The organism is Streptomyces sp. NPDC127068, assembly GCF_042724695.1.
Classification (GTDB): Bacteria; Actinomycetota; Actinomycetes; order Streptomycetales; family Streptomycetaceae; genus Streptomyces.
On sequence record NZ_JBHXEN010000027.1, the window covers coordinates 57672 to 104772 of the forward strand.

The window sequence follows — 47101 nt, forward strand, 5'->3', positions numbered from 1 at the left end:
GGCGTACTCCCGGGCCCGCGTGACCGCGTCGTGGACGGCCCGCCGACGGACCTCGCGGTGCAGGGGCGAGGTGGGGCGCAGGCCCCACCAGGGGCCCTCGACCCGGGTGAGGTCCTGGTCGGCGAGCCGGGTGGTGAGTTCGCCGAGCACGTCGAAGTCGCCGAGTTCCGCGGTGAGGTGGATGTGCCCCTGGTAGTGGCGCACGTGGTCGGCCCGGCCGCGCTTGGTGAGGTGCGGGGTGAGGGTGAGGGTGCCGGTCTCCAGGTGCTCCACGGCGTCCCCCTGGGCGCGGATCAGGTCGAGGGTGGCGGTGTTGCGACGGGTGAGGTTGGTCAACAGCCGGGTGCGGTCGGTGTCGCGGGCGGTGAGGGTGACGGTGATGCGGGCGGTCTCGGGGGCGGCTTCGAGGTGGGCCTCCCCGCGGACGGCGAGCCGGGGGGTGTCCGGGGTGCCGTAGGGCAGCGCGGTGGACTCGGCGGGGTGCTGAGGGGTGGTCATGGGGCCACTGTGGCACGGGGACGGGACCGACGGGCGCGGGCGTCGGAGGCGAGCGGGGTGCGACGGGGTCCGCTGGCGGTGGCCCGAGGGGGTGGGGGCGGATCAGCGGGGGCGGTCAGCGGGCTTCCTTGAGGGGGGTGAGCGTCAGTTCCCCGACGGGGCCGACGGGTGCGGGCCGGCTGAGCCCGAAGGTGGTGAAGGCGGTGCGGGCGGGCAGCGGGTAGGGGTTCTTGCCGGTCACGGAGTTGAGGATGGTGGCGCTGCGCCAGGCGGCGAGCCCCAGGTCCGGGGTGCCGACGCCGTGGGTGTGGCGTTCCGCGTTCTGGACGTAGAGGTGGCGGCCGGTGGCGCCCAGGGAGGGGGCCAGGACGAGGCGTTGGTGTCGGTCGACGCGGAGCCGTCCGGAGGCGTCGTGGCGCAGGTGGGGGGTGAGTTCGGCGAGCAGGGGGGTCAGGGGGCGTTCGCGGTAGCCGGTGGCGAGGACGACGGCGTCGGTGGTGAGGCGGCTGCGGGTGCGCTGCTGGGCGTGTTCCAGATGGAGTTCGACCCGGGTGGTGGCGACGCGTCCCGCGGTGCGGACGGTGACGCCCGGGGTGAGGACGGCGTCGGGCCAACCGCCGTGCAGGGTGCGCCGGTACAGCTCCTCGTGGATGGCGCTGATGGTCTCGGTGTCGATGCCCTTGTGGAGTTGCCACTGTCGGGGGACGAGGCCGTCCCGGACGGGTTCGGCGAGCCCGTGGAAGTAGTGGGTGTAGTCCGGGGTGAAGTGTTCGAGGCCGAGTTTGGAGTACTCCATGGGGGCGAACGCCTCGGTGCGGGCCAGCCAGTGGAGGCGTTCGCGTCCGGGGGGCCGGTGGCGCAGCAGGTCGAGGAAGATCTCCGCGCCGGACTGGCCGGAGCCGATGACGGTGACGTGGTCGGCGGCGAGGAGGCGTGCGCGGTGGGTGAGGTAGTCGGCGGAGTGGTGGACGGGGACGCCGGGGTCGGCGGCGAGGGGGCGCAGGGGGTCGGGGACGTGGGGGGCGGTGCCGATGCCGAGGGCGATGTTCTTGGCCAGGGCCCGACCGGTGGGCCCGGGCTCGCCGTCCGGTCCGGTTCGGGTGAACTCGACGTCGAAGAGGGCGCGTTCGGGGTTCCAGCGGATGGTGTCGACGTGATGGCCGAAGTGGAGGGTGGGGAGGTGGTCGCTCACCCAGCGGCAGTAGGCGTCGTACTCGGTGCGCGGGATGTGGAAGCGCTCGGAGAAGTAGAAGGGGTAGAGGCGTTCGTGGGCGCGGAGGTAGTTGAGGAAGCTCCAGGGGCTGGCGGGGTCGGCGAGGGTCACCAGGTCGGCGAGGAAGGGGACTTGGAGGGTGGCGCCGTCGATGAGGAGCCCGGGGTGCCAGCGGAAGCCGGGGTGGGGGTCGTAGAAGGCGGTGTCGAGGGTGGCGAGGGGGTGGGCGAGGGCGGCCAGTGACAGGTTGAAGGGGCCGATGCCGATGCCGATGAGGTCGCGAGGGGTCCCGGGGTCCCGGCGGGGCGCGGAACTCGCCGGGGGCACTGCGGGCACTGCGGGCGGCGGGGTGGGGGTCATCAGCGGGGGTGTCCTTCCACCAGGTCGAGGAGGGTGGTGAGGTCGTGGGGGCTGGTGTGGGGGTTGAGGAGGGTGGCCTTGAGCCAGAGGCGGCCGTCCGCGTGGGCGCGGCCGAGGACGGCGTCCCCGTCGTGGAGGAGGCGGCGGCGGAGGGCGGCGAGGTGGTGGTCGTCGGCGTCCCGGGGGCGGAAGAGCACGGTGCTGATGATGGGGGCGGCGTGGAGTTCGAGGTGGGGGCGGCGGGTGATGAGGTCGGCGAGGACGTGGGCGCGGGCGCAGACCTGGTCGACGAGGGCGCCGATGCCGTGGCGGCCGAGGGCGCGGAGGGTGACGGCGAGTTTGAGGACGTCGGGGCGGCGGGTGGTGCGCAGCGAGCGGGTGAGGAGGTCGGGGAGGCCGGCTTCGGTGTCGTCGTCGGCGTTGAGGTAGTCGGCGCGGGTGGTGAGGTGGGCGAGGTCGCGGGGGTCGCGGACGGCGAGGAGCCCGGTGGCGACGGGCTGCCAGCCGAGTTTGTGGGCGTCGAGGGTGACGGTGTGGGCGTGGTGGATGCCGGTGAGGAGGTGGCTGTGGGTGTCGCTGAAGAGGAGTCCGCCCCCGTACGCGGCGTCGAGGTGGAGGCGGGCGCCGTGCTGGGCGGCGAGCCGGGCGAGGTCGGGGAGGGGGTCGATGAGTCCGGCGTCGGTGGTTCCGGCGGTGGCGGCGACGAGGGCGGGGCCGGGGACGCGGCTGAGCGCGGTGTGCAGGTCCTCGGGGTGGAGGGTGCCGGTGGGGGTGGGGACCAGCTGGGGTTCGGGGAGGCCGAGGAGCCAGGCGGCGCGGCGCAGTGAGTGGTGGGCGTTGGCGCCGCAGACGAGGGTGGTGCGGCCGTGGAGTTCCCGGGCGAGGAGCAGGGCGAGTTGGTTGGACTCGGTGCCGCCGGTGGTGACGAGGGCCGTGGGGGGTTCGGTGGCGGGTCCGGGGGTGGGGGCGTCTCGGTAGACGAGGGCGGCGAGTTCGGTGGTGACGAGGGCTTCGAGGGCGGAGGCGGCGGGGGCCTGGTCCCAGGAGTCGAGGGAGGGGTTGAGGGCGCTGGCGGCGAGGTCGGCGGCGGTGGCGACGGCGAGCGGGGGGCAATGGAGATGGGCGGCGCACAGGGGGTCGGCGGGGTCGGCGGCGCCTTCGGCGAGCATCCGGACGAGAGTGTGCAGGGCCTCTTCGGCTCCGGTGCCCTGCTCGGGGATCGCGGGTGCGGCGGTGGCCCGGACGCGGTGGGTGACGGCGGCGGGTCCGCCGGCCGGGAGGGGGCCGCCGCGGGTGGCGGCGCCGGTGCCGAGTGCGCGGAGCACGGTGGCGACGAGGGGTCTGAGGTGGGTGGCTCCGTGGGTTCCCCCGGCGAGTGGCGGCAGCGCGCTCATGGTGGTGCCTTTCGGGTGCTGGGGCGCGAAATGCCCAGCCTGGCGGCCTGGTTGGGGCGGTCGCGTAGATCCACAAGAAGGGAACCCGAAAGAGTTACGGCGGGTGGACGGGCGGGTGGCCCGTCCACCCGCCGTGGGGTGGGGGCGGCCTCGCCGGGGCGGGGCCGCGGGGGGTGGTCAGGTGCCGCGGACGCGTAGGGCGCGGGCGAGGTCGTCGAGTTGGTCGGCGAGCCGCCGGTGGAGGGCGGGGGTGGTGGCGGGGTCGTCCAGGGCGGCCCGGCCGAGGGCGAGGGTGTCGGGGGCGACGGCGTGCGCGGGGAAGCCGTGGTGGCCGACGGCGGTGGCGATGGCGGGGCCGCGGCGGGCGGAGACCGCGATGGCGTCGCTGAAGTACCGGGGGACGTAGTCGGCGACGAGCTCGGCCTGCTCGGGCTGCCAGAATCCCTGTGCGGTGGCGGTGAAGAGGTAGTTGGAGAGGTGGTCGTCGGAGTGGAAGAGGGCGTCCCAGGCGGCGCGCTTGGCCTCCGGGTCGGGGAGCGCGGCGCGGCAGCGGGCGGCGCCCTCCTGTCCGCTGGCGCTGGGGTCGCGGGCGAGTTCGGCGTCGATGGCGGCCTGGTCGGTGGCGCCGAGGACGGCGAGGCGGCCGAGGATGCGCCAGCGCAGTTCGGGGTCGAGTTCGGGGCCGCCGGGGACGGTGCCGTCGGCGAGCCAGTCCTCGATGGTGTCGGGGTGCGCCGCCGCGGAGATGTAGTGGCGGACGGCGATCAGTCGCAGTCCGGGGTTCTCGCCGTCCTCGGTGCGGCGGATCAGCGAGCGGCAGATCCCGGTGAGGGCGGCCAGCGCTTCGGGGCGCTGGGCGGGGGTGAGGTAGCGGTCGGCGATGTGGGTGGCGGTGAAGGTGAGGACGCCCTGGACGAGGGCGAGGTCCGTCTCGGCCGGGAGGTGGGCGGCGGCGGTGGCGAGGTAGGCACCGGGTGCGAGGTCGCCGTCGCGGACCATGTCGCGCAGGGTGTTCCACAGCACGGCGCGGGCGAGCGGGTCGGGAACGCCGGAGAGGGTGCGCAGCGCGGTTTCCTCGGAGTGCGCGTCGAGGCGGACCTTGGCGTAGGTGTGGTCCTGGTCGTTGGGCAGGACCAGGGCGGGGCGCACCCCGGTGCGGGGGGCGGTGTCCCGGGTGCGGGGGACGTCGACGTCGAGGCGTTCGCGCAGGACGAGGGCGCCGGCGTCGTTGAGGTCGCGGTCGTAGACGCCGACGGTGACGCGGTGGGGGCGGGTGCCGTCGCGGTCGACGGTCAGGGCCCAGGTGCCGGGTCTGGCGGCGACGGTGGCGGTGAGGGTGTCGACTCCGGTGGTGCGCAGCCAGGCGTCGGCCCAGGCGGGGACGTCGCGTTCGGTGGCGCTGGCGATGGAGTCGATGAAGTCGGCGAGGGTGGCGTTGCCGAACTTGTGGCGGGCGAAGTGCGTGTTGATGCCGGTGAGGAAGTCCTTCTCGCCGAGCCAGGCGACGAGTTGGCGGAGCGCGGAGGCGCCCTTGGCGTAGGAGATGCCGTCGAAGTTGAGCAGGGCGGAGGCCGTGTCGTCCACGGCGTCCGGGGCGACGGGGTGGGTGGTGGGGCGCTGGTCGGCGTCGTAGCCCCACGCCTTGCGGGCGACCCCGAAGTCGACCCAGGTGCCGGTGAAGCGGGTGCACTCGGTGAGGGTCTGGTAGCCCATGTACTCGGCGAAGGACTCGTTCAGCCAGATGTCGTCCCACCACTTGAGGGTGACGAGGTCGCCGAACCACATGTGGGCCATCTCGTGGGCGATGACCATGGCCCGGGTCTGGCGTTCGGTGTCGGTGACGGCGGAGCGGTAGACGAACTCGTCGCGGAAGGTGACGAGGCCGGGGTTCTCCATGGCTCCGGCGTTGAACTCGGGGACGAACGCCTGGTCGTACGAGTCGAAGGGGTAGGGCTCCTCGAACTTCTCGTGGTAGCGGTCGAAGAGGGCCTTGGTGGTGTCGAGGATCTCGTCGGCGTCGGTGTCGAGGTAGGCGCCCAGCGAGCGGCGGCAGTGGATGCCGAAGGGGAGGCCGCGGTGTTCGGTGCGGACGCTGTGCCAGGGGCCGGCGGCGACGGCGAGGAGGTACGTGGAGATGCGGGGGGTGGTGGCGGCGGTCCAGCGGCCGTCGCCGTGGTCGGTGGTGACGGAGTTGGCGAGCACCGTCCAGTCGGCGGGGGCGGTGACGGTGAGGTCGAAGACGGCCTTGAGGTCGGGCTGGTCGAAGGCGGCGTAGACGCGTTGCACGTCGTCGAGGAAGAGCTGGCTGTAGACGTACGTCTCGCCGTCGGTGGGGTCGGTGAAGCGGTGCATGCCCTCGCCGGTGCGGCTGTAGCGCATCGTCGCGGTGAGGGTGAGTTCGTGGGCGCCCTCGGTGAGGGTGAGGGGCAGCCGGTTGTCGTCGAGGGCGGCGGGGTCGAGGGCGGTGCCGTCGAGGGTGACGGAGTGGAGCACGGCGGGCTTCAGCTCGACGAAGGTGTCCGCGTCCGCGCGGGAGACGAAGCGGATGACCGTGCGGGAGGCGAAGGTGTCGTCGCCGGTGGTGAGGTCCAGGTCGACGGTGTAGTGCTGGACGTCGAGGAGCTTGGCTCGGTTGTGCGCTTCGTCGCGCGTCAGTACGGACATGCTGCTCATGCTGCACGATGCGGGGCGCGGGGCACAGAGGCGGTGTCCGCTCCCGAGCGTTCTGGGGCACTTGTGCCTGTTGTTCTCGTGGCTCCCGGGGCGCATCGGGGGGCGCGGGGGCGCGACCTCCCGCTCCGGGGGCCGCCGGTCGGGCGGGCGGGGCGGGGTCTCGGGGCGGCCGGGGCGGGCGCGGGGTGGCCGTCCGCCGGGGGCGCCGCGTCGCGTCACGCGGGTGCGCGGTGTCGCGGAGGGTGCACGGGTGTCACGCGGGTGCGCCGGACCGTGTGCCGGGCCGTGGGTCGGGTCGGGCGGGGGTCAGCTGCCGCCGGTCACGGACCCGTCCGCGATCTGTTCGTGGTGGCGGATCACCTCCGCGATGATGAAGTTGAGGAGCTTCTCCGCGAAGGCGGGGTCGAGCTTGGCGTTCTCGGCGAGGCTGCGCAGGCGGCTGATCTGCGCGGACTCCCGTGCGGGGTCGGCCGGCGGCAGGTGGTGGACGGCCTTGAGCAGGCCCACCTGCTGGGTGCACTTGAAGCGTTCCGCGAGCATGTGGACGACGGCGGCGTCGATGTTGTCGATGCTGTCGCGGAGGCGGGCGAGTTCGGCCCGGACGGCCGGTTCGGTGACGTCGGGGCGCTCGCCGCGGTCGGTTTCGGTGTCGCTGGAGGTCATGGTGGATCACCCTACGGGGCGGGCGGGGCGGAGGGTCGGGGGGTCGTCGGGGTCGGGGACGGTGGTGGACCAGCCGCCGGGCACCGCACGGCCCTGTTGCTCCCGGAAGCGCACGGGGGCCGTGCCGACGCGGCGGGTGAAGAGCCGGGAGAAGTACGCGGGGTCGTCGTAGCCGACGCGGCGGGCGACGGCGGCGACGGGGAGTTCCGTGGCGGCGAGCAGTTCCTTGGCGCGGCCGAGCCGGATGCCGAGGAGGTAGTCCTTGGGGCTGCACCCGGCGGCGCGGCGGACGGCGGTGCGCAGTTCCGCGGGCGTCATTCCGTGGCGGGCGGCGTGCTCGGCGACGGACAGCGGCTGGCAGGCGTCCCGGGCCAGGGCCTGGAGGACGGGGTCGCCGTCGGGGGCCGCGCCGGCGCGGGCGCGGCGCAGGGCGACGAGGAGTTCGTGGACCGCGGCCCCGGTCTCCACGTCGAGGAGGGGATTGCCGCGGCGGGCCGCGCGGGCGATGCGACCGACGGCGGCGCGGGGCCCGGAGGGATCGGCGAGCGCGACGACGGGCCGTTCCGGTTCGATGTAGCCGAGTTCGGTGTAGGTGGCGGTGGCCGGGCCGGAGAAGTCGACGAAGCTCTCGTCCCAGCCGGTGCCGGGGTCGGGTCCGTAGTGGTGGGGGACGCCGGGGGTGAGCCAGAGCAGGGCGGGCGCGGTGATGGTGGTGCGGCGGCCGTCGGAGCTGCGGTACCAGCCCCGTCCTGCGGTGATGACGACGGCGACGTGGTGGTCGAGGGTGCGCGGTCCGACGGTGGGGAGGGTGCCGTGTTGCAGCCCGACGCCGAGACAGACGAGCCCGAGTCGCTGGTGCAGCGGGCTCGGCGTGAAGTACCGCATCCAGGTGTGATACATCCGTCTTCCCTCGCTCGTCGTCTCCGTCGGCGCCGGTGGACCGGATCGCGGCGGGGCACGGCCGGCCCCGCGGGGACGGTGCGGAGCCCTTGCGTCCAATCACCCTTGATCTTTGTCCATGGACCGGGCCGCCCGCCAGGGGTGATCGTGTGGGTGCCGGTGAGCGAGAGGGACGTGATGGCCGAGTTCAGGGTGGGCGAGGACGACTTCGAGATCGACGGGCGGCCGGTGCGGCTGCTGTCGGGGGCGCTGCACTACTTCCGGGTGCACGAGGAGCAGTGGGGCCACCGGTTGGCCATGCTGCGGGCGCTCGGTCTGAACTGCGTCGAGACGTACGTGCCGTGGAACCTGCACGAGCCGCGGCCGGGCGTGTTCCGGGACGTGGAGCAGGTGGGGCGGTTCCTGGACGCGGTGCGGGCGGCCGGCATGTGGGCGCTCGTGCGGCCGGGGCCGTACATCTGCGCCGAGTGGGAGAACGGCGGCTTGCCGCACTGGGTGACGGGGCCGCTGGGCCCGCGGGTGCGGACCCGGGACCCGGAGTTCCTGGGGGCCGTGGAGCGTTGGTTCGGGGCGCTGTTGCCGCAGGTCGTGGAGCGGCAGATCGACCGCGCGGGCCCGGTGCTCATGGTGCAGGTGGAGAACGAGTACGGCTCGTACGGGTCGGACGCCGCGTATCTGCGGGGGCTCGCGGACCTGCTGGTGGACCTCGGGGTGCGGGTGCCGCTGTTCACCTCGGACGGGCCCGAGGACCACATGCTGACCGGGGGGTCGGTGCCGGGCGTGCTGGCCACGGTGAACTTCGGGTCGCGGGCGCGGGAGGGCTTCGACGCGCTGCGTCGACACCGGGCGACGGGGCCGCTGATGTGCATGGAGTTCTGGTGCGGCTGGTTCGACCACTGGGGCGCGGAGCACGTGGTGCGGGACGCGCAGGACGCCGCCGGGGCGCTGCGGGAGATCCTGGAGTGCGGTGCGTCGGTCAATCTGTACATGGCGTTCGGGGGGACGAACTTCGCGGGGTGGGCGGGGGCGAACCGCGCCGGGGAGCTGCACGACGGGCGGCTGGAGCCGGACGTCACCTCGTACGACTACGACGCCCCGGTGGACGAGTTCGGCCGGGCGACGGAGAAGTTCCGGTTGATGCGGGAGGTCCTCGCCGCGTACGCGGACGGCCCCTTGCCCCCGGTTCCGCCGGCTCCCCCGGTGCTGGGCGCGCCGGTGACGGCCGGGCCGTTGGAGCGGGTGCCGTTGGCGACGGTGTTGGAGGGGCTCGGCGACCCGGAGTCGACGCACGGGGTGCCGCCGACGTTCGAGGAGCTGGGGGTGGACCGGGGGCTGGTGCGGTACGCGCTGGAGGTGCCCGGGCCCCGGCAGCCGTACGAGGTGCGGGTGCGGGGGCTGCGGGACCTCGCCCGGGTCTCCGTGGACGGGGTGTGGGCGGGGACGCTCACCGAACAGGACGCGGTGCTCCCGGTACCGGTCACGGGGCCGGCCCGGCTGGAGCTGTGGGTGGAGTCGCTGGGCCGGGTGAACTACGGGCCGCGGCTCGGGGAGGCGAAGGGGCTGACGGGCGGGGTCCTGCACGAGCGGCAGTACCTGCACGGGGTGCGGGCGCGGGCGCTGCGGCTCGACGCGTTCGACGACGCGGAGCGGGTGCGCGGGCTGGAGCCGGTGGACGGACCGGACGGCGCGGAGCCGGACGACGACGGGCGGGGGTTGTACCGGGGCGGCTTCGAGGTGCGGGGGCCGGTGGGGGACGCGGTGCTGGAGCTGCCCGGCTGGGGTCGGGGTTTCGCCTGGGTCAACGGCGTCAACGTGGGGCGCTACTGGTCGGTGGGCCCGCAGCGCGGGTGGTACGTCCCGGGGCCGTTGCTCCGCGAGGGCGTCAACGAGCTGTGGCTGTTGGAGTGCGAGGCGCCCGGCGCCGCGCCCGTCCTCACCCCGCCCTGAGCCACGGGTGCGACGGCCCCCGGTGCTCCGGCGTCCCCACGGGCACACGCGAGGGGAGGGACGGAGCACCGGGGGCCGCATGCTTCGGCCCTGCCGGTCGGACGGTTACAGGGTGCTGGCCTCGGAGGCGATCTCTGCGGCGAAGGTGGACACCTCGGTGTACACCCCGGGGTAGCCGGGCCGTGCGCAGCCCTGTCCCCAGCTCACGATGCCGACCTGGATCCAGGCCCCGGCGGCGTCCCGGCGGAACATGGGTCCGCCGGAGTCGCCCTGACAGGTGTCCACCCCGCCGTTCTGGACGTAGCCGGCGCACAGTTCCTCGTCGGGCACCAGGGAGGACCCGTACGCCTGCTGGCAGACGGCGTCGCTGACGTACGGGACGTTCGCCTTCAGCAGGTACCGCTGTTGGGCGCCGCCCTCGCGCGCGGCGCCCCATCCGGCGACGGTGAAGGTCCCGGTGTTGTAGGCGGTGGTGGTGGCGATGTTCAGCGTGGGCAGGTTGATGGGCTGGGCGAGCTTGATGAGGGCCCAGTCCTTGCCGGTGCCGTTGTAGCCGGGGGCTTGCAGCACGTAGGTGGAGCGCACCGTGATGGCGTTGGGGCTGCGGAGGTCGACCACCCCGGCGGTCGCGGTGATGGAGGTGTTCGGCCCCGAGCCGCTGACGCAGTGCGCGGCGGTGAGGACGATCTGCTGGGTGTAGAGGGTGCCGCCGCAGCCCATGGAGAGCCGGACCATGAACGGGAACTCGCCCTGGGCCGCCCGGGTGCCGCCGACGACGGGCGAGGGGGCGGCCTGTGCGGTGCTGAGGGGCTGGAGCGAGACGGCGGCGAGGAGGACCGCACCGGCGGCTATGAGCCGTCTGACGCCGGCGAACTTCTTCAGGATCTTCAAGGTGCGTCCCTTCGTGGGGGAGGGTGGCCGCCGGACGGGGGTGGTGCGGGCTCGGTGCGGTGCGCGCCGGTCGGCACGTACCACCCCGACCCTGAATATGACATGGACCCGCCAAGCGTTTCTGGATTATGGAGATCGCCCGCGGTCCGCGGCAAGGGCCCGATTCCGGACACCGGCCACACGCGGGCGGCGTGAACCCACCTACAGTGGAAATCGGTTCAGCGCCTTCAGGGGGTTCGGACGTGGCGAACGGCGGAACGGTCGAACACGGATTCCCCCACCTGGAGACGGTGCGGTCGGCGATCACCGCCCTGTACCGACGGCTGTCCCGCGACACCGTCGACGCCTTCGGCACCAGCGTCACCCCGGCCGACGTGGCCTTCGACGACCTCGACGACCTGCACCTCGGGGCGCAGCGGGTGGCCCGCGAGATGGTGCGGCACTACCGGCTGCCGCACGCCCGGATGATCGTCAGCTTCCGGGAGATGACCCATGCCGCGCACGTGGAACTGACTCCCGGGCCGGAGTACTTCGTCGAGCTGAACGACCGGTTCCGCACCCATCGGCGGGACATCGGCGCGGCCCTCGCCCACGAAGTGGCGCACGTGTACCTGCACCGGCTCGACCTGTCGTTCCCCGGCACCGGGGACAACGAGATCCTGACCGACACCACCGCCGCGTACCTGGGCGCGGGGTGGCTGCTCCTCGACGCGTACCGGGAGGACGCCGTCTCCTCGCAGAAGCTCGGGTACCTGACCCCCGAGGAGTACGGGTACGTCCTCGCCAAACGGGCGCTGCTGTTCGACGAGGACCCGTCGCCGTGGTTCACCAGCCCGCAGGCGTACGAGGCGTACGCACGGGGGCTGGCCCGGGCCCGGTCGGACGCGCGGCAACCGCCGTTGGCGGCGGCGGGCTGGGCGGGGCGCCGCCGGTACGCACGGGACCGTCGCAGCGCCCGGGACCGCGGGGCGGCGCCGGGCTCCGACGACCGGTACTGCTTCGAGGGCCGTTCACCCCTACGGGTGCGGTTCGCCTGCCCCACCTGCCACCAGCGGATCAGGGTCCCGGTGCGCGGACCGGTCCGGGTGCGTTGCGCGCTGTGCCGGACGGTGCTGGACTGCGACACCTGACCCCGGGGGCGCACGCCGGCGGAAATCGCCTTGTGCCGGGGCTGCGGTTTCGGTCAGGGTGCCGTCATGGACTCTCCCGGTGAACCGCTCCACGCCGCCGTACTGCTGAGCGCCAGGGACCCCGAGGGCGCCGCGCGGGAACTCGCAGAGCTGCTGGAGCGGGGGTTCGACCCGGACGGCCCGGACGAGGACGGACTGACACCGCTGTACGCCGCCGCCGTCCAGGGCTCCGCCGACCTCGTCCGCCTGTTGCTGGCGGCGGGGGCGGCGCCCGATCGGCCGAGCGGCACGGAGGGGCTGCCGCTGTGCGCGGCGGCGGTCTGGGGCCACCTCGGGGCGGTGCGGGAACTCTTGGCCGCGGGGGCCCGGCCGGACGCCCGGGAGGAGTTCGACCTCACTCCCCTGGCCTGGGCGGTGCGCGGCGGGCACGTCGAGGTGGTGGCCGCGTTGCTCGATGCGGGGGCCGACCCCGAGCTTCCCGGGGCCGGCGGGGAGCCCCTGCTGTGCGCGGCGGCCGATCGGGGCTCGCCTGCGATCGTGCGGGCGCTGCTCGGCCGGGGCGCCGTGGCCGGGCGGGCGGAGGCCCTGGCCCGGGCGCGGCACTGGTCCGGCCTGGACGTCGAGGTGGAGTTGGCGGCGAGGCTGCGGGCCGCGCACGTTGCGCCGGGGGCGCGCGCTTCGGTGCGGCGGGCGCTTGGTGCGTGCGGCACGGAGCGGGTTGAGGTGTGGTTGCTCGGTCCGGACGGCGCGGCTCGGTCTGGTGACTCCCGGGATGCGGGCCACGCGGAGGTCGTACGGCTCCTGGAGGCCGTCCGACCTGGTGGGCCCGCCTGAGTCCTGCCGGTGCGCTGCTCAGCGCGGGTGCGCGGTGGTTGCCCGCGCCGTTCCCCGCGCCCCCTTCGATACGTCCCGCTCGACGTGCGCCGCTCAGTGCGGGTGCGCGGTGGTTTTGCGCAGTTCCCCGCGCCCCTTCGGTGCGTTCCGCTGGAGGTGCGCCGCTCAGTGCGGGTGCGCGGTGGTTTTACGCAGTTCCCCGCGCCCCTTTGGTGCGTTCCGCTGGGGGTGCGTTGTTCGGTGGGGGTGCGTCCCGCTGTTGCGCAGTTCCCCGCGCCCCTGGATCTCGGGCGCTTCTCGATGCCGCCATCCGCAGCCACAGACGGGCCCCGATAGGGGCGCGAGGAACTGCGCAAAGCACCCAGCGCACCGCACGGAACAGCGCACCCCCAGACGAACGCACCCGATAGGGGCGCGGGGAACTGCGCGAAGCACCCAGCGCACCGCACAGGACAGCGCACCCCAAGGTGGACGCACCCGATAGGGGCGCGGGGAACTGCGCGAAGCTCCAGCGCACCGCACGGAGCTGCGCACCCCCGGGTGGACGTACCGCAGGGGACTCAGGTCTGCGCGGGGCGGCCCGGGGCCACGCACAGGGCGGCCAGCGTGACTCCGCGGACCAGGAGCCCGCCGAGCAACGCGGTCAGGAACCCGTCGACCGTGTGACCACCGATCGACTGGTCCGCAGCGTACGAGACCAGCAGCCAGATGAGGGTGTCCTGGACGAAGCCGAACGCCGCGAGGAGGAGCAGCACCCCGACGGGGGCGGTTCGTATCTCGTTCGGGTAGGCGTAGACCAGTTGGTTGACGATGACGAAGAGCGAGACCGTGACGACCAGGGCGACGCCCCCGGACTCGAAGGGGGCGACGGAGATTCCGGGGAGGACTCCGACCGCGAGGGAGACCCCGGCGAGCGTCCCGAGGACCCGCGGCAACTGCGTGTGCTTCCTGTGACCTGCCATGCAGACATCTTGACATCCCGCACGACATAAATGCCCGTGAATTCAGTTCACAGTTCTGTATCAGCGCGCGGCGGTCAACAGGTCAGTGGGAGGGGAAGCCCCGCTGCCGCGCCGTCTCGTAGAGCAGGACGGTCGCCGCCGCCGCCGCGTTGAGGGAGCTGGCGGCCCCGCCGATCGGAATGCTCACCGTCTCGTCGCACAGTTCCCGCCAGGCCCCGCTCATCCCCGAGGTCTCGTTGCCGATCACCACGAGCACCGGGCCCGTCAGATCCGTCTGCGTGAGCCCGGCGGTCCCCCGCTCGTCGGTGCCGACGATCCGCAGCGGCACCCCTCGACCCCGGAGCTCCTTCGCCCAGTCGGCGACGGACTGCGGGGACGGCACCCGGACCACCGGGACCGCGAAGAGGGAGCCGGTGCTCGCGCGCAGCGACTTGGGGTCGTAGATGTCGGCGGCGTGGCCGGAGACGACGACCCCGTGGGCGCCGAAGGCGTCGGCCGAGCGGACCAGGGTGCCGATGTTGCCCGGGGTGATGGGCCGGTCGAAGGCCACGCCCAGGAAGTCGGGGCCCGGGGACATCCGGTCGAGCCGGTCCTCCGGCATCGCCGCCACGCCCAGCAGCTCGGGGACCGTGTCCTCCTTGCCGCCGAGTTCGTGCAGGAGCTCCGAGGCCACCGCGATCCGGGTGGTCTCGGCGGGGACCCGGTCGAGGAAGTCGCGCGCCCAGCGGGAGGGGCTGCGGTCCCCGGCGTACAGTACCTCGCGCAGTGGCCAGTCGTGGTCCAGCGCGAGGGTGAGGGGCCGGACCCCCTGCACCAGGAACTCCCCCGCCCGCTGGCGCTTGGTGCGGTTGCCCAGGAGGGCCTGCCACTGCTGGAACCTGGCGTTGCGGGTGGTCACCCTGAGCGGCGGACCGCTTCGGCGCGGCGCACGGTGCTGCTGACTCATCCCTCCACTCTCCCACCCCGCGCGACCCGGGAAGAACCCGCACCGGGACGGAAGTGCTCGGCGCCCGACCCCCACGTCCGGTCGGGGACGGGGGCGGGCGCCGAGCTGTACCGTACGCCGTTGTACGGAACGACTGGTGACGGACCGTCAGTCCGTCGGGCGGTCAGGGACCGCCGCGGGTCAGACCATGATGGACCGGTCGGTGGGCCGCACCGGGAAGGGCAGCTCGCTCGCTCCGGTCAGGAAGCGGTCGACCCCCCGGGCCGCGGAGCGCCCCTCGGCGATCGCCCACACGATGAGCGACTGTCCCCGTCCGGCGTCCCCGGCGACGAACACGCCGGGCACGTTGGTCTGGTACTCGGCGTCCCGGGCGACGTTCCCGCGCGCGTCGAGTTCCAGCCCGAACTGGGCGACGAGCCCGTTCTCCTGGTCGGTCCCGGTGAAGCCCATCGCCAGGGTGACCAGCTGCGCGGGCAGGGTGCGCTCGGTGCCGGGCCGCTGCACCAGCTTGCCGTCCACGAACTCGACCTCGACCAGGTGCAGTGCCTGGACGTTGCCGTCCTCGTCGCCCTCGAAGTGGGTGGTGGACACGGAGTAGACCCGCTCGCCGCCCTCCTCGTGCGCGGAGGTCACCTTGTACAGCATGGGGAAGGTCGGCCACGGCTGGTTGGCGTTCCGCTCCTCGCCGGGGCGCGGCATGATCTCCAGCTGGGTCACGGACAGCGCGCCCTGGCGGTGGGCCGTGCCCACGCAGTCGGCGCCCGTGTCGCCGCCGCCGATGACGACGACGTGCTTGCCCTCGGCGGTGATCGGCGGGGTGACGTAGTCGCCCTCCTGCACCTTGTTGGCGAGCGGCAGGTACTCCATCGCGAAGTGGACGCCGCCCAGCTCGCGGCCGGGCACGGGCAGGTCCCGGGAGACGGTGGCGCCGGCGGCGATGACGACGGCGTCGTACCGCTTGCGCAGCTTCACCGCGTCGATGTCCCGGCCGATCTCCACGCCGGTGCGGAACTTGGTGCCCTCGGCGCGCATCTGCTCGATGCGGCGGTTGATGTGCCGCTTCTCCATCTTGAACTCGGGGATGCCGTACCGCAGCAGCCCGCCGACGCGGTCGGCCCGCTCGTAGACGGCGACGGTGTGCCCGGCCCGGGTGAGCTGCTGGGCGGCGGCGAGGCCGGCGGGACCGGAGCCGATGACGGCGACGGTCTTGCCCGACAGCCGGTCGGGGGCCTGCGGGGCGACGTCCCCGTTGTCCCACGCCTGGTCGATGATGGAGACCTCGACGTTCTTGATGGTCACCGCGGGCTGGTTGATGCCGAGGACGCAGGCCGACTCGCACGGGGCGGGGCAGAGCCGCCCGGTGAACTCGGGGAAGTTGTTGGTGGCGTGCAGGCGCTCGGAGGCGGCCTGCCAGTCCTTGCGGTAGGCGAAGTCGTTCCACTCGGGGATGAGGTTCCCGAGCGGGCACCCGTTGTGGCAGAACGGGATGCCGCAGTCCATGCAGCGGCTCGCCTGGTCGCTGATGATCGGCAGCAGGGAGCCGGGGACGTAGACCTCGTTCCAGTCGCGCACCCGCTCCGGCACCGGGCGGGAACAGGCGCCCTGGCGGCCGTGGTTCAGGAAGCCCTTCGGGTCAGCCATTGATCGCCGCCTCCATCATCTTCTCGGTGATCTCGGACTCGGAGAGCCCGTCTCGCTCGGCGGCGTCCTTGGCGGCGAGCACTGCCTTGTACGTACTGGGGATGATCTTGCTGAAGCGGTCGGCGGCGGTGTCCCACTCGGCGAGCAGCTTCCCGGCGACCGTGGAAGCGGTCTCCTCGTGGTGGCGGCGCACCACGTCGTGCAGCCACTGCTTGTCGTCGGCGTCGAGGGGTTCCACGGCGCCGAGGTTGCCGGCGTTGACGTGGGCCGGGTCGAGGTCGATGACGTACGCGGTACCGCCGGACATGCCGGCGGCGAAGTTCCGCCCGGTCTCGCCGAGCACGACGGCCTGGCCGCCGGTCATGTACTCGCAGCCGTGGTCACCGACGCCCTCGGAGACGACCAGCGCCCCGGAGTTGCGGACGCAGAACCGTTCGCCGGTGCGGCCCCGCAGGAACATCTCGCCGCCGGTGGCGCCGTAGCCGATGGTGTTGCCGGCGATGGTGGAGAACTCGGCGAGGTGGTCGGCCGAGCGGTCGGGCCGGACGACGATCCGTCCGCCGGACAGGCCCTTGCCGACGTAGTCGTTGGCGTCGCCCTCCAGCCGCAGGGTGACCCCGCGCGGCACGAACGCGCCGAACGACTGGCCCGCGGACCCGGTGAAGGTGATGTCGATGGTGTCGTCGGGCAGGCCCGCGCCACCGAACTTCCGGGTCACCTCGTGACCGAGCATGGTGCCGACGGTGCGGTTGATGTTGCGGATCGCGACCCGGGCGCGCACCGGGGCCGCCGCTTCCTGCGAGGTGGCGGCGAGCGCGTCGGCGGCGATCCGGATCAGCTCGTTGTCGAGTGCCTTCTCCAGCCCGTGGTCCTGCGCGACGAGCTGGTGGCGGACGGCGCCCTCGGCCAGTTCCGGGACGTGGAACAGCGGCGCGAGGTCGAGGCCCTGGGCCTTCCAGTGGTGGACGGCCCGGCTGACGTCGAGCGCCTCCGCGTGGCCGACGGCCTCCTCGATGGAGCGGAAGCCCAGCTCGGCGAGGATCTCGCGGACCTCCTCGGCGACGAACTCGAAGAAGTTGACGACGAACTCGGCCTTGCCGGAGAACCGGTCGCGCAGCACCGGGTTCTGGGTGGCGATGCCGACCGGGCAGGTGTCCAGGTGGCAGACGCGCATCATCACGCAGCCGGAGACGACGAGCGGCGCGGTCGCGAAACCGAACTCCTCGGCGCCGAGCAGCGCGGCGATCACCACGTCGCGGCCGGTCTTGAGCTGACCGTCGGTCTGGACGACGATCCGGTCCCGCAACCCGTTGAGCAGCAGGGTCTGCTGGGTCTCGGCGAGGCCGAGTTCCCAGGGACCGCCGGCGTGCTTGAGCGAGGTGAGCGGGGAGGCGCCGGTGCCGCCGTCGTGGCCGGAGATGAGGACGACGTCCGCGTGGGCCTTGGAGACGCCCGCGGCGACCGTGCCGACGCCGACCTCGGAGACCAGCTTCACGTGGATGCGGGCCTTCGGGTTGGCGTTCTTCAGGTCGTGGATGAGCTGGGCGAGGTCCTCGATGGAGTAGATGTCGTGGTGCGGCGGCGGGGAGATCAGCCCGACGCCCGGGGTGGAGTGCCGGGTCTTGGCGACCCACGGGTACACCTTGTGGCCGGGCAGCTGGCCGCCCTCGCCGGGCTTGGCGCCCTGGGCCATCTTGATCTGGATGTCGTCGGCGTTCACCAGGTACTCGGAGGTGACGCCGAAGCGGCCGGAGGCGACCTGCTTGATGGAGGAACGGCGCGCCGGGTCGTACAGCCGCTCCGGGTCCTCGCCGCCCTCACCGGTGTTGGACTTGCCGCCGAGCTGGTTCATGGCGATGGCCAGCGTCTCGTGGGCCTCGCGGGAGATGGACCCGTACGACATGGCACCGGTCGAGAACCGCTTGACGATGTCGGCGACGGACTCGACCTCGTCCAGCGGGACGGGGGTGCGTCCGCTGTCGAAGTGGAACAGGCCGCGCAGCGTCATCAGCCGCTCGGACTGCTCGTTCACCCGGTCCGTGTACTGCTTGAAGACGTCGTAGCGGCGGTTGCGGGTGGCGTGCTGGAGCCGGAAGACGGTCTCCGGGTCGAACAGGTGCGGCTCGCCCTCGCGGCGCCACTGGTACTCGCCGCCGATCTCCAGCGCGCGGTGCGCCGGCGCGATCCCGGACACCGGGTACGCCTTGGCGTGCCGGGCGGCGACCTCCTCGGCGATGACGTCGATGCCGACGCCGCCGATCTTGGTGGCGGTGCCGTTGAAGTAGCGGTCGACGAACGCGTCGGCCAGGCCGACGGCCTCGAAGACCTGGGCGCCCCGGTAGGAGGCGACGGTCGAGATGCCCATCTTGGACATGACCTTGAGGACGCCCTTGCCCAGCGCGTAGATCAGGTTCCGGATCGCGTCCTCGGGCTCGCCCCCGGGCAGGAACGTCCCGGCGCGGACCAGGTCCTCGACGGACTCCATGGCGAGGTACGGGTTGACCGCGGCGGCGCCGAAGCCGATGAGCAGGGCCACGTGGTGGACCTCGCGCACGTCGCCCGCCTCGACCAGCAGGCCCACGTGGGTGCGCTGCTTGGTGCGGATGAGGTGGTGGTGGACCGCGGCGGTGAGCAGCAGCGACGGGATCGGCGCGTGCTCGGCGTCGGAGTGCCGGTCGGACAGCACGACCAGTCGGGCGCCGGCGTCGATCGCGTCGTCGGCCTCGGCGCAGATGGCGTCCAGCCGGGCGGCGAGCGCGTCACCGCCGCCGGAGACCCGGTACAGACCGGACAGCGTCACGGCCTTCATCCCGGGCATGTCGCCGTCGGCGTTGATGTGGATGAGCTTGGCCAGCTCGTCGTTGTCGATGACGGGGAACGGCAGGGTGACGCTGCGACAGGACGCGGCGGTCGGGTCGAGGAGGTTGCCCTGCGGGCCCAGCGAGGAGCGCAGCGAGGTCACCAGCTCCTCGCGGATGGCGTCCAGCGGCGGGTTGGTGACCTGCGCGAAGAGCTGGGTGAAGTAGTCGAAGAGCAGGCGGGGCCGCGCGGAGAGGGCCGCGATGGGGGTGTCGGTGCCCATGGAGCCGATGGGTTCCGTGCCGGACTTCGCCATCGGGGCGACCAGGATGCGCAGTTCCTCCTCGGTGTAGCCGAAGGTCTGCTGGCGGCGGGTGACCGAGGCGTGGGTGTGCACGATGTGCTCGCGCTCGGGGAGGTCCTCCAGCTCGATCTCGCCGACCTCCAGCCACTCCCGGTAGGGCAGCTCGGCGGCGAGGCCGGCCTTGATCTCGTCGTCCTCGATGATGCGGTGCTCGGCGGTGTCCACCAGGAACATCCGGCCGGGCTGGAGGCGGCCCTTGCGGACGACGCGCGCGGGGTCGATGTCGAGGACGCCCACCTCGGAGCCGAGGACGACGAGCCCGTCATCGGTTACCCAGTAGCGGCCCGGACGCAGTCCGTTGCGGTCGAGGACGGCGCCGACCTGGACGCCGTCGGTGAAGGTGACGCAGGCGGGGCCGTCCCAGGGCTCCATCATCGTGGCGTGGAACTGGTAGAAGGCGCGGCGCTCCGCGTCCATGGAGGTGTGGTTCTCCCACGCCTCCGGGATCATCATCAGCACGCTGTGCGGCAGTGAGCGCCCGCCGAGGTGGAGGAGTTCCAGGACCTCGTCGAAGGACGCCGAGTCGGAGGCGTCCGGGGTGCAGATCGGGAAGATCCGGTCGAGGGCGGCCTGGTCGCCGAAGAGGTCGGAGGCGAGCTGCGACTCACGGGCGCGCATCCAGTTGCGGTTGCCCTTGACGGTGTTGATCTCACCGTTGTGGGCGACGAACCGGTACGGGTGGGCGAGCGGCCAGCTCGGGAACGTGTTGGTGGAGAACCGGGAGTGCACCAGCGCGACGGCGCTGGCGAAGCGGCGGTCGGACAGGTCGGGGAAGAACGGTTCGAGCTGTCCGGTGGTGAGCATGCCCTTGTAGACGATCGTCCGCGCGGACAGCGAGGGGAAGTACACCCCGGCCTCGCGCTCGGCGCGCTTGCGCAGCACGAACGCCTTGCGGTCGAGGGCGATCCCGGTGTTCGTGCCGTCCGTGACGAACAGCTGTCGGAAGACCGGCATCGTGGAGCGGGCGGTGGCGCCGAGGAGCTGGGGCGCCACGGGCACCTCGCGCCAGCCGAGGACGGTCAGGCCCTCTTCGGCGGCGATGACGTCGAGGCGCGCAGTGTGCTCGTCGGTGCCGTGCTGCGGCAGGAAGGCGATGCCGACGGCGTAGGCGCCGGCATCGGGCAGCGGGAAGTCGGTGATCTCGCGGAGGAACGCGTCGGGCACCTGGGTGAGGATTCCGGCGCCGTCCCCGGAGTCGGGCTCGGAGCCGGTGGCGCCGCGGTGCTCAAGGTTGCGGAGAACCGTGAGTGCCTGGTCGACCAGCGTGTGGCTCGCCTCGCCGGTGAGGGTGGCCACGAAACCGACGCCACAGGCGTCGTGCTCGTTGCGCGGGTCGTACATCCCCTGTGCGGCAGGGCGAGCGTCCATGTGCGCCCAGGGGGCGCTCACGGGGAGCTGGGACGGCTGGCGCGGCGTACGCATCGGCACTCCCGTCGTCGTCGTGGCATGTTTCCAGTGCCGAGGGACGACGTTGGCCCTCTGCGAAAATTTCGTGCAGGTTACATGATGGAATGCTTCTCGAAAAGCGGATTACGCATTTCACCATCCGGACACCGGACGGTACCGGAGGTCAAGCGGTCAGCTCCTGCGAGGGGCGGCTCAGCGGGGTGGTGCGGGGGACGGGGACCGTCGGCCGGCCCCGGTGCTGTCCGGGGCCCAGGACGTCGGCGGCCTTGGTGCGGGGACCCCTCTGGTCGGGTCGGGTCGGCGACCAGGGGTCCTCGGGGAGCGGGAGGGCTTCGTTGCCCACAGCGCTTACGGCTCATGCCCAGCCGTCAAAGATTCGAAACCGCGCGGTAACAGTTGTCTCCGCGACTTCTCGCGTACCTCACCGGTGCCGGGCGCCCGACGTCATCCTACGGCCGTCCCGATGAGCGTGCCCAGGAGATAGGTCAGGGCGGCGGCGGCACCGCCCAGGACCAGCTGGCGCAGTCCGCTGTACCACCAGGACCGTGCGGTCACCTTCGCCACGACCGCCCCGCACAGGAACAGTCCGACGAGCGCCACCAGGACCGCGGGCCACAGGGCGCCGGCGCCCAGCAGGTACGGCAGCACGGGCAGCAGCGCGCCCAGGGCGAAGGCCCCGAACGACGAGACGGCGGCGACCGTCGGGGACGGCAGGTCCGTCGGATCGACCCCCAGCTCCTCGCGGGCGTGGATCTCCAGTGCCTGTTCGGGGTCCTTCGACAGTTGTCGCGCGACCTCGCGGGCCAGCTCCGGTTCCACGCCCCGGGCCTCGTACAGCTGCGCCAGTTCGCGTTCCTCGTCCTGCGGGTGCTTGCGCAGCTCCCGGCGCTCCACCGCCAGCTCGGCCTGCACCAGCTCCCGCTGCGAGGCCACCGAGGTGTACTCCCCCGCCGCCATCGAGAACGCACCCGCCGCGAGTCCCGCGAGACCGGTGATCACGATCGTCCGCTGGGAGACGTCACCGCCGGCGACACCGGTCATCAGGGCCAGGTTGGAGACCAGGCCGTCCATCGCTCCGAACACCGCGGGCCGCAGCCACCCACCGTTGACGTCCCGGTGCGTGTGGTTGTCCCGGTGCGCCTCATGAAGGGGCGCCTGAGTGTCGATGATGGCCATGGCCCCGCCGACTCCCTTCCTCGATTTTCGTACGAACACTCCCGAACTTACGCACGAAAAACGTCTCTCACCAGCAAGGAAGGCCATACTTACCCGCCGCGGGCCGGGGTGCTGCCGGGTGCGGGCACGCCGAGAGGGGACGGACACCTGGTCCGTCCCCTCTTCGGTTCTGCGGTTCTGCGGTTCTGCGTTCGGTTCCGTCGCGCGGGACCGGTTCAGCCCTTGTCGGCCCCGGACCCCGCCGCCTTCGTCGTCGGCCCCCGCGGCTTGCGGGGCTCCTTGCCCGCCCCGTCGCCGGTCTCCTCGGCCGCGCCAGCGGCGTCGGCGACGTCAGCACCGTCGGCCGGGCCCTCGGTGGAGTCGGTGGTTCCCGTGCCCTCGGCCGGCTCGACGATCTCCTCGCGGCCGGGGCGCTTCTTCAGCGACAGCACGAAGTAGACGACGGCGAGCACGAAGACCAGGAGCGCCGTCCAGTTGTTGAGGCGCAGCCCGAAGATGTGGTGGGCCTCGTCGACCCGCAGGTACTCGATCCAGAAGCGGCCGGCGCAGTAGGAGGCGACGTACAGGGCGAAGGCCCGTCCGTGTCCCAGCCGGAAGCGGCGGTCCGCCCAGATGACCAGGACCGCGACGCCCACGCACCACAGCGACTCGTACAGGAACGTCGGGTGGTACGTGCCGGGGACCCGACCGTCGGTGGAAGCGGTGATCTCCACGGCCCACGGCAGGTCGGTGGGCCGACCGTACAGCTCCTGGTTGAACCAGTTGCCCCAGCGGCCGATGGCCTGGGCGAGGGCGATGCCCGGGGCGACGGCGTCCGCGTAGGCGGGCAGCGGGATGCCGCGCTGGCGGCAGCCGATCCAGGCGCCGACCGCACCGAAGGCGATGGCGCCCCAGATGCCGAGGCCGCCCTCCCAGATCTTGAAGGCGTCGACCCAGTCCCGGCCCGCACCGAAGTACAGCTCGTAATCGGTGATCACGTGGTAGATGCGACCGCCGACCAGACCGAAGGGCACGGCCCAGACGGCGATGTCGGCGACCGTTCCGGCCCGTCCGCCCCGGGCGATCCAGCGGCGGTTGCCGAGCCAGACCGCCAGGAAGACACCGATGATGATGCAGAACGCGTAGCCGCGGAGCGGGATGGGCCCGAGATGCACCACACCGCGTGACGGGCTGGGGATGAAGGCAAGTTCCATGGCAGATCCGACGCTACCCTGCCCGGCGCCGCATCCGACAACCGACCCCGGACACGTCTGGGTAACGGGCCCGGCCCTGGTGCGGGGCACGGGGCCCTTGTCCGATCTTGTCTCGATGTCGGCGCCCCGCCGCCCCCGCCGCCCCTGCCGGACCGCTCCGGTCGGTCCCGGGTCAGCCCTGGTCGGCGTCCTCGACCAGCTGCTTGAGCTTCGCCGGGGTCAACGGGTTCGCCTGGTCGCTGTAGACGTCCTTGCCGTTCAGCAGGACGGTCGGGGTGCCCCGCAGGTCGCCGTCCTGGAACGCCTTGTTGGACTTGGCGACCCAACTGTTGTGCGTACCGTCGTTGACGCAGTTGCGGAAGGGGTCCGTGGCGAGCCCGTCGACCTCGCCGGCGAGGTCGATCAGCTTGGAGTTGCTGGCGAAGGCGTCATCGGTCTCGGCGGGCTGGTTCTCGAAGAGGACGTCGTGGTAGGCGGGGAACTTCCCGGCCTCCTGGGCGCAGGCCGCCGCATTGGCCGCGTGCAGCGAACCGCTGCCGCCCATGTTGCCGTCGATCAGGGTCGCGAAGCGGTAGTCGACCTTGAGCTTGCCGCTGTCGGTCAGCTCGTGGATGGTCGACCGGTAGGTGTCCTCGAAGATCTTGCAGACGGGACAGCGGAAGTCCTCCCAGATCGTGAGGGTCGACTTGGCGTTGCTCTTGCCCACCGGGATGACCAACCCGTCCTGGCCGGTGGCGCCCTTCGGCACGACCACGGGGCCCGAGGTGTCGCCCTTGCTGCCGCCGGAATTCGCGGCGATCACGCCGATCACGCTGGCCAACCCCAGCACGCCGACGACGGCGCTGCTGACGATCAGGGTCCGGCGGCGCTTCTCGCGCCCCTTCTCACGCTCGCGTTCGACCGCCAGCCGCTCGCGGGCTGTGCGCTTTCCCTCACGGTTCTTGTCACTCACACCCGGCAAACGACACAGTGCCGCCGCCGTCCCCACCCGGCGGGAGGACCATCCCTTCGGGTGAAGCGGCCCCGAGCAGGCCCCGGGAACCGCCCCCTCGCTCCGGGGCGCGCGCACGATGGCCGCGCGCCCCGGAGCGGGACCGGCTCAGCGGTGGCTGCGCACGCCCTCGGCGAGCTCGGCGGCCAGCTGTCGCACCGCGGCCAGCCCCTCGGCGGGACCGTCCGCGTCCAGCATCCGCTTGACGAAGGCCGAGCCGACGATCACCCCGTCGGCGAAGCCGGCGACCTCGGCGGCCTGCCGGGCGTTGGACACTCCGAGCCCGACGCACACCGGCAGCTCGGTGCTGACGCGGGTGCGCCGCACCAGGTCCTGCGCCTGCTCCCCCACCGACTCCCGGGTGCCGGTGACGCCCATCAGCGAGGCGGCGTAGACGAATCCGGAGCCGGCGGCCGTGATCTCGGCCAACCGGGCGTCCCGGCTGCTGGGCGCCACGACGAACACGGTGACGAGTCCGTGCTTGTCGGCGTTCTCCCGCCACTGCGCCGACTCCTGGACCGGCAGGTCGGGCAGGATGCAGCCGGCGCCGCCGGCCTCGGCCAGCTCCGCGGTGAACCGCTCGACGCCGTACCGGTCGATCGGGTTCCAGTACGTCATCACCAGGACCGGCTTGCCGGTGGCGAGGAACGCCTCGCGGACCGTGCGCATCACGTCCGCGATCCGCACGCCGCCGCGCAGCGCGATGTCGTCGGCGGTCTGGATGACCGGCCCGTCCAGGACGGGGTCGCTGTGCGGGAGCCCCACCTCCACGACGTCGGCCCCGCCCTCGAAGACCGCCTTCACGGCGTCGATGCCGCCGTCGACGGTGGGGAACCCGGCCGGGAGGTAGGCGATGAGCGCCGACCGGCCCTCGGCGCGCGCCCCGGCGAGGGTGGCGCTCAACAGTTCGCCCTGGCCCCCGAGGTGCGCTCCGGCCTCCGGAGCGCCGGTGCTGGTCGTCCCGCTCACTTCGCGTCCCCCTGGATCTCGGCGGCGCCGCCGTCGCTGTTCGCCGCCACGACGGCGTCGGTGTCGCTGTCGTACAGCCCGAAGTACCGCGCGGCGGTGTCCATGTCCTTGTCGCCGCGGCCGGAGAGGTTCACCAGGACCAGTCCGTCCGGACCGAGTTCCCGGCCCACCTCCAGGGCGCCGGCCAGCGCGTGCGCGCTCTCGATGGCCGGGATGATGCCCTCGGTGCGGGACAGCAGGCGCAGCGCCTGCATCGCGGCGTCGTCCGTGACGGCGCGGTACTCGCCGCGCCCGCTGTCCTTGAGGTAGGCGTGCTCGGGGCCGATGCCGGGGTAGTCGAGACCCGCGGAGATGGAGTACGGCTCGGTGATCTGGCCCTCGTCGTCCTGGAGGACGTACGAGCGGGAGCCGTGCAGGATGCCCGGCTCGCCGGCGGTCAGGGTCGCCGCGTGCTCCCCGGTCTCGATGCCGTGCCCGGCCGGTTCGCAGCCGATGAGCCGGACCGCGGCGTCCGGGAGGAACGCGTGGAACAGACCGATGGCGTTGGAGCCGCCGCCGACGCAGGCCACGGCCGCGTCGGGCAGCCGGCCGGCCCGCTCCAGGATCTGGCGGCGGGCCTCGACGCCGATGACCCGGTGGAAGTCGCGCACCATGGCCGGGAAGGGGTGGGGGCCGGCGACGGTGCCGAACAGGTAGTGGGTGCGGTCCACGTTGGCGACCCAGTCGCGGAACGCCTCGTTGATGGCGTCCTTGAGGGTGCGGGAACCGGACTTCACGGCGATGACCTCGGCGCCGAGGATGCGCATCCGGGCGACGTTCAGCGCCTGGCGCTGGGTGTCGATCTCGCCCATGTAGATGGTGCATTCGAGGCCGAACAGCGCACAGGCGGTGGCGGTGGCCACGCCGTGCTGACCGGCACCGGTCTCGGCGATGACGCGGGTCTTGCCCATGCGCTTGGTGAGCAGGGCCTGCCCGAGCACGTTGTTGATCTTGTGCGAGCCGGTGTGGTTGAGGTCCTCGCGCTTGAGGAACACCCGGGCGCCGCCGGCGTGTTCGGCGAAGCGCGGGACCTCGGTCAGGGCGCTGGGACGCCCCGTGTAGTGGACGAGGAGGTCTTCGAGTTCGGCGGCGAACACGGGGTCCGTCTTGGCCTTGTCGTACTCGACGGCGACCTCGTCGACGGCGGCCACCAGGGCCTCCGGGATGAACTTCCCGCCGAACGCGCCGAAGTACCCCTCGACGTTGGGGACCCGACCCTCGGGGTCGGGGACGAAAAAATCACTGGGCATGTGTGTTCCTCGCGGGGCGCGCGCCCCGGATGTAGTCCGACGATGGCCACGGTGCACAGGACGGCGCAGCGGCCGGGCGAGCGCGGTCCCGGGCGGGCCCGGCGCTGCTGCGCCGAACCGCCCGGACCACGTGTCGTCCCGGCGGGCGGCGGCACCGCACCGGGTCCGGACCGCGGGGCGGGCGTCAGCCCCGCGTGGACCCCGCCGTGCGGGTGGTCTGCCTTGGTCCTGTGCCGTCGGGGGCGCACCATCGCATCCCGTTGACCTGCCCCGGCTCGTCCCCGATCACGTACCGCACCCGGCGTCCCCGGACCTTGCGCGCGGGCGCGCGGCAGCCGCGCGGCTTGCAGCCGCGGGCGAGTCGGGACGCGATGGGCACCGGTCGGTCAGCTCCTGCCGTGCCGCAGGGCGGGGTGCGCGCCGGCGGCGACGAGGTCGGACACGGCGGTCTTGGGGTCCTTGCCGGTCACCAGGGACTCTCCGACGAGCACCGCGTCGGCGCCGGCGTTGGCGTACGCGATGAGGTCGTGCGGACCGCGCACGCCCGACTCGGCGATCTTGACGATCCCGTCCGGGATCTCCGGCGCGACCCGGTCGAAGGTGGCCCGGTCGACCTTGAGGGTCTTCAGGTTGCGGGCGTTCACCCCGATCACCCGGGCGCCCGCGTCGACGGCCCGTTCCACCTCGTCCTCGTCGTGGACCTCCACCAGCGGGGTCAGCCCGATGGACTCGGCCCGCTCGATGAGCGACACCAGGGCGGGCTGGTCGAGGGCGGCCACGATCAGCAGCGCGAGGTCGGCCCCGTACGCACGGGCCTCCCACAGCTGGTAGGAGGTGACGATGAAGTCCTTGCGCAGGACGGGGATGTCCACCCGGGCCCGGACGGCCTCCAGGTCGGCGAGGGAGCCGCCGAACCTGCGCTGTTCGGTGAGGACGGAGATGACGGCGGCGCCGCCCGCCTGGTAGTCCGCGGCGAGCGCCGCGGGATCGGCGATCGCGGCGAGCGCGCCCTTGGAGGGGCTCGACCGCTTCACCTCGCAGATGACCTGGACGCCCTCGCCGCGGAGTGCGGCGGCGCCGTCGCGGACCGCGGGAGCCTTCGCCGCGCGCTCCTTGAGCTCGTCGAGGCTGACCCGCGCCTGCCTTTCCGCGAGGTCGGCACGGACTCCGTCGATGATCTCGTCGAGCACACTCACGCGAGCGGCCCCCTTCCCTGACGGTTGACGTGTGAGGCGGTGATGCTGTGAAGCTGTGATCCCGTACGCCGGTGAGCGGTTCGGGTGGTCACTGTGATGGTATCCGCAGGACCGCAGCGGGTCCGCATCCGGTGTCGTACGGTCCCACTACCTGGACGTTCTTCGATGATCAAGGTCTGAGCCAGCCACCGAACGGCAGGTTCCGGACAACCGTGAAGACGGCCAGCAGCGCACCGGTGGCCCAGAGCACCGCGGTGGGCGGAACGACGCTGAAGGACCGTCCGCGCGCCCGGCGCACCGCCCATGTCGTCCACAGGACGGCGAAGGCGAGGTACGCGAGGACGGCGGGCGCATTGGCGTCCAGGGCGGCGCCCAGGTCCCCGTGGACGAAGGCGTGGGCGCTGCGCAGTCCCCCGCAGCCCGGACAGTGCAGGCCGGTGAGCCGGAACAGCGGACAGGCCGGGTAGTGGCCGGGTTCGCCCGGGTCCACTGCACCCACGTAGGCGAAGCCCGCGGCCACCGCGCCGAGGACGCCCCACGGCACCAGGAGCCGCCGCAGGGGCGAGTCGGGGCGGGGCGGGGCCGCTCCGGTGCTGGCGGGGACCGGGGCGGGGGCCGGGACGTACTCGGATTCGGCGCTCACGCGAGCATTCTGCCCCCGGTGTCCCGCCCGCGCGCGACGTGCGGGGCGGGCGGGGTCCGTCTCCCCCCAGAACGCGCGGGCTGGCCCCGGACGCACGGAAGGCGGGCCCCGGTGTGGTCACCCGGCCCGCCCGTCCCCCGGGGCCCGTCGCGCGGGTCGGCCCCGCGCGCGGCGTCCCCGCGGCCTCAGCTCTCGGCGCGGAGGATGTCCTTGGGCCGCTTCTGTCCCATGCCGGCCATGCTCATGGCGCCGCCGACGATCGGGGAGAGGGCGAGGATCGCCATGCCGGCCCAGAAGCCGACCGTGTTCGCCATGACCATGAAGGCACCCGCGACGCAGAAACCCACGAAGGCGATGATGACGCTGACCCAGGCGGCCGGGGTGTGACCGTGGCTGCTGCCCGACATGACTTGCTCCTCGTTGCTGAAAGGCGGCTGTGTGCGACCGGCTGCGCGTGGCGACCCGGACGCTCGGGGTCATTCTCCCGCACGGAGGGGTCCGGTGTGCGCGCGGGGTGGGCGGCGGCGCGCACCCGTACGGCTGAACGGGGGCCCGGGGCCCCTCCTTTCGGCCGTCCCCCTACGTGGCGGGCGAGGGACCGTCCGCCTGGGTGGGGTCCTCGCCGCGGTCGATGGCCTTCCACAGGTCCTCGGGGCGGTCGGGGTCGACGACCGGGGCGCGGCGGCGGCGCGGGGTGCCGTCGCGTTCGTAGCGGCCGGACATGGCGGGCCACAGCCGGCCGTAGCGCAGCGCCAGGAGTCCCGCGAGCAGGATGAGCAGTCCCCCGGCGGCGGCGACGTAGGGCCAGCTGCTGTGGCTGAGGGCGTCCACGGTCGCGGAGGCGTCGCCCGAGACCTCGGCGGCCCGGTCGTCCAGGGCGGCGCTGTCGCTCGCACCGAGCACGGCGGCGACGACGGTGCCCGCGCCGCACAGGGTGAGCAGCGCGGCGACGAGCACCCGGCCGGCCCGGCGGACCGCGAACACGGCCACCAGCGCGGCGAGTCCGACGACCGCGAGGGCCGCGGGAACGCCGGTCACCTCGCTGCCCTTGGCGCTCAGCGGGAAGTCGCCGCCCGGGACGGAGGCCGTGCCCTCGGTCCACCCCTGACGGCTGGCCAGCAGGGCCACGGCGGAACCGACCGCGCCGAGCAACAGGGCGACGGCCAGACTGCGGAGCCCGGCCCGGCCCCCGGCGGACGGTCGTTCGGTGCCCCCACGGGGCTGCGGTACGGCGGAAGTCACTCCCCCACTATCCCTTGCCCGACCCGCCGGGCCGACCCGGGGGTGGGGCCCGTCAGCCGCGCCCGGTGTCCCGGGCGCCGGCCAGGCGGTTCGCCGTGTGGACGGCCCGGAGCACGGCCGCCGCCTTGTTGCGGCACTCCTGGTCCTCCATCTCGGGGTCGGAGTCGGCGACGACCCCGGCCCCGGCCTGCACGTACGCCGTGCCGTCGCGCAGCAGGGCGGTGCGGATGGCGATGGCCGTGTCGGAGTCCCCGGCGAAGTCGAGGTAGCCGACGCACCCGCCGTACAGGCCGCGCCGGGAGGGCTCCAACTCGTCGATGATCTGCATGGCCCGGGGCTTGGGCGCGCCGGAGAGCGTGCCGGCGGGGAAGCAGGCGGTCAGCACGTCGTACGCGGTGCGGCCCGGGGCGACGCGGCCGGTGACGGTGGAGACGATGTGCATCACGTGCGAGTACCGCTCGATGGACATGAAGTCGACGACCTCGACGGAACCCGGCTCGCAGACCCGGCCGAGGTCGTTGCGGCCGAGGTCGACCAGCATCAGGTGTTCGGCGCGTTCCTTGGGGTCGGCGAGGAGTTCGTCGGCGAGGGCCTGGTCCTCCTGGGGCGTGGCGCCGCGCGGCCGGGTGCCGGCGATGGGGTGCAGCAGGGCGTGCCCGTCCTCGACCTTGACCAGGGCCTCCGGCGAGGAGCCGACGACGTCGAACCCGTCGAAGCGGATCAGGTACATGTACGGGGACGGGTTGGTGGCCCGCAGGACCCGGTACACGTCCAGGGCGCTCGCCTCGCACGGGGTCTCGAAGCGCTGGGAGGGCACCACCTGGAACGCCTCGCCGGCGCGGATGCGCTCCTTGATGTCCGCCACGGCCAGCTGGTAGTCGGGGCCGCCCCAGCGGGCGGTGAACTCGGGCAGCTCCGAGGGCGGCAGCGCCGCGGGGGGCTGGGCGAGCGGCCGGGAGAGGTCGGCCTCCATGGCGTCGAGCCGGGCGACGGCGTCGGCCCATGCCTCGTCCACCCCGGTGTCGAGGTCGTTGTGGTTGATGGCGTTGGCGATGAGCATCACCGTGCCGTTCCAGTGGTCGAGCACGGCGAGGTCCGAGGTGAGCAGCATCGTCAGCTCGGGCAGCTTCAGGTCGTCCTGTTCGCCGGGGCCGATCTTCTCCAGCCGGCGCACGATGTCGTACCCGAGGTAGCCGACCATGCCGCCGGTGAACGGCGGCATCCCGGCGGTGAGGTCGCGGGGGGTGTGCAGGGTCTCGACGGTGGCGCGCAGCGCGGCGAGCGGGTCGCCGTCGACGGGTACGCCCACCGGCGGGGTGCCCTGCCAGTGCGCCCGGCCGTCCCGGGTGGTGAGGGTGGCGGCGCTGCGGACCCCGACGAAGGAGTAGCGGGACCAGGAGCGGCCGTTCTCGGCGGACTCCAGCAGGAAGGTGCCGGGGCGTTCGGCGGCGAGCTTGCGGTACAGCCCGACCGGGGTGTCGCCGTCCGCGAGGAGGGTGCGGCTGACGGGGACGACGCGGCGGTCGGCGGCGAGCTTGCGGAAGGTCTCCAGGTCCATGGCGGGTGACCCTACTGGCCCAGCGGCAGGGTGCCGGCATCGAAGCAGGTGCGGTCGCCGGTGTGACAGGCGGCGCCGACCTGGTCGACCTTGACGAGGAGGGTGTCCGCGTCGCAGTCGAGGGCGACGGACTTGACGTGCTGGACGTGTCCGGAGGTGTCGCCCTTGACCCAGTACTCGCGGCGGCTGCGGGACCAGTAGGTGCAGCGGCCCGTGGTGAGCGTGCGGTGCAGCGCCTCGTCGTCCATCCAGCCCAGCATGAGCACCTCACCGGTGTCGTACTGCTGGGCGATGGCGGGCAGGAGGCCGTCCGGGGTGCGCTTGAGGCGGGCGGCGATCTGCGGGTCGAGGGCGCCGGGCTCACGGGGCGTGCTGGTCATGCCGTCCATTGTGCGGCACCCGGGTGATCCGGTGGGGCGGCGGTCCGCTCACTGGACGCGTTGGGGGGGCGTGCGGGGGCACCCGCCCGGGCGGGGCGGAGGGGAGCCGGCGGACGGGGGCGGGGGTCGTCGCCTGGCAGGGTCGCGGGGGTCGCCGTACCCTGGGCCGCATGTCGACCCATGCGAAACGCGAACGACTGCTCCTCGCTGACCTGTTGGAGTCGGCGGGGCCCCAGGCGCCGACGCTCTGCGAGGGCTGGCGGACGCGGGACCTGGCGGCGCACGTCGTGGTGCGCGAGCGCCGCGCGGACGCGGCGGGCGGAATCCTCTTCAAGCCCCTCGCGGACCGGCTGGAGCGGGTGCAGGCGGAGTTCGCGGCGAAGCCGTACGAGGAACTGATCCAGCTGATCCGGACGGGCCCGCCGAAGTTCTCGCCGTTCTCGTTGAAGCAGGTGGACGAGGCGTCCAACGCGGTGGAGTTCTACATCCACGCCGAGGACGTGCGCCGGGCGCAGCCCGACTGGACGCCGCGCCCCCTGGACCCGGTCTTCTCGGACTCGCTGTGGTCCCGGCTGGAGCGCACCGCGCGGCTGCTGGGGCGCAAGCTCCCGGTGGGCGTGGTGCTGCGGCGCCCGGACGGTCAGACGGTGGTCGCCCACCGCGGCGCGCCCGTGGTGACGGTCACGGGCGAGCCGGGTGAGCTGTTGATGTTCGCGTTCGGCCGCCAGGACGCCGCTTCGGTGGAGCTGGAGGGCGACAAGGAGGCCCTCGAGAAGCTCCACGGGGCGAAGCAGATCGGCATCTGACGTCCGCGGGGCCGGCGCCGGGCTCAGCGCACCGGGTGGCCGGCCTCCCGCAGGGTGTCCTTGACCTCGCCGATCCGCAGGTCGCCGAAGTGGAAGACGGAGGCGGCGAGCACCGCGTCGGCGCCCGCGGCGACGGCCGGCGGGAAGTCCGCGAGCCGTCCGGCGCCGCCGGAGGCGATGACCGGGACCGTGACGTGGCGACGCACGGCGGTGATCATCTCCAGGTCGTAGCCGTCCTTGGTGCCGTCGGCGTCCATCGAGTTGAGCAGGATCTCGCCGGCGCCGAGGTCGGCGGCGCGGTGGGCCCATTCGACGGCGTCGAGCCCGGTGCCCCGGCGCCCGCCGTGGGTGGTCACCTCGAAGCCGCCCGCGGGGGTGCGGCGGGCGTCGACGGACAGGACGAGCACCTGGCGGCCGAACCGCTCGGCGATCTCCCGGATGAGGTCGGGGCGGGCGATGGCGGCGGTGTTGACGCCGACCTTGTCCGCGCCGGCGCGCAGCAGTTTGTCGACGTCCTCGGCGGTGCGGACGCCGCCGCCGACGGTCAGCGGGATGAACACCTGCTCGGCGGTCCGGCGGACCACGTCGTAGGTGGTCTCCCGGTTGCCGGACGAGGCGGTGATGTCGAGGAAGGTCAGCTCGTCGGCGCCCTCGGCGTCGTACACCCGGGCCATCTCGACGGGGTCGCCCGCGTCCCGCAGGTTCTCGAAGTTGACGCCCTTGACGACCCGGCCGCCGTCGACGTCCAGGCAGGGGATGACACGGACCGCGAGGCTCATGCCGCACCGCCCCGGTACGCCTCGACCTCGACCTCGACCAGGAGCCGCGGGTCGACGAACCCGGACACGATGACCATGGAGGCGGCGGGGCGGACGGCGTCGAACAGCTCCTTGTGGGCGCGGCCGACCTCGTCCACGTCCCGGGCGTGGGTGAGGTACATCCGGGTCCGCACGACGTGTTCGGCGCCCAGGCCCAGCTGCGCCAGGGCGTCGAGGGCGACCCGGAAGGAGTTGACCGCCTGCTCGTGGGGGCCTCCGTCGGCGATCTCGCCGTCGACCACCGAGGTGCAGCCGGAGACCAGGACGAGGCCGTTCGGCAGTTCCACCGCACGGGAGTAGCCGAACCGCTCCTCCCAGGGAGCGCCGGTCACCACCTTGCGCACGGAGTCGGTCATGCGGAAGCCACCGCCTCCAGCGCCTCTTCGAGGGTGAACGCCTCGGCGTAGAGCGCCTTGCCGACGATGGCGCCCTCGACGCCCTGCGGGACGAGGGCGGCGATGGCGCGCAGGTCGTCCAGGGAGGAGACGCCGCCGGAGGCGACGACGGGGCGGTCGGTGGCCGCGCAGACGTTCTTCAGCAGTTCCAGGTTGGGGCCCTGGAGGGTGCCGTCCTTGGCGATGTCGGTGACGACGTAGCGGGCGCAGCCCTCGGCGTCGAGACGGGCGAGGGTCTCGTACAGGTCGCCGCCGTCGCGGGTCCAGCCCCGGCCGCGCAGGGTGGTGCCGCGCACGTCGAGGCCGACGGCGATCTTGTCGCCGTGCTCGGCGATGACCTTGGCGACCCACTCGGGGGTCTCCAGGGCGGCGGTGCCGAGGTTGACCCGGGTGCAGCCGGTGGCGAGGGCGGCGGCGAGCGAGGCGTCGTCGCGGATGCCGCCGGACAGCTCGACCTTGATGTCCATGGCCCCGGCGACCTCGGCGATCAGGGTCCGGTTGTCGCCGGTGCCGAAGGCGGCGTCGAGGTCGACCAGGTGCAGCCACTCGGCGCCCGCCCGCTGCCAGGTGAGGGCCGCCTCCAGCGGGGAGCCGTAGGAGGTCTCCGTACCGGACTCGCCGTGCACGAGGCGGACGGCCTGGCCGTCGCGGACGTCGACGGCGGGGAGGAGTTCAAGCGTGCTCACAGGGTTCCGATCCAGTTGGTGAGGAGCTGGGCTCCGGCGTCGCCGGACTTCTCGGGGTGGAACTGGGTGGCCCACAGGGCGCCGTTCTCGACGGCGGCGACGAAGGGCTTTCCGTGCGTGGACCAGGTGACGAGCGGGGCGCTCATCGCCGGGTTGGTGATCTCCAGGGTCCAGTCCTGGACCGCGTAGGAGTGCACGAAGTAGTAGCGGGCGTCGGCGTCGAGCCCGGCGAACAGCCGGGAGTCGGCGGGCGCGTCGACGGTGTTCCAGCCCATGTGCGGCACCACGTCGGCCTGGAGGTGCTCGACGGTGCCGGGCCACTGGTCGAGGCCCTCGGTCCGCTCGCCGTGTTCGATGCCCTCGGCGAAGAGGATCTGCATGCCGACGCAGATGCCCAGGACGGGTCGGCCGCCGGAGAGCCTGCGGTCCACGATCCAGTCGCCGCGGGCCTGGCTGAGGCCGTTCATGCAGGCGGCGAACGCGCCGACGCCGGGGACGAGCAGCCCGTCGGCGTTCATCGCGGTGTCGTAGTCGCGGGTGATCTCGACGTCGGCCCCCACCCGGGCGAGGGCGCGTTCCGCGGAGCGGATGTTGCCGAAGCCGTAGTCGAAGACGACCACCTTCTTGCGGCTGCTGCTGGTACTCAAGGCGGCCTCCTCAGTTCCAGTAGTCGAGTCGCAGGACGCCCGCGACCAGGCACATGCCGGCGCCGATCGACAGGAGGACTAGCAGGCTCTTCGACAGGCCCTGCTTGGCGAAGGAGACGATGCCGCCGACGAGGAAGAGCCCGACGAAGATGAGGACGGTGGACAGTCCGTTCATGGCTTACAGGGCGCCCTTCGTGGACGGGAGGATGCCCTCCGCGCGCGGGTCCCGCTCGCTCGCGTAGCGCAGGGCGCGGGCGAGGGCCTTGAACTGGCACTCCACGATGTGGTGGGCGTTGCGCCCGTAGGGCACGTGGACGTGCAGCGCGACCTGCGCCTGGGCGACGAACGACTCCAGGATGTGCCGGGTCATGGTGGTGTCGTAGGTGCCGATCATGGGCGCCATGTGCTCGGGCTCGCTGTGCACGAGGTAGGGGCGGCCCGACAGGTCCACGGTGACCTGGGCGAGGGACTCGTCCAGGGGGACGGTGCAGTTGCCGAAGCGGTAGATGCCGACCTTGTCGCCGAGGGCCTGCTTGAAGGCGGCGCCCAGGGCGAGCGCGGTGTCCTCGATGGTGTGGTGGGTGTCGATGTGCAGGTCGCCCTCGGTCCTGACGGTGAGGTCGAACAGACCGTGGCGGCCGAGCTGGTCGAGCATGTGGTCGTAGAAGCCGACCCCGGTCGACACGTCGACCTTGCCGCTGCCGTCGAGGTCGATCTCGACGAGGACGGAGGTCTCCTTGGTGGAGCGTTCCACCCTTCCGATGCGTGCCTGGGGGGTCATGCGCTGAGCTCCTTCTTGACTTCGCGGACCGCGTCGAGGAAAGCGTCGTTCTCTTCGGGGGTGCCGGCGGAGACCCGCAGGTACCCCGGTACGCCGTTGTCGCGGACGAGGACGCCCCGGTCCAGGATGCGCTGCCACACGGCGTGCGCGCCGCCCTCGCCGTCGAAGCGGCCGAACTGCACGAAGTTCGCGTCGGAGACGGTCACCTCGTAGTCGAGGGCGCGCAGTTCGGTGACCAGTCGGTCCCGTTCGGACTTGAGCTGCTCGACGTAGCCGAGGAGGGTGTCGGTGTGCTCCAGAGCGGCCAGGGCGGTGGCCTGGGTGACGGCCGACAGGTGGTAGGGCAGCCGCACCAGCTGCACCGCGTCCACCACGGCCGGGTCGGCGGCGAGGTAGCCGAGGCGCAGGCCCGCGGCGCCGAACGCCTTGGACATGGTCCGGGAGATGACCAGGTGGGGGCGGCCTTCGAGCAGCGGCAGCAGCGAGTCGCCGTGGCTGAACTCGACGTACGCCTCGTCCGCGATCACCAGGGACGGCCGGGCGGCCTGGGCGGCCTCGTACAGGGCGAGGACCGTCTCGGCGGGCACCGCGTTGCCGGTGGGGTTGTTGGGGGAGGTGATGAAGACGACGTGGGGCCGGTGTGCGGTGACGGCCCGGGTCGCGGCGTCGACGTCGATGGTGAAGTCGGCGTTGCGGGGCCCGTCGATCCAGCCGGTGCCGGTGCCGCGGGAGATCAGCGGGTGCATCGAGTAGGAGGGCTCGAAGCCGATCGCGGTGCGGCCGGGGCCGCCGAAGGTCTGGAGGAGCTGCTGGATGACCTCGTTGGAGCCGTTGGCCGCCCAGACGTTGGCCGTGTCGACGCGGTGGCCGCCGGTGCGGGTGAGGTACGCGGCGAGTGCGGTGCGCAGCTCGATCGCGTTCCGGTCGGGGTAGCGGTTGAGGTGCCGGGCGGCCTCGCGGACCCGCTCGGTGATCCGCTCGACCAGGGCGTCGGGCAGCGGGTACGGGTTCTCGTTGGTGTTCAACCGGACGGGGACGTCGAGTTGGGGCGCGCCGTAGGGGCTCTGGCCGCGCAGCTCGTCGCGCACGGGGAGGTCGTCGATGCGGGTCACTTGCTCTGGGGAACCTTCCATCCGAACCGTGCCTTGATCGCCGCGCCGTGCGCGGGCAGGTCCTCCGCCTCCGCGAGGGTCACCACGTGGTGGGCGACCTCGGCGAGGGCCTCGCGGGTGTAGTCCACGATGTGGATGCCGCGCAGGAACGACTGCACGGACAGTCCGGAGGAGTGGCAGGCGCAGCCGCCCGTGGGCAGGACGTGGTTGGAGCCCGCGCAGTAGTCGCCGAGGGAGACGGGGGCCCAGGGGCCGACGAAGACCGCGCCGGCGTTCTTGACCCGGTCGGCGACGGCGGCGGCGTCGGCGGTCTGGATCTCCAGGTGCTCGGCGCCGTAGGCGTCGACGACGCGCAGGCCCTCCTCGATGCCGTCGACGAGGACGATCGCGGACTGGCGGCCGGTGAGGGCGGGCACGACGCGGTCCTCGACGTGCTTGGTCGCGGCGACCTGGGGCTTGAGTTCTTCCGCGACCGCGTCGGCGAGCGCCGCGGAGTCGGTGACCAGGACGGCGGCGGCCAGCGGGTCGTGTTCGGCCTGGCTGATCAGGTCGGAGGCGAGGTGGACCGGGTCGGCGGTGTCGTCGGCGAGGACCGCGATCTCGGTGGGGCCGGCCTCGGTGTCGATGCCGATGCGACCGGTGAAGTAGCGCTTGGCGGCGGCGACCCAGATGTTGCCGGGGCCGGTGACCATGTTGGCGGGCGGGCAGGACTCGGTGCCGTAGGCGAACATGGCGACTGCCTGGGCGCCGCCGACGGCGTAGACCTCGTCCACGCCGAGCAGGGCGCAGGCGGCCAGGATGGTGGGGTGCGGCAGGCCGTCGAACTCCGCTTGCGGCGGGGAGGCCAGGGCGATGGAGGCGACGCCGGCCTCCTGGGCGGGGACGACGTTCATCACGACGGAGGACGGGTACACCGACCGGCCGCCGGGGGCGTAGAGCCCGACCCGCTCGACGGGCACCCACTTCTCGGTGACGGTGCCGCCGGGGACGACCTGGGTGGTGTGCGTGGTGCGGCGCTGGGCGCGGTGGACCAGGCGCGCGCGACGGATCGACTCCTCCAGCGCGGCGCGCACGGCGGGATCGAGGGCGGCCAGGGCGTCGGTGAGCGCCCGGGCGGGAATCTTGACCTGGTCGAGGGTGACCCCGTCGAACCGCTTCGCGAAGTCGATCAGCGCCGCGTCACCCCGATGGTGCACGTCCTCGCAGAGGGGCCGCACCTTCTCCAGGGCGGCCTCGACGTCGAAGTCGGCACGGGGCAACAGGTCGCGCAGGGCGCCGCCCTCGGGGAGGGCGTCACCGCGCAGATCGATTCGGGAGATCACGGACCCAATTCTCGCAGACGGCGCGAGACCGTCGGGCGGGCGTATCAATGACTGATACGGGGCACCCGAAGGCGCCGGGAGCATCCGAATGTGACGCTGCGCCAGCACGCCCCCAATCGACCTCACCGTACGTGTTCATATCATCACCCAGGGGGTATGAACGATCGTACGAGCCACCGAGGTGGATGAGCCGCGCGGGGTCGAGGGGATCGCGCCCCCGACACGGACGTCACGGACGACACGGCCAGCGCGGAACGGCCTCGATGGAGCGGACCGCCCAGGATCGCCACCCACCACGAGCCGTCACCCTGTGTGACCGGCGAGCGGCTGATCGGCGTCCTCGCGATACGGGCGGCACCGACGACGCGCACGGTGCGGCGATGCCGTGCGTCGACACGGGCACGGACCACGGAGCAGTGCGGCCCGTGCAACGACTGAGCAGCTGAGCACGGAGCAGCGAGGAGGCGTGGTGGTCGGCAGTGGTGCGGACGACGGGGGTACGGCGACGAGCACCGGCGATCCGCCGGACGGTCTCACCGCGGCGGAGATCGGCATGTGGCAGGCGTTCCGCAACGGGAGCCGCTACGACCTGCGCACGGGCGATCCGTTCGCGGACGATCCGCACGGCGGACGGCCCTGGGGTCCGGAACGGACGGTACGGGCGAGGGTCGTGTGCTGGCTGCTGCTGGACGGGCCGCCCGCGCTGCCCGGACGGGTCGCCTCGCTGAAGCTGACGGGACTGTTCGTCTCGGGCACCCTCGATCTGGCGGGCGGCACGATCTCCCCGTACGTGGAGCTGAACCGGTGCCGCTTCGAGCGGGAGGTGCTGCTGCCGGAGGCCGGGTTCGTGACGCTGCGGATGGTCGACTGCGCGGTGCCCCGGCTGGAGGCGGCCCGGGTGCACACGGAGGGCGACCTGCACCTGCCGCGCTGCCGCTTCCAGCACGGCATCCGCATGACCGACGCCCAGATCGGCACGGACCTGCTGCTCAGCCAGGCCGTCGTGTTCGGCGACCGCCGCGGCCGGGCGCTGGTGGCGGACGGCATGAGCGTCGGCCAGGACCTCCAGGCGGAGTTGCTGGAGGCGTACGGCGAGGTGAGCCTGCGCGGGGCGAAGGTCGGGGTGTCGCTGAGCCTGCGGGGCAGCCGGTTGGTCAATCCGTACGGCGACCGGGCGCTCAACGCCCCGCAGTTGACCGTGGAACGTTCGCTGTACCTGACCCCCGCCGCCGTCGTCGACCCGGTCGCCAACGGGGGCACGACCCCCGCGCACGGGACCCGGGTGCGGCGCTTCGAGTGCCGGGGCGGCGTCCGCCTGGACGACGGACGCTTCGGGGACGCCGTGGACCTGGCCGGGGCCCGGTTCGTGATGACCGACGACCAGGAACTGTCGCTGCGCCGGGTGCAGACCCCGGAGTTGCGCTTCCTCGGCGAGCGCCCCGACCGCGGGCGGGCGGTCCTGTCGGGCGCGCGGGTGGTCAACCTGGTCGACCGGTCGATCAGCTGGCCCGGTGCCGGCCGGCTCCAGATGGGCGGCTTCTGGTACGAGCACCTGGTCCCGACGGGGCGCTTCCCGTTGGCGCGCCGGCTGGAGTGGGTGGCGGCGGCCACCCCGGAGTACCACCCCGAGCCGTACGAGCGGCTGGCCGCGGTGCTGCGGGACAGCGGGGAGGACGCGGAGGCGCGCGAGGTGCTGCTCGCCAAACAGCGCCGGCGCCGGGAGACGCTGCCCATCGGGGCCAAGTTGTGGGGGTACGCCCAGGACTGGGCGGTCGCCTACGGGTACCGTCCCGGGCGGGCGGCCCTGTGGATGGCGGTGCTGTGGGGTGCCTGCGGGGTCGCGTTCTCCCGGGCCGCGCCGCCCCCGCTGAAACCGGACGACCACCCGGACTGGAACGCGGCGCTGTTCGCCCTGGACCTGCTGATCCCGGTGATGGACCTGGGGCAGGACGGCCACTGGCGCCTGTCCGGGTGGTGGCAGTGGTTCGCCACCACGATGATCATCGCGGGTTGGATCCTGGCGACGGCGGTGGCGGCCGGCGCGACCCGGCTGTTACGCCGGGGCTGAGGGCCCGCCCACCCTCGGGACGGGGGCCTTTGCCGGGACTTGACCATCACGGAAGCAACCCGGACGCGGTTACCGAACCGTCACCGGGTTGCCCTGGTGCCCCGTCCGACCTGCGGTTTTCAATGGTTCGGACCATGGCTCTGCTGCGTGCCCTCATCCGTGCCGCCCGGATGGCCCGACACACCTCCTCGCTCGCTGCGGGACTCCCCGCCGACGACGAGGTCCTGCTCGACGTTCCGGACCACCGGCTGGGCCCCGCGCTGGTGGCCGCGGGGCGGGGTGAGCACCGCCCCGCCGCCGATCTGCTCGCCGCCACCCGTGAGGGCGCCGAGTGGGAGGACCGCGACCGCTACGTCACCCGGCTCGCGGCCTTCGCCGGGCCCCGACCCGAGTGGCTGGCCCGCTGGCGCGACGCCGCCCCGCACGACCCCGACCTCCGGCTGCTCACCGCCGAGCAGGCGGTGGCCGACGCCTGGGCGGGGGCGGCTCCCGCCCGCGCCGAACGGCTCCACGTGCTCGCCCCGCTGGTCACGGCCGCCGCCGAGGGCGACCCGCGCGATCCGGTGCCCTGGCGGGTGGCACTCGACCACGCCCGCGGCGGCACCGATCCGCAAGCCCGGTTCGCAGCGCTGTGGGGCGAGGCGGTGCGCCGCTCCCCGCACCACTACGGCTGCCACGTGGCCGCCCTGCGCTTCCTGGCCGCCACCGGGGGCGAAGCGGGACACGGACAGTGCTTCGACTTCGCGGAGCGCGCCGCGCACGACGCACTGCCGGACTCCCTCGTCCAGGCCCTGCCCGTCCGGGCCGTCTTCGGCCATCTGACCACCCGCACCGGTCCCGGCGCCGTGCCCCGGCACCGGCTCGACGCCGCCGTGGACCGCGCCGTGCGGCTGTCCGCGCGCCAGGCGCCCGCCGACCCCTGGCCGGCGGAGGTGCGCAACATCCTGATCTGCGTGCTGGTGCGCCTGGAGCGCTGGCCCGAGGCGCTGGAGCAACTGCGGCGGACCGGCCCGTACGCCACCTCGTTCCCGTGGGACCGGTTCTCGGACGATCCGCTCGGACAGTTCCTGGAGCTGCGGGACGGGGTCCGGATCGAGGTGGCCGCTTCGACCCCGCTCCGTGCCCGCCGGAGCCCGGCACTCCCCGGCGACCACTAGGCTTGCACGTCGTGACCACCGTCCGGCTGCCGCTGTTCCCGCTCAACTCGGTGCTGTTCCCGGGGCTCGTCGTGCCCCTGAACGTCTTCGAGGAGCGCTATCGCGCCCTGATGCGCGATCTGCTGAAGACCCCCGACGACGAACCCCGGCGCTTCGTGATCGTGGCGATCCGGGACGGCCACGAGGTGGCCCCCAGCGCACCGGGTCTCCCCGACCCGACCGCGCCGCCGGAGCGCGGCCCCGCCGCGGGCTTCGGCGACGACCCGCTGAAGGCGTTCCACGGCACGGGCTGCATCGCCGACGCGGCGACGCTGCGGGAGCGCACCGACGGCGGGTTCGAGGTCCTCGCCACCGGCACCACCCGGGTGCGGCTGCACGCGGTCGACGCGTCCGGGCCCTATCTGACGGCCGAGGTGGAGGAGCTGACCGAGGAACCCGGGGACGAGGCGGGCGCCCTGGCCGAAGGGGTGCTGCGGGCCTTCAGGGCCTACCAGAAGCGGCTGGCCGGGGCCCGTGAGCGGTCGCTGGCCAGCAACGGGGAGCTGCCCGACGAGCCGTCGGTCGTCTCGTACCTGGTCGCCGCGGCGATGGTGCTGGACACCCCGACCAAACAGCGGCTGCTCCAGGCGCCGGACACCGCGTCCCGGCTCCGGGACGAGTTGCGGCTGTTGCGCGGCGAGACCGCGATCATCCGCACCCTGCCCTCCGTACCGGCGGTGGACCTCACCCGCGCGCCCACCAGCCTGAACTGAACCGCACCGGCCGAGGCGAACGAGGAGCCCGAGCGTCCCGATGGCGAAGAAGCAGAAGCAGCAGACGGGCGGTACGCCCGCGACCGTGGCCCTCACGGCGGCCGGCACGGAGTTCACCGTCCACGCCTACGCCCACGACCCCGCCCACCCCTCGTACGGCGAGGAGGCCGCACAGGCCATGGGCGTCTCACCCGATCGGGTGTTCAAGACCCTCGTCGCCGACGTGGACGGCGAACTCACGGTCGCGGTGGTCCCGGTCGCCGGGAGCCTGGACCTGAAGGCGCTCGCCACCGCGGTCGGGGGCAAGAAGGCCGCGATGGCGGACCCCGCGGCGGCGGAGCGCGTCACCGGGTACGTCCGGGGCGGGATCTCGCCGCTCGGGCAGCGCAAGCGGCTGCGCACCGTCCTCGACGCCTCGGCCGGGGAGCACGCCACGATCTGCGTGTCGGCCGGCCGTCGGGGCCTGGAGGTCGAGCTGGCCCCCACGGACCTGGTGGCCCTCACCGGCGCGGCGCTGGCGGCCATCGGCCGGTCCTGACCCGTGGGTCCGCAGCGGCGCGGTCGTCAGCGGGACGGGCCCGGACCGGGTCCGTCGCCGTACGGGGGGACACCGTCCTGCAGCGGGGGTGCGTAGGGGTCCCGGGCCGGGCCGCCGTCCACGGGCGGCTGCTCCCAGGGCCCGGGACCGTACCCGGGACCGTAGGCGAGCGGCAGGTCGTACGGGTCGGGGTCGCGCGGGGCGAACAGGGCGGTCAGGCACAGGTGCAGCAGCAGGGCGGTGACCGGCCACACCAGCAAGGTGCCCAGGGCCTCCAGCTTCAGGGGTGCGTCGAAGGTGACGCCCTTGCCGACCTCCTTCGCGTGCGCGACCACGTCCTCGGTCGGGCCGAGCCACACGCCGAGGCGCCACGCCAGCAGCCCGCCGAGCAGACTGCCGATGGCGAGGGCGACGACCAGCGGGATGCCGCCGCGCTTGCGCCACAGGAACACCACGAGCGCGCTGACCGCGCCGAACCCGATCGCGAGCAGGGTGAACGTTCCGTCGATGCCGATGGCCTGTTCCCCCTCGGTGTCCCCGAGGTAGACGGCGTCGGCGTCCGAGACGAGCGGGACCCGGGGCGCCAGCCACAGCCACAGCAGCCCCAGCAGGGCGCCCGCGGCGGCGACCGCGACCGTGACCACGGCGGCCTCGCGGAGTTCTTCCCGCAGCCCCGGCCCCGTCCCCTCACTGGGCTCCCCGGGCCCCGCCGGGGGAGGGTCGGCGGGCGGAGTGCCCCAGCCGCCTTCGGCGGGCGGCTGGTGGTGTGGTGGCTGCGGCGGCGTAGGCGGCGTTGACGGTGTGGTCACCCTGACATCGTGCCAGCCCGGCGCACCACCCGCGTCATCGGACGGCAGCCCGCCGGTACGCCCAGGTGGCCACGGCGAGCGAGATGACGCCGACCCCGGCGCAGACCGCGAGGTGCAGCCCGATGACCCCCCAGTCGGGGTGCGGCGCGAACGTCCGTGCGAACGCCTCCACGCCGTAGGTGGAGGGCAGCAGATCGCGTCCGTACTGGACCGCCAGGGGCAGCCGCTCGGGCGGCAGCACCCCGAGCAGCAGCGCGGCGGACATGCCCAGTTGACCGAGCAGGGTGGCGAGTTCCGGGCGGGGCGCGAGGAGCCCCAGGGCGGCGCCGAGCCCGGCGAGGGCGGCCCCCGCGAGCGGGATCACCGCCAGCAGCACCCACAGGTGGGTGAACGGGAGTTGGAACAGGACGCAGCCCACGGCGGCGGTGACGAAGGTGCCGGGGACCGTGAAGGAGGCGTACGCGGCGGCGGCCCCGAGGACCACCGCGGCGGGCGGCACGGGCAGCGTGGCGTAGTGGTCGAGTCCGCCGTCCGCCCGCAGCCGGCCGAAGTACTGGGCGAGCAGGTTGAGCGCGACGAACGCGACCACCAGGACGCTGGACCCGGCGACGACCGCCCGCGCCTCCTCGCCGCCGTCGACGACGCCCCGCATCAGGACCATGATCCCGACGGACTGGAAGGTGGCGACGAACAGCAGCGGGATGCGGGCGACCCGGGCCCGGGAGAGCTGGGCGCGGTAGACGGCGACGAGCGCGGGCAGCAGTCGGGCGCGCGGCGCCAGGGGCGCGGGGACCGGACGGCTCGCGGGACGCGCGGGCTCACTGCGACGGTGGGAGAGCACCTCGGCGGGTACGACGGTCACGGGGTGAGGCTCCTGTTCCTGGCAGCGTGCGGCAGGGCGTCCGTGGGTGGTCGGTGGGTCATGCCTTCACCAGGCCCGTCGCTTCGGTGTCGGTGCCGCCGAGGGCCAGATAGACGTCCTCCAGGCTGGGTGTCGCCAGCGTGAAGTCGTCGAGGGCGGCGAAGGCGGCGCCTCCGGTGACCGCGGCGACGGCGGCCCGTGCCTCGTCGGGGGCGAGCCGCAGCACCCAGCGGCGACCGGATTCGGTGGCGGAGGACCGCAGCGCGGCGACCTCCGGAATGTCGAGCGGGGCGCGCTCGCGCCACACCAGTTCCACCCGCACCTCCCCCGCGAGGCGTTCCTTCAGCCCGCCGGGCGTGTCACAGGCGATCACCCGGCCCCGGTCGAGCACGGCGACCCGGTCGAGGACGGTCTCCGCCTCGATGACGTTGTGGGTGACCAGCAGGACGGTGGTGCCGTACCCGGCGCGGCGCCGGTCGATCGCGGCCCACACGGCGCGCCGCGCGATGGGGTCCATGGCGGTGGTGGGTTCGTCCAGCACCAGCAGGGGCCGCTCGCCGACGAGCGCCGCCGCGACGCAGGCGAGCCGCCGCTGCCCGCCGGAGAGCTTGGCGATCGGGCGGGACGCGAGCGGGGTGAGGCCCAGTTCGTCGAGGACGGCGTCCCGCTCGGCGCGGGCCGCGGCGGCGTCGAGGCCGCGCAGCCGGGCCGTGGTCTCCGCGGCGAGGGACACGGTCAGCTCGTCGAGGGCGCTGGACTCCTGGCCGAGGTAGGCGAGGATGCGGGCGGCCCGGTCGGGGTGGCGCACGATGTCGTGGCCGAGGATCTCCACGCTGCCGGAGTCCGGCCGCATCAGTCCGGTGAGCTGGCGCACCAGGGTGGACTTCCCGGCGCCGTTCGGGCCGAGCAGGCCGAAGATCTCGCCGCGTCGGATGTCGAGGCGCACGTGGTCGGTGGCCCGCACCTCCGGGGTGCCGGGGGCGCCGCGGCGGCCCCGGGTGGCCCGGTACGTCTTCACCAGGTCGCGCACCGCGCACACCACGTCACCGAGGCGGTCAGGGTGTGCGGGGCGCGTACTCACGAGGATGGAGCCTACGGGGTGCGGGGGGCACGGTTCGTCCCCGGGGTGGGCAAGCCCGCCGGGGACGGGCCGGCGGACCCGCCCGTCCCGGGGACGTCAGGCCCCGGTCCCGGTCCGGCGGGGCGGGGGGTCACTCCCCGGCGGGGGCGTGTTCGGCGGTGCGCAGGTCGACCTCGCGCCAGAAGCCGGCCCGGATCGCGTACCGGTCGTTCTCGTCGATCTGGTCGTCCTTGTGGGCGAGGAGACCGAAGCGGGCGGCGTAGCGGAGGAGTTCCCCGTCGATGCGGTGCGGGACCCTGGGATAGAGCACGGACAGGCGTTCGAGGACGGCGGGTTCGGGCAGTCGGCCCATCCAGCGGCGGGCGAAGACCTGGCCGACCTCGTAGGGGTCACCGCCGACCGTGGTGATGTCCTCCTCGCGGTCCGCCCAGCGCTGTTCGGCGCTGGTGAGCTGGGCGAGGGTGGGCAGGGTGGCCAGCTCGGGGGGTTCGGCGGTGCCGGGGCGGTCCACCCACCCCTTGTCGGAGGACCAACGCAGGGTGGCCCCGGTGGCCCCGCCGGGCACGGGGTGCGCGGCGGGGGCGCGCAGCGCGGCGAGGTCCTTCGGGGTGGGCACGGTCTTGGCGCGTTCCGCGGTGCCGTTCTCGTGGCGGGCCGGCGCCTCGTGCCGGGGAGCCGAGTGGTCGGCGGTCGGGGCGGCGGCCGGTCCGGGCAGCGGGGGCGCGGGCAGGGGCGCGTCGGGCAGCGGGGCGGAGAGGATCGCGGCGATCTCCGGCCGGGGCACGGGTGGCGGGGCGCAGGCTCCGGTGCCGTCCTTGGCACGCACGGCCCGGGTGATCCAGACGCGGTCGAGGACGCGGCGCTCGTCGGCCTCGGCCACCAGGTCCTCGGACTGGTTGTAGTCGCCGTCGGCGGCCTGGACCGCCCACAGATGGACGGCGACCCCGTGTTCCTTGGCGGCCATCATGCCCGGCAGCAGATCGCCGTCACCGGTGACGAGGACGACGTCGGAGCACGCCCGGTTGCGGGCCAGTTCGGTCAGCTCGGCGTGCATGGCGGCGTCGACGCCCTTCTGCGCCCACCGGCCGTCGCTGCGGGTCAGGGCGCCGAGGCGGACCGTGACCCGGGGCATCACGCGCAGTCTGCGGTGGTCGGGTTGCGGTACGCGGTCGGGGGCGCCGTCGAACCAGTAGATCCGCAGCAGCGGGCGTTCGGTGTCCCGCTCGGCGCGTTCACGGAGCCCCTGGATCAGGGCGGCGTGGTCGACGGTGATGCGGGACCGCGACGGTTCTCCGGCGAGGAGACTCGCGGCGGCTCCCAGCAGGTATCCGGCGTCCACCAGGACGACACAGCGTTCCACGTGACCCACCCTCTTTCCTGAACTGTCCCTGCGACGAGCAACGGGATGTCTGAAAGCGCCCCTTCAGGGTGGTGGGGCCGCTGAGCCGCTGGGCCACCGGGCCCCTCCACCGACGCGGGCGCTCGTCGGGTTTCCTCAGGCTTGCTTCGAGTCTGCCCGACCGACGGGGGGTTAACGGCCCGAACTCGATCTTCGGCGTGGCGGATTCACCCGGGGCGCCCCGTTGACCGTCACTACTCAGGGTAAATCTCCGACATGCGCGACTTGTCGGCTTATGTGAATCTGGTCCCGGCTCTGGCCCCCAGATCCCCCTACAGGAGGCAGATCACCATGGCCAAGAACAAGAACCGCAAGCACGGCGGCCAACAGCACCGCTCCTCGGCAGCCGAGCAGGGCACCCAGGAAGCCCAGCGGTCCTCCCTAGAGTCCCAGACCGACCAGCGCCAGTCCCAGGTCACGCCCGGCGACGTGGCGCGCAAGGGGCGCCAGAAGCGCTTCGGCCACAACTGATCCGCCGTACGACCGCACGCCGTACGACGACGGAGAGGGGGGGGGGCCGGGGGGGGGGGGCCCGCGCGGGGGGTGAAAAAAAAAAACAGCCCCCCACACCATGACACAAAGACGGATTGGGGGGGTGGGGTGTGAGGG

General features: G+C 73.2%; 45 protein-coding genes (1 of these 45 running past the window's edge). 9 read left to right on the forward strand and 36 right to left on the reverse strand.

Annotated elements, in window-relative coordinates; genetic code table 11:
• The 6 genes from ACFWIA_RS18680 to ACFWIA_RS18705 form a co-directional block, all read right to left on the reverse strand.
• Positions 1-498, reverse strand: partial view of an SIMPL domain-containing protein gene (locus ACFWIA_RS18680; protein WP_387006170.1) — the 5' portion only. The gene continues 249 nt to the left of window position 1, outside the view; the window shows 498 of its 747 coding nt (coding positions 1-498); the start codon lies at positions 496-498; its stop codon lies off the left edge, out of view.
• A 115-nt stretch (positions 499-613) separates the two neighbouring features.
• Positions 614-2071, reverse strand: a complete 1458-nt coding sequence (locus tag ACFWIA_RS18685; protein WP_387006173.1) for a lysine N(6)-hydroxylase/L-ornithine N(5)-oxygenase family protein — start codon at positions 2069-2071, stop codon at positions 614-616.
• On the reverse strand, positions 2071-3465 hold the full coding sequence (locus ACFWIA_RS18690; RefSeq protein WP_387006176.1) for a pyridoxal phosphate-dependent decarboxylase family protein: 1395 nt from the start codon (positions 3463-3465) through the stop codon (positions 2071-2073). The genes ACFWIA_RS18685 and ACFWIA_RS18690 overlap by 1 nt, the downstream gene beginning before the upstream one ends.
• A 177-nt stretch (positions 3466-3642) precedes the next feature.
• Positions 3643-6138 carry an aminopeptidase N gene (pepN, locus tag ACFWIA_RS18695; RefSeq protein ID WP_387006179.1) on the reverse strand — a complete coding sequence of 832 codons (2496 nt, stop codon included), beginning with the start codon at positions 6136-6138 and terminating at the stop codon, positions 3643-3645.
• A 306-nt stretch (positions 6139-6444) separates the two neighbouring features.
• Positions 6445-6801, reverse strand: a complete 357-nt coding sequence (locus ACFWIA_RS18700) for a chorismate mutase (protein ID WP_387006182.1) — start codon at positions 6799-6801, stop codon at positions 6445-6447.
• A gap of 6 nt (positions 6802-6807) precedes the next feature.
• Positions 6808-7701: a helix-turn-helix domain-containing protein gene (locus ACFWIA_RS18705; RefSeq protein ID WP_387006184.1), complete on the reverse strand. Its 894-nt coding sequence runs from the start codon at positions 7699-7701 to the stop codon at positions 6808-6810.
• Between the two features lie 177 nt (positions 7702-7878).
• Between ACFWIA_RS18705 and ACFWIA_RS18710 the strand changes: the two genes are divergently transcribed.
• Complete coding sequence (locus tag ACFWIA_RS18710; RefSeq protein ID WP_387006280.1) at positions 7879-9648, forward strand: beta-galactosidase family protein; 1770 nt, start codon at positions 7879-7881, stop codon at positions 9646-9648.
• A gap of 105 nt (positions 9649-9753) precedes the next feature.
• On the opposite strand, the gene ACFWIA_RS18715 is transcribed toward ACFWIA_RS18710, so the two are convergent.
• Positions 9754-10533: a serine protease gene (locus ACFWIA_RS18715; protein ID WP_387006283.1), complete on the reverse strand. Its 780-nt coding sequence runs from the start codon at positions 10531-10533 to the stop codon at positions 9754-9756.
• A 248-nt stretch (positions 10534-10781) separates the two neighbouring features.
• Here ACFWIA_RS18715 and ACFWIA_RS18720 point away from each other — a divergent pair, with 248 nt between their 5' ends.
• Together ACFWIA_RS18720 and ACFWIA_RS18725 are read left to right on the forward strand one after the other, a co-directional pair.
• Entirely contained in the window at positions 10782-11669 is an 888-nt protein-coding gene (locus ACFWIA_RS18720; protein ID WP_387006187.1) for a hypothetical protein, read from the forward strand.
• A gap of 66 nt (positions 11670-11735) precedes the next feature.
• Positions 11736-12503 (forward strand): ankyrin repeat domain-containing protein, encoded by a 768-nt coding sequence (locus ACFWIA_RS18725; RefSeq protein ID WP_387006190.1) that lies wholly within the window; start codon positions 11736-11738, stop codon positions 12501-12503.
• Positions 12504-13063: 560 nt separating this feature from the next.
• Here the strand turns inward: ACFWIA_RS18725 and ACFWIA_RS18730 are convergent.
• The 17 genes from ACFWIA_RS18730 to hisI form a co-directional block, all read right to left on the reverse strand.
• Positions 13064-13465 carry a hypothetical protein gene (locus ACFWIA_RS18730; RefSeq protein WP_387006193.1) on the reverse strand — a complete coding sequence of 134 codons (402 nt, stop codon included), beginning with the start codon at positions 13463-13465 and terminating at the stop codon, positions 13064-13066.
• A gap of 82 nt (positions 13466-13547) precedes the next feature.
• Entirely contained in the window at positions 13548-14411 is an 864-nt protein-coding gene (locus tag ACFWIA_RS18735) for a TrmH family RNA methyltransferase (RefSeq protein ID WP_387006196.1), read from the reverse strand.
• Between the two features lie 180 nt (positions 14412-14591).
• On the reverse strand, positions 14592-16052 hold the full coding sequence (locus ACFWIA_RS18740; RefSeq protein ID WP_387006199.1) for a glutamate synthase subunit beta: 1461 nt from the start codon (positions 16050-16052) through the stop codon (positions 14592-14594).
• Positions 16045-20637, reverse strand: coding sequence for a glutamate synthase large subunit (gene gltB, locus ACFWIA_RS18745; RefSeq protein ID WP_387006202.1), 4593 nt, complete (start codon positions 20635-20637; stop codon positions 16045-16047). The genes ACFWIA_RS18740 and gltB overlap by 8 nt, the downstream gene beginning before the upstream one ends.
• A 148-nt stretch (positions 20638-20785) precedes the next feature.
• The gene (locus tag ACFWIA_RS18750) at positions 20786-20965 is read right to left on the reverse strand and encodes a hypothetical protein (RefSeq protein WP_387006205.1); all 180 of its coding nucleotides are present in this window, start codon (positions 20963-20965) and stop codon (positions 20786-20788) included.
• A 101-nt stretch (positions 20966-21066) separates the two neighbouring features.
• Entirely contained in the window at positions 21067-21798 is a 732-nt protein-coding gene (locus ACFWIA_RS18755) for a VIT1/CCC1 transporter family protein (RefSeq protein ID WP_387006208.1), read from the reverse strand.
• A gap of 215 nt (positions 21799-22013) precedes the next feature.
• On the reverse strand, positions 22014-22991 hold the full coding sequence (gene lgt, locus ACFWIA_RS18760; protein WP_387006210.1) for a prolipoprotein diacylglyceryl transferase: 978 nt from the start codon (positions 22989-22991) through the stop codon (positions 22014-22016).
• A 172-nt stretch (positions 22992-23163) separates the two neighbouring features.
• On the reverse strand, positions 23164-23943 hold the full coding sequence (locus tag ACFWIA_RS18765) for a DsbA family protein (RefSeq protein WP_387006213.1): 780 nt from the start codon (positions 23941-23943) through the stop codon (positions 23164-23166).
• Between the two features lie 147 nt (positions 23944-24090).
• Entirely contained in the window at positions 24091-24888 is a 798-nt protein-coding gene (gene trpA, locus ACFWIA_RS18770) for a tryptophan synthase subunit alpha (protein ID WP_387006286.1), read from the reverse strand.
• 59 nt (positions 24889-24947) lie between these two features.
• Positions 24948-26240, reverse strand: coding sequence for a tryptophan synthase subunit beta (gene trpB, locus ACFWIA_RS18775; RefSeq protein WP_387006216.1), 1293 nt, complete (start codon positions 26238-26240; stop codon positions 24948-24950).
• Positions 26241-26424: 184 nt separating this feature from the next.
• On the reverse strand, positions 26425-26619 hold the full coding sequence (gene trpM, locus ACFWIA_RS18780; protein WP_387006217.1) for a tryptophan biosynthesis modulator TrpM: 195 nt from the start codon (positions 26617-26619) through the stop codon (positions 26425-26427).
• A 7-nt stretch (positions 26620-26626) separates the two neighbouring features.
• A complete protein-coding gene (trpC, locus tag ACFWIA_RS18785; RefSeq protein ID WP_387006220.1) occupies positions 26627-27436 on the reverse strand; it encodes an indole-3-glycerol phosphate synthase TrpC in 810 nt (269 codons plus the stop codon).
• Between the two features lie 169 nt (positions 27437-27605).
• Entirely contained in the window at positions 27606-27995 is a 390-nt protein-coding gene (locus ACFWIA_RS18790; protein WP_387006288.1) for a DUF2752 domain-containing protein, read from the reverse strand.
• Positions 27996-28264: 269 nt separating this feature from the next.
• On the reverse strand, positions 28265-28486 hold the full coding sequence (locus ACFWIA_RS18795; protein WP_385485502.1) for an HGxxPAAW family protein: 222 nt from the start codon (positions 28484-28486) through the stop codon (positions 28265-28267).
• A 172-nt stretch (positions 28487-28658) separates the two neighbouring features.
• Complete coding sequence (locus ACFWIA_RS18800) at positions 28659-29321, reverse strand: TIGR02234 family membrane protein (protein WP_387006222.1); 663 nt, start codon at positions 29319-29321, stop codon at positions 28659-28661.
• A 52-nt stretch (positions 29322-29373) separates the two neighbouring features.
• A complete protein-coding gene (locus ACFWIA_RS18805; RefSeq protein ID WP_387006225.1) occupies positions 29374-30879 on the reverse strand; it encodes an anthranilate synthase component I in 1506 nt (501 codons plus the stop codon).
• Between the two features lie 11 nt (positions 30880-30890).
• A complete protein-coding gene (gene hisI, locus ACFWIA_RS18810; RefSeq protein ID WP_387006228.1) occupies positions 30891-31259 on the reverse strand; it encodes a phosphoribosyl-AMP cyclohydrolase in 369 nt (122 codons plus the stop codon).
• A gap of 170 nt (positions 31260-31429) precedes the next feature.
• On the opposite strand from hisI, the gene ACFWIA_RS18815 reads away from it, so the two are divergent.
• Positions 31430-32065, forward strand: a complete 636-nt coding sequence (locus ACFWIA_RS18815) for a TIGR03085 family metal-binding protein (RefSeq protein WP_387006229.1) — start codon at positions 31430-31432, stop codon at positions 32063-32065.
• Between the two features lie 23 nt (positions 32066-32088).
• Here ACFWIA_RS18815 and hisF read toward each other — a convergent pair whose 3' ends face one another.
• From hisF to hisD, 8 genes are read right to left on the reverse strand one after another with little or no spacing between them, the layout of a single operon-like run.
• A complete protein-coding gene (gene hisF / locus ACFWIA_RS18820; RefSeq protein WP_387006232.1) occupies positions 32089-32844 on the reverse strand; it encodes an imidazole glycerol phosphate synthase subunit HisF in 756 nt (251 codons plus the stop codon).
• Entirely contained in the window at positions 32841-33239 is a 399-nt protein-coding gene (locus tag ACFWIA_RS18825) for a RidA family protein (RefSeq protein ID WP_387006235.1), read from the reverse strand. Before ACFWIA_RS18825 ends, hisF begins: the two co-directional genes overlap by 4 nt.
• Entirely contained in the window at positions 33236-33964 is a 729-nt protein-coding gene (gene priA, locus ACFWIA_RS18830) for a bifunctional 1-(5-phosphoribosyl)-5-((5-phosphoribosylamino)methylideneamino)imidazole-4-carboxamide isomerase/phosphoribosylanthranilate isomerase PriA (RefSeq protein ID WP_387006238.1), read from the reverse strand. The genes ACFWIA_RS18825 and priA overlap by 4 nt, the downstream gene beginning before the upstream one ends.
• Entirely contained in the window at positions 33961-34611 is a 651-nt protein-coding gene (gene hisH / locus ACFWIA_RS18835) for an imidazole glycerol phosphate synthase subunit HisH (RefSeq protein WP_387006240.1), read from the reverse strand. The genes priA and hisH overlap by 4 nt, the downstream gene beginning before the upstream one ends.
• Positions 34612-34621: 10 nt before the next feature.
• A complete protein-coding gene (locus ACFWIA_RS18840) occupies positions 34622-34786 on the reverse strand; it encodes a hypothetical protein (RefSeq protein WP_385485519.1) in 165 nt (54 codons plus the stop codon).
• Between the two features lie 3 nt (positions 34787-34789).
• Complete coding sequence (hisB, locus tag ACFWIA_RS18845; protein WP_387006243.1) at positions 34790-35392, reverse strand: imidazoleglycerol-phosphate dehydratase HisB; 603 nt, start codon at positions 35390-35392, stop codon at positions 34790-34792.
• Positions 35389-36504, reverse strand: coding sequence for a histidinol-phosphate transaminase (locus tag ACFWIA_RS18850; RefSeq protein ID WP_387006246.1), 1116 nt, complete (start codon positions 36502-36504; stop codon positions 35389-35391). The genes hisB and ACFWIA_RS18850 overlap by 4 nt, the downstream gene beginning before the upstream one ends.
• Positions 36501-37826 carry a histidinol dehydrogenase gene (gene hisD / locus ACFWIA_RS18855; protein WP_387006249.1) on the reverse strand — a complete coding sequence of 442 codons (1326 nt, stop codon included), beginning with the start codon at positions 37824-37826 and terminating at the stop codon, positions 36501-36503. The genes ACFWIA_RS18850 and hisD overlap by 4 nt, the downstream gene beginning before the upstream one ends.
• Before the next feature lie 553 nt (positions 37827-38379).
• Between hisD and ACFWIA_RS18860 the strand changes: the two genes are divergently transcribed.
• The 4 genes from ACFWIA_RS18860 (at position 38380) to ybaK (ending at position 42341) form a co-directional block, all read left to right on the forward strand.
• Positions 38380-39894, forward strand: coding sequence for an oxidoreductase (locus ACFWIA_RS18860; RefSeq protein WP_387006290.1), 1515 nt, complete (start codon positions 38380-38382; stop codon positions 39892-39894).
• Between the two features lie 134 nt (positions 39895-40028).
• Positions 40029-41051, forward strand: a complete 1023-nt coding sequence (locus ACFWIA_RS18865; protein ID WP_387006252.1) for a hypothetical protein — start codon at positions 40029-40031, stop codon at positions 41049-41051.
• An 11-nt stretch (positions 41052-41062) separates the two neighbouring features.
• The gene (locus tag ACFWIA_RS18870; RefSeq protein WP_387006255.1) at positions 41063-41803 is read left to right on the forward strand and encodes an LON peptidase substrate-binding domain-containing protein; all 741 of its coding nucleotides are present in this window, start codon (positions 41063-41065) and stop codon (positions 41801-41803) included.
• 40 nt (positions 41804-41843) lie between these two features.
• The gene (ybaK, locus tag ACFWIA_RS18875; protein WP_387006258.1) at positions 41844-42341 is read left to right on the forward strand and encodes a Cys-tRNA(Pro) deacylase; all 498 of its coding nucleotides are present in this window, start codon (positions 41844-41846) and stop codon (positions 42339-42341) included.
• Positions 42342-42367: 26 nt separating this feature from the next.
• Here ybaK and ACFWIA_RS18880 read toward each other — a convergent pair whose 3' ends face one another.
• The 4 genes from ACFWIA_RS18880 to ACFWIA_RS18895 all read right to left on the reverse strand — a co-directional run bounded on the left by ACFWIA_RS18880 (position 42368) and on the right by ACFWIA_RS18895 (position 46453).
• The gene (locus tag ACFWIA_RS18880) at positions 42368-43150 is read right to left on the reverse strand and encodes a DUF2567 domain-containing protein (RefSeq protein ID WP_387006261.1); all 783 of its coding nucleotides are present in this window, start codon (positions 43148-43150) and stop codon (positions 42368-42370) included.
• A 34-nt stretch (positions 43151-43184) separates the two neighbouring features.
• A complete protein-coding gene (locus ACFWIA_RS18885; protein ID WP_387006264.1) occupies positions 43185-44012 on the reverse strand; it encodes an ABC transporter permease in 828 nt (275 codons plus the stop codon).
• 58 nt (positions 44013-44070) lie between these two features.
• On the reverse strand, positions 44071-45093 hold the full coding sequence (locus tag ACFWIA_RS18890) for an ABC transporter ATP-binding protein (protein WP_387006267.1): 1023 nt from the start codon (positions 45091-45093) through the stop codon (positions 44071-44073).
• Positions 45094-45223: 130 nt separating this feature from the next.
• Positions 45224-46453, reverse strand: a complete 1230-nt coding sequence (locus ACFWIA_RS18895; RefSeq protein WP_387006269.1) for an NYN domain-containing protein — start codon at positions 46451-46453, stop codon at positions 45224-45226.
• 330 nt (positions 46454-46783) lie between these two features.
• Here ACFWIA_RS18895 and ACFWIA_RS18900 point away from each other — a divergent pair, with 330 nt between their 5' ends.
• Entirely contained in the window at positions 46784-46963 is a 180-nt protein-coding gene (locus ACFWIA_RS18900; protein ID WP_387006271.1) for a hypothetical protein, read from the forward strand.
• The last annotated feature ends 138 nt before the right edge of the window (positions 46964-47101 follow it).

Bases quoted from the DNA above. Each gene is read 5' to 3' on its own strand.
- ACFWIA_RS18685 (WP_387006173.1), bottom strand. From the start codon at position 2,071: ATGACCCCCACCCCGCCGCCCGCAGTGCCCGCAGTGCCCCCGGCGAGT.
- ACFWIA_RS18690 (WP_387006176.1), bottom strand. From the start codon at position 3,465: ATGAGCGCGCTGCCGCCACTCGCCGGGGGAACCCACGGAGCCACCCAC.
- pepN (WP_387006179.1), bottom strand. From the start codon at position 6,138: ATGAGCAGCATGTCCGTACTGACGCGCGACGAAGCGCACAACCGAGCC.
- ACFWIA_RS18700 (WP_387006182.1), bottom strand. From the start codon at position 6,801: ATGACCTCCAGCGACACCGAAACCGACCGCGGCGAGCGCCCCGACGTC.
- ACFWIA_RS18705 (WP_387006184.1), bottom strand. From the start codon at position 7,701: ATGTATCACACCTGGATGCGGTACTTCACGCCGAGCCCGCTGCACCAG.
- ACFWIA_RS18710 (WP_387006280.1), top strand. From the start codon at position 7,879: ATGGCCGAGTTCAGGGTGGGCGAGGACGACTTCGAGATCGACGGGCGG.
- ACFWIA_RS18725 (WP_387006190.1), top strand. From the start codon at position 11,736: ATGGACTCTCCCGGTGAACCGCTCCACGCCGCCGTACTGCTGAGCGCC.
- ACFWIA_RS18730 (WP_387006193.1), bottom strand. From the start codon at position 13,465: ATGGCAGGTCACAGGAAGCACACGCAGTTGCCGCGGGTCCTCGGGACG.
- ACFWIA_RS18735 (WP_387006196.1), bottom strand. From the start codon at position 14,411: ATGAGTCAGCAGCACCGTGCGCCGCGCCGAAGCGGTCCGCCGCTCAGG.
- ACFWIA_RS18740 (WP_387006199.1), bottom strand. From the start codon at position 16,052: ATGGCTGACCCGAAGGGCTTCCTGAACCACGGCCGCCAGGGCGCCTGT.
- gltB (WP_387006202.1), bottom strand. From the start codon at position 20,637: ATGCGTACGCCGCGCCAGCCGTCCCAGCTCCCCGTGAGCGCCCCCTGG.
- ACFWIA_RS18755 (WP_387006208.1), bottom strand. From the start codon at position 21,798: ATGGCCATCATCGACACTCAGGCGCCCCTTCATGAGGCGCACCGGGAC.
- lgt (WP_387006210.1), bottom strand. From the start codon at position 22,991: ATGGAACTTGCCTTCATCCCCAGCCCGTCACGCGGTGTGGTGCATCTC.
- trpB (WP_387006216.1), bottom strand. From the start codon at position 26,240: ATGCCCAGTGATTTTTTCGTCCCCGACCCCGAGGGTCGGGTCCCCAAC.
- ACFWIA_RS18795 (WP_385485502.1), bottom strand. From the start codon at position 28,486: ATGTCGGGCAGCAGCCACGGTCACACCCCGGCCGCCTGGGTCAGCGTC.
- ACFWIA_RS18805 (WP_387006225.1), bottom strand. From the start codon at position 30,879: ATGGACCTGGAGACCTTCCGCAAGCTCGCCGCCGACCGCCGCGTCGTC.
- hisI (WP_387006228.1), bottom strand. From the start codon at position 31,259: ATGACCAGCACGCCCCGTGAGCCCGGCGCCCTCGACCCGCAGATCGCC.
- ACFWIA_RS18815 (WP_387006229.1), top strand. From the start codon at position 31,430: ATGTCGACCCATGCGAAACGCGAACGACTGCTCCTCGCTGACCTGTTG.
- hisF (WP_387006232.1), bottom strand. From the start codon at position 32,844: ATGAGCCTCGCGGTCCGTGTCATCCCCTGCCTGGACGTCGACGGCGGC.
- ACFWIA_RS18825 (WP_387006235.1), bottom strand. From the start codon at position 33,239: ATGACCGACTCCGTGCGCAAGGTGGTGACCGGCGCTCCCTGGGAGGAG.
- ACFWIA_RS18840 (WP_385485519.1), bottom strand. From the start codon at position 34,786: ATGAACGGACTGTCCACCGTCCTCATCTTCGTCGGGCTCTTCCTCGTC.
- hisB (WP_387006243.1), bottom strand. From the start codon at position 35,392: ATGACCCCCCAGGCACGCATCGGAAGGGTGGAACGCTCCACCAAGGAG.
- ACFWIA_RS18860 (WP_387006290.1), top strand. From the start codon at position 38,380: ATGTGGCAGGCGTTCCGCAACGGGAGCCGCTACGACCTGCGCACGGGC.
- ACFWIA_RS18865 (WP_387006252.1), top strand. From the start codon at position 40,029: ATGGCTCTGCTGCGTGCCCTCATCCGTGCCGCCCGGATGGCCCGACAC.
- ybaK (WP_387006258.1), top strand. From the start codon at position 41,844: ATGGCGAAGAAGCAGAAGCAGCAGACGGGCGGTACGCCCGCGACCGTG.
- ACFWIA_RS18900 (WP_387006271.1), top strand. From the start codon at position 46,784: ATGGCCAAGAACAAGAACCGCAAGCACGGCGGCCAACAGCACCGCTCC.